The following is a 43,141-nucleotide window of genomic DNA, read 5'->3' as shown; positions in this document are numbered from 1 at the left end:
ACCGGGCGACCCTCGCGATGAAGTGCGACGGGCTGTCCGACGAGGACCTGCGCCGGCAGTCGACGGGGACGCGGCGTCGGTGTGGTCTCTCGGGGAGGTTGCCGGCTCAGGCGATCTTGCGCTGGGCGGGGACGGTCGACCGGTGCGGCTGGCCCAGGCGGGCCTCCAGTCGGGCCACGTCGACCCGGCTCTGGCGGCGGTCGGCCAGGTCCTCCCAGCCGACGGCGAGCAGCCGCAGCCGCTCCGACTCGCTGAAGCCGCCCCACACGCCGTACGGCTCGCGCACGGCGAGGGCGTGGGCGGCGCACTCGGCCCGCACGGGGCAGGCGCGGCAGACGGCCTTCGCGCCGGACTCCCGGCGCAGGCGGGACGAGCCACGCTCGCCGTCCGGGTGGAAGAACTGAGCGCTGTCCCGGCCCCGGCAGGCACCGAGCCGCTGCCAGTCCCAGAGGTCGACGATGGGTCCGGGCAGTCTGCGTACGTTCGACATCAGCACCCCTCCTCCCGCGCGGCACCGCGCAGATCCTGGTGAATCGGCGTCCGGGCGACGGTCCGCGCAGGCGCGCCGTTTCCGGCCTGGGACCTCCGTACCCGGGCCGTTGCCGGCTCACACACCTGTGATCGAAAACTTCCGGCAACTGGCGGCATATGCCCCACTTGTCGGAAAAGTTCGGAGGATTGCCCGAACCCCCTCGCGACCCGACCCGGTCATGGTCTGCTCTTGGACGGAGAGGAGACCACTGTGCGTACGGTTCTCGTGTGCGTTCGGACACCGCTCGCGGCGCAGTATCTGGCGTCCGCGGCGGCACGGCTCGGGCTGTCCGCCGTGGTGCGGACGGCCGTCTCCGACCCCGAGGTGATGTTGCGGCTGGCCGAGCGCCCGGCCGACGTGGTGCTCGCGGACACGGCCCTCACCCGGCCGGACAGCGCGGGCTTCGTCCGGCGGGTGCTCGCCCGCGCGCCGCAGGCCTCCGTGCTGCTGCTCGGCACGGAGGAGTCGGAGGCCGCCGCGGCCACCATCAGCGCGGGTGCCCGGGGCCTCATCCAGGGCGTCGACCAGGACCTGACCAGCGCGGTGGCCAAGGCCCTGCTGCTGCTCTCCTCGCCCGGCCGGGCCGCCCGACGCCCGGCCACCGACCCGGCCCGGGACACCGCGGCGGTCGGTGGTCCCGCCCGTACCGGCCCGGCCGGCCGGCCGGCGGCCGAACCGGGACCCGGCTGGCAGGCGACGGCCCCCGACGGCCCGGGCGGCACCCCGACGGTGGTGCCGTCGCAGCGCGGCGACGACCCGGCCGAGCCCGCCGACGAGCCGGCCGAGGCCACGCCCCCCGGGCGGCGGGCCGGGCCCGGCCCGCGCGGCGGCCGGTCCCAGGTCGGGCTCACCGAACGCGAACTCCAGGTGCTGCTGGGCATGGCGGAGGGCAAGAGCAACGCCGAGATCGGCCGGGAGCTGTTCGTCTCGGAGGACACCGTGAAGACCCACGCCCGGCGGCTGTTCCGCAAGCTCGGCGCGCGGGACCGCGCGCACGCGGTGGCGGCCGGCTTCCGCGCCGGCCTGGTGGCCTGAGCCCCCGCACCCGACCGGCCGGCACCCGTCGTCAGGCGGTGGGGTCGGGCTCCTCGTCGGTGCCCTCGGTCAGCGTGTCGTGCACCCCGTCGGCGTAGCCACGGGCGTAGTCCCAGGTGACGTAGTGGTCCGGGTCCGGGTCGTAGGCCGGCTCGTGCACCCGGGGACGCCCCGAGCTGAGCAGGTGGCGCAGGTTGCCCCGCAGCAGGTCCCAGTCGAAGTAGTGCGGCTCCCGGCAGTCCTCGCACTCGATGACCAGCCCGCGCACCCCGATCGGCGCCAGCAGCGCCTGGTAGATCTCCAGGTCGGCGAGATCCTCCAGCACGTCCTGACGCTCGACGTCGGTCAGCGGGTCGAGCGGGGCGTCGTCGCCCGGATCGTGCAGGCCGGCGGCCGGATCAGCCGGGTCGCCGTTGAAGGGGTCGATGGGCTCGTCGTGCACCCCCTCACCGTAGACCCAACGCCAGGGCCGCGTCCGCCCCCGCCACCGGTGACCTGGGCTGCCACCGCCCGGGGACGGCCCGTGCCGGTGGGTACGATGGGACGACGCGCCCGTCACCCGGCGTGTGCCGGTGCCCGCCCGCGCCACCTCGCTGAAGCCCGTCCGAGCAGCTCAGGGGAGCAATCGTGGAATTTTCGCCCAGCACCGATCTACCGGCCGGCGCCGACAGCGGCGAGCTGGGCGGCCACCTGCCGGAGCTGCCCGCCGGCTCGGCCCGGGTGGTTCCGCTCGGGCTGACCTTCGACGACGTGCTGCTCCAGCCGGGCGAGTCGGATGTCGTGCCCAGCCGGGTCAACACGGTGACGAAGCTGACCCGCAACATCAGCCTGAGCATCCCGCTGCTCTCCAGCGCGATGGACACGGTGACCGAGGCCCGGATGGCGATCGCCATGGCCCGCCAGGGCGGCATCGGCGTGCTGCACCGCAACCTCTCCCTGGAGGACCAGGCGCTCCAGGTCGACCTGGTGAAGCGCTCCGAGTCCGGCATGATCACCAACCCGGTGACCGCCAGCCCCGACGACACCCTGCGCGACGTCGACGCCCTCTGCGGGCGCTACCGCATCTCCGGCGTGCCCGTCGTGGACGGCGAGGGCCAGCTCGTCGGCATCGTCACCAACCGCGACATGCGGTTCGTCTCCGACCCGGCCACCCCTGTCCACCAGATCATGACCCGCACCCCGCTGGTCACCGCCCCGGTCGGGGTGCGCAAGGAGGACGCGCTCGACCTGCTGCGCCAGCACAAGGTCGAGAAGCTGCCGATCGTCGACGACTCGGGTCGGCTGCGCGGCCTGATCACGGTCAAGGACTTCACCAAGAGCGAGCAGTACCCGAACGCCACCAAGGACGACGCCGGCCGGCTGCGGGTCGCCGCCGCCGTCGGGGTGGGCGACGACGCCTACAAGCGGGCGCGGGCGCTGGTGGACGCGGGCGTCGACGTGCTGATCGTGGACACCGCGCACGGCCACCAGCGGGCGGTGCTGGAAATGGTCGCCCAGCTCAAGAAGGACGTCACCATCGACATCGTCGGCGGCAACGTCGCCACCTACGCCGGCGCCCGGGCGCTGGTCGAGGCGGGCGCCGACGGCGTGAAGGTCGGCGTCGGGCCGGGCGCGATCTGCACCACCCGGATCGTCGCCGGGGTGGGCGTACCGCAGATCACCGCGATCATGGAGGCCGCGCGGGCCGCGCGGCCGGCCGGCGTCCCGGTGATCGGCGACGGCGGCATCCAATACTCGGGCGACATCGCCAAGGCGCTCGTCGCGGGCGCCGACACGGTGATGCTCGGCAGCCTGCTGGCCGGCTGCGAGGAGAGCCCTGGCGAGCTGATCTTCATCAACGGCAAGCAGTACAAGGCCTACCGGGGCATGGGCTCGCTCGGCGCGATGCAGTCCCGGGGCCAGGGCAAGTCCTACTCCAAGGACCGCTACTTCCAGCAGGACGTGCTCGCCGAGGACAAGCTGGTCCCCGAGGGCGTGGAGGGCCAGGTGCCCTACCGGGGCCCGCTGTCCGCGGTCGCCCACCAGTTGACCGGTGGGCTGCGCGCGGCGATGGGGTACGTCGGCGCGGAGAGCATCCCCGAGCTGCACCGCCGCGGTCAGCTCATCCGGATCACGGCGGCGGGGCTCAAGGAGAGCCACCCGCACGACATCCAGATGACGGTCGAGGCGCCCAACTACCACTCCCGCTGACCATCCCCCCTGCGACAACTGGAGTCCCCCATGCGTGACGTGGTCGAGATCGGGCTGGGCAAGACCGCGCAGCGCGGCTACCACCTGGACGACATCGCCATCGTGCCGAGCCGCCGGACCCGGGACGTCGACGACGTCTCCACCGCCTGGCAGCTCGACGCATACCAGTTCGGCATCCCCTGCGTCGGGCACCCGTCGGACGCGACGATGAGCCCGGCCTCCGCCGTCCGGCTCGGCCAGCTCGGCGGCCTCGGCGTGCTCAACGTCGAGGGCCTGTGGACCCGCTACGAGAACCCGACAAAGGTCCTGGAGGAGCTGTCCGGGCTCGACGAGGACGCCCGCGCCACCAAGCGGCTCCAGGAGGTCTACGCGGAGCCGATCCGCCCCGACCTGATCGCCGAGCGGGTCCGCGAGCTGCGCGCCGGCGGCGGCACGGTGGCGGTGCGGGTCTCCCCGCAGCACACCCTGGCGCTGGCCCCGGTGATCCTCGACGCCGGCGTCGACATCCTCGTCATCCAGGGCACCATCGTCTCCGCCGAGCACGTCTCGACCACCGACGAGCCGCTCAACCTCAAGGAGTTCATCGCCGACCTGGACCTCCCGGTCGTCGTCGGCGGCTGCACCGACTACAAGACCGCGCTGCACCTGATGCGTACGGGGGCGGCCGGCGTCATCGTCGGCATCGGCGGCGACGAGTGGTCCACCACCGAGTCGGTGCTGGGCATCCGGGTGCCGATGGCGACCGCGATCGCCGACGCGGCGGCGGCCCGCCGGGACTACCTCGACGAGACCGGCGGCCGGTACGTGCACCTGATCGCCGACGGCGACATCGAGACCTCGGGCGACATCGCCAAGGCGCTCGGCTGCGGCGCCGACGCGGTGATGCTCGGCGAGCCGCTGTCGCTCTGCGCCGAGGCGCCGGCCGGTGGCGCCTGGTGGCACTCCGCCGCCAGCCACCCGTCGCTGCCCCGGGGCGCGTTCGAGACCGCCGGCGACCCGCTCGGCTCGATGGAGCAGCTGCTCTTCGGCCCGGCCGACGAGCCGGACGGCCAGCTCAACCTCTTCGGTGGCCTGCGCCGCGCCATGGCCAAGTGCGGCTACCGCGACCTGAAGGAGTTCCAGAAGGTCGGCCTGGTCCTCGACCGCTGACCTGCGCAAGCAGCACCACCCGCACCGGCCGCGCCGATAGGCTCGGCCGGTGCGTCGTACCCGCCGTCGGATCCGCCCCGCGCTCGCCGTCGCCGTCGTCGCGGCCCTGCTCTCCCCGGCCTGCACGAGCGGCGACGAGCGGGGCGGCCTCCGGCCCGGGGCGGCCGACCTCGGCGACCCGTACGTCCCGGGGGCCGGCAACGGCGGCTACGACGTCGCGGGCTACCGGCTCGCGGTCCGCTACGACCCGGCGACCGACCGGCTCGCCGGGCGGGCCGCGCTGACGGCCACCGCGACCACCGGGCTGTCCCGGTTCAACCTGGACCTCGCCGGGCTGGACGTGTCGCGGGTGGCCGTCGACGGCCGACCGGCCGGGTCCGCCCGCGACGGCGACGAGCTGGTGGTCACCCCGCGCGACGGCCTTTCCCGGGGCGCCCGGTTCGTGGTCGAGGTGGACTACTCCGGCGTGCCGGCGGCCAAGGCCGACGGGCAGCTCGGCAGCGGCGGCTTCCTGCACACCGACGACGGCGCGATCGCCCTCGGCCAGCCCTGGTCGGCGGCCACCTGGTTCCCGGTCAACGACCACCCGTCCGACAAGGCCACGTACGACATCGAGGTGACCGTCCCGGACGGGCTGGCCGCGCTGAGCAACGGGGTGCCGGGGGAGCGGACCAGCGCCGCCGGCTGGACCACCTGGCGCTGGGCCGAGCGGTCGCCGATGGCCAGCTACCTCACGACCCTGGTGATCGGCGACTACCGGGTGCGCAGCGGCACGCACGCCGGCAGGCCGATGGTCACGGCGGTGCCGGCGAGCCTGCCGGAGGACGGGCCGGAGGCCGCCTCGCTGGCCCGCACCGGCGAGATCGCCGACTTCCTGGCCAGCCGCTTCGGGCCGTACCCGTTCGACTCCTACGGTGGGGTCGTGGTCACCGACGCCAGGATCGGCTACGCGCTGGAGACCCAGTCCCGGCCGGTCTACGGGCCGGGATTCTTCCGGGGCGGGCGACCCAACCCGGGGGTGGTCGCGCACGAGCTGGCCCACCAGTGGTTCGGCAACAGCGTGGCGCTGAGCCGGTGGAGCGACATCTGGCTCAACGAGGGCTTCGCCAGCTACGCGGAGTGGCTGTGGGAGGAGCACGACGGCGGCCGTACCGCGCAGCGCAACTTCGAGCTGGAGTACGCCGCGACCGACTGGTCCCGGCCGTCCGTCGACCCCGGACGGTCCCGGTTGTTCGGCGCGGCCGTCTACAAGCGTGGCGCGCTCGCCGTGCACGCGCTGCGCCGCACGGTCGGCGACGAGACGTTCTTCCGCATCCTGCGGACCTGGACGGCCGAGCGGCGCGACGGCAACGCCACCACCGACGACCTGATCGCCCTGGCCGAGCGGGTCGCCGGCAAGCCCCTGCACCCGTTCTTCGACGCCTGGCTCGTCGGCGGGAGCGCCCCCGCCCTGCCCTGACGCGGCTCCCCGTCGGCGCTCGGTAGGCTGCGGCCGGACCCGGCGCGGCACCGCCTGCCCGACCGCCCCGTGCGGCGGGGGCCGGCGGCACCGGCCGGCGCGGGTCCACCACGCTCGCCGGTGGGGCAGCCGGCGACGCAGGGAGGAGAAGAGGCGATGACGCTGTCGCGGCGAACGCTGTGCGCGGGCACCGGCCTGCTGCTGGCCGGGATGCTGGGGCTGGCCGGCTGCGGGTCGGCCGAGGACCCGGCTCCGGCCCCGAGCTCCGCCGCGCCGGCCGCGCCGCGCCAGTTCCTCCTCGGCGCGGCCGGCGTCGGCGACGCCTACTTCCCGACCTACGGCAACGGTGGGTACGACGTCAGCCGCTACACGGTCAAGGTGCGCTACGACCCGGCGGAGGACCGGTTGACCGGAACCACCACCGTGCAGGCGGCGGCGACCGGCGACCTGTCCGCGTTCAACCTGGACCTGGCCGGGCTGACCGTGCGGTCCGTGACGGTGGACGGGGCCCCGGCGAAGCACGGCCGCAAGGGCGACGAGCTGGTCGTGACCCCGGCCCGTGGCCTGATCGCGGGCAACGGCTTCGTCGTCGAGATCGCGTACGACGGCAAGCCGGAGCCGCTGCGCAACGAGGTCCTCGGCAGCGGCGGCTTCCTGCACACCGACGAGGGGGCGATCGCGCTCGGCCAGCCCGAGTCGGCGAGCACGTGGTTCCCCGTCAACGACCACCCCTCGGACAAGGCCACCTACGACTTTGAGATCACCGTGCCGCAGGGGCTGACGGCGGTCAGCAACGGTGTGCCGGCGGGAAAGAGCACGACCGGCGACTGGACCACCTGGAAGTGGGCCGAGCGCAGCCCGATGGCGAGCTACCTGAGCACCGTGGTCATCGGGAAGTTCCGGATCACCGAGGGCGAGCACAAGGGACGGCCGGTGTTCCACGCGGTCACCACCGACCTGCCCTCGGGCGCGGCGGACCGGTCGATCGCCGACACGGTCAAGGTGACCGACTACCTGGAGAGCGTCTTCGGGCCGTACCCGTTCGAGGCGTACGGCGGCGTGGTGATCTCCGACGCCCGGATCCGGTACGCCCTGGAGACGCAGAGCCGCCCGGTCTACTCCGCGAGCTTCTTCTCCCGCGGCGAGAACACGGCCGTGGTCGCCCACGAGATGGCGCACCAGTGGTTCGGCAACAGCGTGTCGCTGGCGAGGTGGCAGGACATCTGGCTCAACGAGGGCCTGGCCACGTACGCCGAGTGGCTGTGGGCCGAGCACGACGGCGGGCGCACCGCCCAGCAGGAGTTCGACGACCGGTACGCGGGCTCCTCGGGCCAGGTGTGGCGGACGCCGCCGGGCGAGCCGGGGGTGCCGAACCTGTTCAGCGAGTCGGTCTACCAGCGCGGCGGGATGACCGTGCACGCGCTGCGGGTGGCCGTCGGCGACAAGGCGTTCTTCGAGATCCTGAAGACCTGGGCGGCGCAGAAGCGCGACGCGAACGCGACCACTGCCGAGTTCGTCGCGCTGGCCGAGCGGGTCTCGGGCAAGCAGCTCGACGACCTCTTCGAGGCGTGGCTGTACGGCAAGCAGCAGCCGGACCGTCCCGGGCGGGTGTGACGGCGCTCAGCGCGTGACGCGCAGCTTCGGGTTGGCGGCGAGGTAGGCGTCGGCCCGGCCGGCGCGCAGCTCGGTGAGGAACTTCCGCCCGGTCTGCGTGAGCTCCTCGCCCCGGTAGGCGCTGCCCCGGCCGACGCCCGCGCCGGGCAGGTCGACAAGCACGAACCGCTCCGGCGTGAGCCCGCCGAGGGCGTACGCGACGTCCACGACGCGCGGCCCGCCCGCGTAGACCAGGGTGTCGCCGAGCGCGTCGACCACCTGCTGGACGCGCTCCGGCTGCCGGGCCAGGTCCTCGCCGAGGATCTTCGTGGCCAGCGCCTTGATCAGCTGCTGCTGGTGGCGCTGCCGGGCGTAGCCGCCGCCGGTGACGTAGCGCTGCCGGGCGTAGTCCAGCGCCTGCCAGCCGGTGAGGTGCCGCTCGCCCTTCTCGTAGACCATCTGCGGCCCGGTGTAGCCGCCACCGCCCGGCGCGGGCTCCCGGTGCCGGCCGTCGGGGCGGCGGTGCAGCGAGACGACCCGCTGGTCGACGTAGAGGTCCACCCCGCCGAGGCTGTCCACCAGCCGGTCGAAGCCGTTGAAGGTGAGCACCGCGCCGGCGTCGAAGCGCAGCCCCGTGTAGCCGCTGACCGTGCTGCGCAGCAGCTCGTACCCCTGGGCGGTGCTCGGCTGCTTCGGCTTGCCGGGCACCCGGCTGCCGTAGCTCATCGCGTGGGTGAGCTTGGTCCTGCCGCCGCGGTAGCCGGCCTTCGGGAAGGCCGGGATGTCGACAAGCAGGTCGCGGGGGAGGGAGAAGAGGTACGCCCGGTCGAGTCCCTTCGGCACGTGCAGCACCAGCACGGCGTCGCCGTGCGGCTCCCAGCCCGGCACGCTGACCCGGGTGTCCACCCCGACGAGCAGGAGGTTGAGCGGGCCGGTGATGCCGGCGCCCGGCGTCGCGGTCGGGCTCGGGCTCGGGCTCGGGGTGGGGCTCGCCTGCGGCGTCCCGGTGGCGCCCGTCGGCCCGATCGCGCGCCGCGGCCCGTCGTCGCGGACGAGCCGGGTGACCACCAGGGCGCCCACGGCCACCAGGACCACGGCCGCCAGGGCGGCCAGCCCCAGCACCCATCGTGGGCGTGGCGCCCCTGTCCGCTGAGTCATGCGACACCCCCGGTGATGACAACGCCTCGACGGGGGCGCCGAGTTGTGGGCGGGCGCCTCCGGGATCGTGGACCGGAGCATGATCCCGCGAAATCGGGCGCTGGCGCGATGGCTACCGAGCGGTAATGATGCGGTCATGCGGTACGACGTGCTCGTCATCGGGTCCGGCTTCGGCGGCAGCGTCACCGCGCTCCGGCTGGCCGAGAAGGGCTACTCGGTCGGGGTGCTGGAGGCCGGGCGTCGCTTCGCCGACGACGAGTTCCCGCAGACCTCCTGGCGGCTGCGGCGCTTCCTGTGGGCGCCCCGCCTCGGCTGTTACGGCCTCCAGCGGCTCACCCTGCTGCGTCCGGCCGACCGGAAGGCCGGCGGCGGCGTGCTGGTGCTCTCCGGCGCCGGGGTCGGCGGCGGCTCACTGGTCTACGCCAACACCCTCTACGAGCCGCTGGACGCCTTCTACACGGACCCGCAGTGGCGGGACGTCACCGACTGGCGCGACGAGCTGGCCGGCCACTACGACCAGGCGAAGCGGATGCTCGGCGCCACCACGTACCCGCTCGTCACCCGCGCGGACCGGGCGATGCGGGCGGTGGCCGACCGGATGGGGGTGGGGAACACCCACCACGCCACCCCGGTCGGCGTGTTCATCGGCCGCCCCGGCCAGCGGGCCACCGACCCCTACTTCGGTGGCGCCGGGCCGGAGCGCACCGGCTGCACGCACTGCGGCGCGTGCATGACCGGCTGCCGGCAGGGCGCGAAGAACACGCTGGTCAAGAACTACCTCTGGCTGGCCGAGCGACTCGGCGCGCGGGTGCACCCGCTGACGACGGTCACGGCCGTCCGCCCGGCCGGCGACGGCGGATACGCGGTGCACACCGTGCGCACGGGGGCCTGGCTGCGTGCGCGGCGGCAGGTGATCCACGCCGACCAGGTGGTCTTCGCGGCCGGCGCGCTCGGCACCCAGCGGCTGCTGCACGCGATGAAGGCGGAGGGTGCCCTGCCCGCGCTCTCGCCCCGCCTCGGCGAGCTGACCCGGACCAACTCGGAGGCGATCCTCGGTGCCTCGGTGCCCCGCCGGCAGGCCCGCGCCCAGGGGCTCGACTTCACCGAGGGGGTGGCGATCACCAGCTCGTTCCACCCCGACCCGCAGACCCACGTCGAGCCGGTCCGCTACGGCCGGGGCTCGAACGCGATGGGCCTGCTCCAGTCGCTGCTGGTCGACGGCGGGCCGCGCCGGGTGCGCCGCTGGCTGGGGATCCTGCTGCGCCAGCCCGGCACGGCGGCCCGGCTGCTGTCGGTGCGCGGCTGGTCGGAGCGGACGGTGATCGCCCTGGTCATGCAGTCGGTGGACAACTCGCTGACCACCCGGCTGCGGCGCGGCCCGTTCGGCCGGCACCTGGTCTCCGGGCCGGGTCACGGCGCGCCCAACCCGACCTGGATCCCGGCCGGCAACCAGGCGGCCCGCCTGCTGGCCGAGGAGATCGGCGGTACGCCCGGCGGCGCCCTGACCGAGCCGTTCGACATCCCGATGACCGCCCACATCCTCGGCGGGGCGGTGATCGGCGCCACCCCGGCCGACGGCGTGATCGACCCGTGGCACCGGGTGTTCGGCCACCCGGGGCTGCACGTGGTCGACGGCGCGGCGGTCTCGGCGAACCTCGGGGTGAACCCGTCGCTGACCATCACCGCCCAGGCGGAACGCGCGATGTCCTTCTGGCCCAACAGGGGCGACGCGGACCCGAGGCCGCCGCTCGGTGAGCCGTACCGCCGGCTGGAGCCGGTGCCACCGCGCCGCCCGGCGGTGCCGGCCGACGCCCCCGGCGCCCTGCGCACCTGACCAGGGCTCTGCGGTCAACGTGTCCGGCCTGAGGGCTCCCGCGCGCGTCGGTCCGCCCAGGCGACCAGCACCGCGTGCGGGAGGGTCAGCGCGGCCAGCACGGCGAACGTCGCGGGCAGCGGGTCCGACCGGTGGCCGGGCCAGGCGACCAGGGCGATCAGCGCGGCGACGGCCACCGCCGTGGGAGCCGCCGCCTGCCGGGCGAAGCGCCGCAGCGGCGGTCCGACCCGTCCGGCCGCCAGGTCGGCCGTGTTGCGCGGGTCGTGCCGCAGCAGCCGGGCGACGTGGCGGCAGGAGTGCCAGGCCGCGAAGTACGCCCCCACGGCCAGGGCCGGCGGCACGGTGCCGAACAGCCCGGCGAGGAGGACGGGCTCGACGGCGTCGCGGGCGCGTCCGGCGCGGGCGTTCCGGATCGCGGTGACCGCGACAGCGCCCAGCACGGTGGCCAGCGCCAGCGCCCGCACCTCGACGGTGAGCAGCGCCGGTGCCCGAGGTGCCACCGCCGCCAGCAGCGGGTCGACCTGGTCCCGCCACAGCGCCAACGGGACGACCACCGGCGGTCCCCCGTACGCGAGCACGGCCGGCACCCTCGCCCGGACCGGCCGGCGGTCCCGCTCGGCGTGGAACGCCACGTCGGCGGTGCCGAAGTGGACGACCGACACGACGAGGAACCCGACCAGCGCCAGGTCCGGCGCGGCCCGGAAGGCCGCCAGCCCGGCACCGGCCACGGCGGTGTAGACCACCAGCAGCGCCACGCGCGCCGCCCGCGGCCGGGCGCGCGCCGACAGCCGGGCGGGCACGAGATGGTCGACCGCGCCGTGCGGCAGCCCGAGGAGCAGCCCCGCGACCAGGAAGGCCGGCGAGCCGCCCGGCCCGGCGGCGCCGATCAGCGGCGACATCGCCAGCAGCCCGCCGAGCGCGAGCAGCGAGGCGGTCCCGGCGCGCCGCAGCAGCCGGTCCGGCCGCCCCGGGCCCTCCGTCGTGCCGGTCGCGGGCGACGGCGGTCGTCGGGTCCGGGCGGGTGCGCGGCCGTCCTCCGCCGGCACCCGGGGCCCGACCCCGGACACCGGGTCAGACGACCGTGAGCCGGCCACGGGCGGACAGGGCGCGTAGCCGGCCGAGATCGAGAATGCTCCAACCCACCTTCGACACGATGGACAGCACGACGAGGAGCAGGCTGGTGGTGGCGGAACTGAACAGGCCGACCCCGGACGGGCCGAGGATCCAGAACACGGGATAGCCCGCCCAGAGCGCGCTGAGCAGCAGTGCGGCCTCCGTGTACACCCCCGCGATCTCTTCCGGCTGGCGGTGCGCGTGGGCGCGCAGCGGTCCCCAGATCAGGGCGTAGACCGCGAGCAGGGCCAGCACCCCGATCGCGTACAGGGTGTAGCGGGCCGCGCCGTCGGCCGTGAGGTCGGCGAACAGGCCGCTGAGGATCACCACCACGTTCGCCCCGGCGAGGACGCCCATCAGCCGCCAGCAGCGTCCAGGCAGGGAGTGCGTCGCGGTCAGCATCAGGGCCACCAGCAACAGTGGGGCGGTGACCACCCAGTCGACGTACCGCGCCCAGTAGAGCGTGTGGCCGGCCACCTCCGTGCGTCCGCCGCCCAGCGCCATGAGCAGGTACCAGGAGCCGGACCAGAGCGGGATGGCGATCGCCACCCGGTACTCGCTGCGCGGGACGCCCCGCGGGTCCGCGCGCCACCGGCTGAACAGCACGACCCCGCCCGCCATGGCGGCGACGTACATCCACAGCCACCACTCGGTCATGCCCACCCCCGGCCGACTCCCGGCGCCCCCGCGCCCGCCGGCTGCCGCTGCTGACGACCCCGGGCGTACGGCCGGGCAGCCGCCCGAACCCGTCGAGTCCCGTGCGTGCGCCGGCGGCGGGCGGTACGGACACCGTATACGCGTCAAAAGGCGCATATAGGTCTAACAGCTCCCCCCGGAAGGGCGGTGGCGCGCCCGACCGCCCGTACGGTGGCCGACGTCACCTCCGCCGCGACGGCGGCGTGGGGGCGGACCGGCGGGGGACGCGGCGGGGCCGTCGGTAGGATTTGCTGCCATGAGCACGCCTCGCCCCGTCCTCGTGGTGGACTTCGGAGCCCAGTACGCCCAGCTCATCGCGCGTCGGGTGCGTGAGGCCAACGTCTATTCCGAGATCGTGCCGCACTCGATGCCGGTCGCCGAGATGCTGGCGAAGGACCCGGCGGCGATCATCCTCTCCGGCGGCCCGTCCAGCGTCTACGCGCCGGGTGCCCCGCAGATCGACGCCGGCATGTTCTCCGCCGGGGTGCCGGTCTTCGGCATCTGCTACGGCTTCCAGGCGATGGCCCAGGCGCTCGGCGGCACGGTGGCCCGCACCGGCAACCGCGAGTACGGCGGCACCCCGCTGCGCCCCCGCCTGCTGGACCCGGGCGTGCTGCTCCGCGACCTGCCGGCCGACCTGCCGGTCTGGATGAGCCACGGCGACTGCGTGACCGAGGCCCCCGAGGGCTTCACGGTCACCGCCGAGTCGGCGGGGGCGCCGGTCGCCGCGTTCGAGGACGTCGCCGGCCGCCGGGCCGGCGTGCAGTTCCACCCGGAGGTCGGGCACACCGCGCACGGCCAGGAGATGCTGCGCCGCTTCCTGCACGACATCGCCGGCATCGCGCCGACCTGGACGCCCGAGAACATCATCGACGAGCAGGTCGCCCGGATCCGCGAGCAGGTCGGCGACAAGGAGGTCATCTGCGGCCTGAGCGGCGGGGTCGACTCGGCCGTCGCCGCCGCGCTGGTGCACAAGGCCGTCGGCGACCAGCTCACCTGCGTCTTCGTCGACCACGGCCTGCTGCGCGCCGGCGAGGCCGAGCAGGTGGAGAAGGACTACGTCGCCGCCACCGGCATCAAGCTCAAGGTGGTCGACGCGGCCGACCGGTTCCTCGGCGCCCTGGCCGGGGTCACCGACCCGGAGCAGAAGCGCAAGATCATCGGTCGGGAGTTCATCCGGGTCTTCGAGGCCGCGGCGCGGGAGGTCGCCGCCCACGGCGACGTCGAGTTCCTCGTCCAGGGCACCCTCTACCCGGACGTGGTGGAGTCCGGCGGCGGCACCGGCACCGCCAACATCAAGAGCCACCACAACGTCGGCGGCCTGCCGGAGGACCTGAAGTTCGCACTGGTCGAGCCGCTGCGCACGCTGTTCAAGGACGAGGTCCGGGCGCTCGGCCTCCAGCTCGGCCTGCCCGAGGCGATGGTCTGGCGGCACCCGTTCCCGGGCCCGGGCCTGGCCATCCGGATCATCGGCGCGGTCGACCGGGAGCGGCTCGACCTGCTCCGGCGGGCCGACCTGATCGCCCGCGAGGAGCTGACCGCCGCCGGCCTGGACCGGGGCGTCTGGCAGTTCCCGGTCGTGCTCCTGGCCGACGTGCGCAGCGTCGGCGTGCAGGGCGACGGCCGCAGCTACGGGCACCCCGTGGTGCTGCGGCCCGTCTCCAGCGAGGACGCCATGACCGCCGACTGGTCCCGGCTGCCCTACGAGGTGGTGGCGCGGATCTCCACCCGGATCACCAACGAGGTCGCCGAGGTCAACCGCGTGGTGCTGGACGTCACGAGCAAGCCGCCGGGCACGATCGAGTGGGAGTGATCGCGCCTCACGCCGCCGGCGGGTAGGTCGGCGGCGCCACGGTCGGCTGCGCCACCGTGGGCGGCGGGGCCTGCGCCGGGTGCGGCCAGGCGGGCGCGTCGGCCGGCTCCTCGGGCATCAGGAACCACATGATCGGGTACGCGAGCAGCGCGAGCCCGCCGGTGAGCAGGCCGGCGACCGCGAAGACGACCCGGACCAGGGTGGGGTCGACGGCGAAGTACCGGCCGAGGCCGCTGGCCACTCCGGCGACCATCCGGTCCGTGACGGGGCGACGGAGCTGCTTGTACGGGGGCTGGGGAGGGGCGGTGTAGGTCATGTCTCCACGGTCCGCGCCGGTCGTCGGGCCGTCCTCGGTGACTGCCCGGATCCCTACCCTGACCCGCCCCTGAGGCGCGAGCATTCAGTCAGGAATCTGACTCTTTTCGATGGAGGTAACCCGGGCCGGGGAGAATTTGCCCCCGTGACCACCATGCTGGAGCCGCTCCGCAGGATCGCGGCATACGCAGTTTGTGCTGATTCAGTCGGCCGGGTGTTGCTGGTCCGCGCATCGGAGCGCTCCGGCACCCCCGGCACGTGGTCGCTGCCCGGCGGGGCGGTCGACCACGGTGAGGATCCCCACCACACCGTCGTCCGGGAGACCGCCGCCGAGACCGGCCTCTCCGTCACCGTCGCGGGCCTGCACGACGTGCTCGCCGACATGCGGGCGCTGCCGGAGCGGGGCATCACCATCCACACCGACCGCCTGATCTACCAGGTCTCGGTCCGGGGCGGGACGCTCGCCGACCGGGTCGACCGGCCCACCGACCTGGTTCGCTGGTTCACCCCGGCGGAGGCCCGCGAGCTGCCGCTGCGGTCGTTCACCGCGCGCGCCCTGGGCCTGCCCGCCTCGTCCGCCGACATCGTCCCGGACGAGGCGCCGGAGTTCCCCTCGTTCTACGCCGTGCCCGGCCCCGACGGGCTGCACCGGGCCCAGCGCTTCGCCGCGTACGCCGTGGTGACCGACCCGGACGACCGGGTGCTGCTCACCCGGGTCTCCGACGGCTACCCGGGCGCGGGCTGCTGGCACCTGCCCGGCGGCGGCACCGACTACGGCGAGCAGCCCGGCGCCGCCCTGATCCGGGAGCTGGTCGAGGAGACCGGGCAGACCGGGCGCCTCGTCGAGCTGCTCGGGGTGGCCAGCCACCGGGACGCGGCCTCCCTCGGCCCCGAGGGCTACCCGATCGACTGGCACGGCGTCCGCGCCTTCTACCGGGTCGTGGTCGACAAGCCGGCCCCGCCCACCGTCGCCGACGTCGGCGGCTCCACCTGCGAGGCCCGCTGGTTCGGCCGCGACGAGCTGGGCGCCCTCCCCACCGACCGCCTGACCGAGGTGACGGCGGAAGCCGTCCAGGCCGCCCGCCTGGCCTGACCGCCCCCGCCCCCTGTTCGTTGATCACGAGGTCGACCGGGCGGCACGCCGGACCCGCTGCGGCTAACCTCATGATCGACGGAACGGGTCGGCGCGGGCGGGGGAGTACGGGCGGGTGGAACAGCGGCGACGGGTCGGCGCGTACGGCGTGTGTCGGGGCTCGGACGGGCGGGTGTTGCTGGTCCGGGGTTCCGCCCTGTGCCCGGTCCCGGGCGTCTGGCAGGTGCCCGGCGGAGGCCTCGAACACGCGGAGCACCCGGCGCACGCGGTGGTCCGCGAGTTCGCCGAGGAGACCGGCCTCGCGGTGGAGGTGACCGGGCTGCGGGCGGTGTCCGCCGACGTGACGGCCTTCCGTGCCGCCGACGTCGCGGTGCACACCGACCGCGTGGTCTTCGACGTCGTCGCGCGCGGCGGCGAACTGCGGCCGGAGCCGGCCGGCGGCACCGACGAGCTGGGCTGGTTCACGACCGACGAAGCGGCGGCGGTGCCGCTCATGCCGTTCACCGCCGAGCTGCTCGGCGTGCCCGTGTCGCCCCTGCCGTCCGATCTGCCCCGTTCGTCGGCGACCGAGCCCGCCGCCGCGCTCCCGTCCGACCGCAGGCAGCGCTTCGGGGCGTACGGCCTGGTCACCGACCCGGCCGGCCGGGTGCTGCTCACCATGATCGCCGACGGTTACCCGGGTGCCGGCCGGTGGCACCTGCCCGGCGGCGGGACCGACCACGGCGAGCAGCCGGTCGCCGCGCTGCTGCGCGAACTGGTCGAGGAGTCCGGGCAGCTCGGGCGGGTGGTCGAGCTGATCGGCGTCGACAACCTGCACAACCCGGCGGCGCTGGGCCCGGAGGGGCGCCCGCTCGACTGGCACGGCATCCGGGTGCTCTACCGGGTGGCGGTGGACGCGCCCACCGAGCCGCGGGTGACCGAGCTGGCCGGCGGCTCCACCGCCCGCGCGGGCTGGTTCACCCCGGAAGAACTCGCCGGGCTGCCGCTGAGCGGGATCGCCGCACTGGCGCTGGCCAATGCGCCTACCGATGAGCGTCCGTAACCGGACATCGGTGTCCCCGGCACCCGCTCACCGAGCCGGCGGAGACGGGGTCCGGTACATTCGATGTGGGGTTGGTGGAGGAAACGGGCGATGGAGCCCGAGATGGGAATAAGAGAGCGGTACGCGCGGTTAGACCAGATATAAGTACCGCCGGCAGCTATCGCCAACCCCCGTTCCCCTATGCGATGGTGTACTCCGCAAAACGGCTGCCGGGCCAGAAAGGTCCGGCACGAGACAGCCGGACGGCCGCCCTCGCGACGGTAAACCGATCCGGTGATGGAGGAAACGTGCCGAGAGCCCCATGGCGCCGGCGTCGTACCACTGACAGTCCGCGTCCCGCAGGGCGTCGTTGGGCGGGCCCGTTGCGCCGCAGCAGCACGCTCGCCCGGCAGGTGCTGCTGGTCCGGGTGGGGCGCCGCGACGGCGACCTGCACGCGACCAGCGACCTCTCGATGCCCGAACACCGCTACGCCGACCGGCCGCGACGCCGCTACGGACTCACCCAGGTCGAGCGCGCCGACGTCGCCTCGATCGTCCCGGTCAGCCCCGCGCTCGGCCCCACGACCCAGGTCGACGACGAGTCGGCGATGTCGATCCCGCTGCTTCCGGGCGAGCGGACGGTCGCCCGCCGGATGAAGTTCGCGGTGGTCAACGCCTGCACACTCAGCAGCCTGATGCTCGGCATGCTGGCCATCTTCCTGGCCATGCAGGGCGAGGTGCGCGTCGCCGCGCTCTGCCTGATCGCCTGCGTCGTCTTCGACGGCCTCGACGGCGCGCTCGCCCGCAAGTTCGGCGTGGCCAGCCCGTTCGGCGCGCAGATGGACTCGCTGGCCGACATGTGCTCGTTCGGGCTCGCCGCCCCCGTGGTGGTCTACGCCTCGCTGGCCGGTTCGGTCTCCACGCCGGCCGCCGCGGTGGCCTGCGCCCTCGTGGCGGCGTGCGCGGCGATCCGGCTCGCCCGGTTCAACGTCTCGCCGAAGGACGGCCGGTTCTTCTGCGGTGTCCCCACCACCATGGCCGCCGCGGTGCTCGCGCTGACCGTCGCCATCGGGCTGCCGGTGCCGGGCATCGTCCTGGTCGCCGGCGTGGCGCTGCTCGCCTTCGCCATGGTCTCCAGCTTCCCCTACGCGAAACTCGCCCGGCTGGTGAAGCTGCCGCCGTGGCTGTGGCTGGCCCCGGTGATCGGCGCGCTGATCGACATCCGGCTCACCTTCGCGCTGATCGTGGTCGGTTACCTGGTCAGCGGCCCGGTGCTCTGGCTGCGTCAGCGCCGCACCGCCTGACACACGTACGCGAAAAAAGGGGCGCCGCGATCGCGCGGCGCCCCTTCTTCGTGTCGTCCGGCCGGGCCTCAGCGCCAGCGGGCGATGACGGTCGAGCCCCCGACGACCTTGTCCCCGGGGCCGACCAGCGGCTCCGCCGCGTCCGCCGGCAGGTAGACGTCGGTGCGCGAGCCGAACCGGATCAGGCCGAAGCGCTCGCCCCGGGCCAGCAGCGCGCCGATCGGCGCCCGCTGCACGATCCGCCGGGCGATCAGGCCGGTGCGCTGCGCCACGACCACCGTGCCGCGCGCGGTGTCCAGCACCGTGTACGCGGCCACGTTGTGCTCCGCCGCCGGCTTCATCGCGTTGGCGAAGCCACCGTCGGCGACGAAGTAGTCGACCACCTTGCCGGCCACCGGCGCACGGTTGACGTGCACGTCCAGCACCGACAGGAACACCGCGATCCGCAGCCACTCGCCCTCGCCGAAGCGCTCGTCGTGCAGCCGCTGCACGGACAGCACCCGACCGTCGGCCGAGGCGACCACCGCCGAGGAGTCCTCCGGCACGTCACGCTCCGGGTCCCGGAAGAAGGCGGCCACGGGAGCGGCGGCCAGGGCCGGGAGCAGCCAGAGCTTCGACTTCGGCCGGGTCGCCCGGGCCACCGCGGCCAGGCCCAGCGCGATGCCGGCCGCGGCCACCCCGTTGGAGTCGATGTGCATGCCACGGGTCAGCGGGACGCTGGACGGCCGGTACGCCGGGGCCAGCCGGGCCGCCGACGCGGCGTCGGCCGGGGTGTAGCGGAGCCGGTACACCCGCAGCGGCGGCGTGTTGCGCAGCACCAGGTCGACCCCGACGCCGTACAGCGCGCCCTGCCGGTCCAGCTCGGCGGCGGCGCCCGCGGTGCGTCCCGGCGTCGCGGTCGTGGCCACGCTCAGCACCGCGCCATCGGCGAGGTACTTCGTCAGGCCCTCGACGGCGGCGCGGGTCTCGTCTGCCGTGCCGGTCAGCGGCTCCGCGGCGACGACCACCGCGGCCGGCTCGGCCTCGGCGAGGGTGTCGACCACGCGGACCCGGTCGGCCACCCAGCGCCCCTGGGCGGTGACGTGCTCCCGGAGGGCCGCCGGGGAGGTCGACCCGGCGGGCACCAGGGTGAGGGTGTCGCCGGGCAGCAGCGCGTCGATCGCCGCGGTCAGCACCGCGGACTCGGGCGTCGCGCCGACCAGCAGCGCGGCCTTCGGATCGTTGATCCGGGCGAGCTCGGAGACGAGGGTACGGGCGGCTCGCTCGCCGATGCGGACCGGACCGGACCGGCCGGAGGTGCGCACGGCGGGGGACTGCGTCATGTCGGACGGACTCCTGACGGGTAGAGACGGGAATCGCGGCGGGACCGCCACGGCGGCGCGTCCGGCCGGCGCGGCGACCAGGTCGGTGCGGCGGCCAGGTCGGCGCGGGCCGGCCGGCGGAGGCGAGTTCTCCACGGCCAGCATAGGCCGCCGCCGACGACGGCCGCACCGCTGTCGTCAGCCGCGCGGGTGCTCCCCACCGGCCGGCGGCCCGTCGGTCCGCCGGGGCAGGGCGTCCTCGTCGGCGGCGCGGTCCTCGACCGCCTCTGGCCGGACGTCGGTGACGGCCTCCGTCGGCCACTCGTCGGCCTCGTCCCCGGCCCGCAGGCCGCCCGTGGCCGGACGGCCCGTCGCCAGCGTCTCCGTGGTCGCTCCGGCGGTCGTCGGCTCCTTCGCCGTCTGCCCGCCGGCCGTCGGCTCCTCCGCCGTCTGCCCGCCGGCCGTCGGCTCCTCCGCCGTCTGCCCGCCAGTCGTCGGCATCTCCGCCGTCTGCCCGGCGGTCGTCGGCACCTGCGCCGTCTGCCCGGCGGTCGTCGACTCCTCCGCCGTCTGTCCGCTCGGCGGCCGTCCGGCCGTCGTCGGTGCGCCGGTCGTCGGCGCGGAGACGTCCCACTCGGATCGCGCGCCCCAGTCGGTCGGCTCGCCCCAGTCGGAGCGCCGGCCGCCCCACGCCGTCGGCTCGTCGGCCGGCGCAGGTCGGTCGAGGTCCCAGCGGGTCGGGTCCGTCCCGGTGGCCTGTCCGTCCGTCGCCCGGCCCGCCGGATCCGCGCCCGGCGGGGTGGAGACGGGCGCGACGGCGTCCGGGGCGACCGCGTCGGAGGCGGTGGCGTCGGTGAGGGCGGCGTCGGAGGGGGCGTCGCCGGGCGCGGGCGCGCCGCCGGACCGCCCGGAGCGCAGCGCGCCCAGCAGGCCCAGCAGTCCGATCAGGATCAGCGCGCCGGCCAGGAACCAGCCGACCGGCGGGAGGGCGAGCCCGAGCAACTGGGCGAGCAGCCACCACGCGGCGAGGCCGAGGAAGATCAGCCCGAAGGCGAAGGACACGATGTCGGTGCGGTGGGCCTTCACCGGGTCACCTCCAGGTTGCCGGCGTTGACGTGGATGTAGAGGCGCAGCGTGCCGCCGCCGGGGCCGTCCGGACCCAGGTCGGTCGTCTCCCGCAGCTCGCCCGCCAGCCCGCCGGAGTGCTTGCCGAAGACGACCGCGTCGCCGGCGTTGACGTCGGCCACCGTGGTGACGTCGACGTTCGGCGGCACCACCACAGTGCACTCGCCGAAGTTGACGGAGACGGTGATCTCGGTGTTCTTCTTGTCGAAGTCGACCGCGCGCAGGTCCAGGACCGTGTCGCCGAAGCTGTTCTCGTACCGCAGGGCGAGGTCGCGGTGGTCGGTGGGCGCCCAGGTGACGTTGCCGTCGACGCCCCGGATCCGGTCGTAGGACTCGGCCACGGTGGCCACCCCGAGCGCGGCGGCGGCCACCACGCCGAGTGCGATGAGCCAGCGGGCCCGTCCGAACCAGGTGCCGACCAGCAGGCCGAGCCCGATGGTGGCCAGCGTGGCCGCGAAGTAGGCCGACGCCCCGATGTCGTAGACGTCCAGCAGGTCGACGACGGCGACCACGCCCAGGGCGAGGAAGATCAGCGAGAACGTCACCGCGCCGAGCGGGGAGCGCTCCTTCGGTCGCTTCGGCGGCTTCGGCGGCTTGCGCGGTGCGGGCGGCACGACGGTCTGCCCGGCGTACGGGCCGTGCGGGGCGAACGGGGGCCGGTAGCCCGGGGGCCGGGGTGGGGGCACCGGGTGGCCCGGTCCCGGTGCGCCCGAGGTCGCGGCGGGCCAGCCGGACGTGGGCGCCGCCGGGGGCCAGCCGACGGTCGGCGTACCCGCGGGTGGACGGGCGGGCGGGGCCGGGGCGGCCGGGGGCCAGGCGGGCAGCTCGGCGGTCGGTGGGGAGACCGGGGCGCTCCAGGCGGGCTGGGCGACGGTCGCCGGCGGGGCCGGGACCGGGCCCGTCCCCGGGGGCACGGCCACGGTCGGCGGGGCCGCGTACGCGACCGGGGCGGGATGGCCGACCGGTGGCACCGGCCCGGGCGGGGCGGTGGGCGGAACGGGCGGGACGGGGCCGGCCGGCGCGCCCTGGGCGGCCCTGTTGTCGCGGTTGAGCAGCAGCGCGCCGCCGATCAGGATCGTGGCGCCGAGCAGCACCGCCCGGAACGCGTCCGTGACGATGTAGCCGAAACTGATCGCGACCAGGATGCTCAGCACGATCACCGTGACCGGGGACATGCTGGACCGGCCGCGGCCCAGCATGGACTCGACGGGAGAGGCGCTGTCCCCCTCGCCCGGGATGATCAGCCACGCGGTGACGTAGACCAGGATGCCGATGCCGCCGAAGAAGCCGAGCACCGCCAGCAGCACCCGCCAGAGGACCGGGTCGGTGTTTGTGGCCCGGCCGATGGCGGCGCAGACGCCGGCCAGGTAGCGGCCGTCGCGGGGGCGCACCAGCCCGTACCGCGAGGTGAAGCCGGCGCCGCCGAACGACGGCTGCGGTCCGGGGCCCGGCCCGGCGCCGGGCGGCGGTGGCCCACCCGGGTCCCCGGCAGGGGGCGGCGCGGCCACGGGGGGCGGCGCCGCGGAGCCGGCGGGCGGTGTCGCGGTCGGCGGTGGCCCACCCGGCTGAGCGGCCCCGGGGTCGGCGGGCTGGGCAGCTTCCTCGGTCATGCCTCGATCCTGCTGCCCCGACCCGCCGGGCGGCCTCAGGACCCGACCCTGACCCCACCCTGAGATCCCGGCGGCCCGAATGTCGGGGGCGTCCCCGTGGTCGGGCCCCGGTGCGTCGTGTGACGATCGATCCGACGCCGGAAACGAACCGTCGCCCGCTCCGTGCCCGCCGTGACCAGGGAGTCTCCGATCAGCGCCGTGACGCAGCCACCCCGCCTCTACCGCGCCCCCGAGCACCGGATGGCCGCGGGGGTGGCCGCCGGCATCGCCGACCACCTCGGCATCTCGGTGCTGCGGGTACGGGTCGCCTTCATGGTGCTGCTGGGGCTGAGCGGACTCGGCCTGCTGCTCTACGCGGCATTCTGGGCGGTCGTGCCGCTGCGCCCGGGCGACACCGCCGTGCCCGCCCGCAGGGACGTCGCCCAGCTGCTGCCGTTCGTGGCGATCGGCCTCGGCGTGCTGCTGGTGCAGGTGATGGTCTTCGACTCGGTCGGGGCGGCGGGCACCGCCGGCTGGCTGGTCGCGATCATCGCGGTCGGCGCCGGGGTGATCTGGCACCAGTCGGCCCCGGAGCGGCGGCGGCAGTGGGGCGACTCCATGCCGGTGCCCTGGCTGGGCGCGGTGGTGGAGGAGAGCGACCGGCGGGCCTTCGTGCTCCGGTTCATCGGCGGCGGGGTGCTGGTCGCGGTGGGCATCATCGGCGTCGCCGCGGTCTACTCCCCGGCGCAGAACTTCGACGCCGTGCTCAACGGCGTGATCTTCGCCCTGGTCGGGCTCGCCGGGGTCGGCGTCGTGGCCGCGCCGGTGCTGTGGCGGACGTACAACCAGCTCCGGTCGGAGCGCGAGGGGCGCATCCGGGAGCAGGAACGGGCCGAGCTGGCCGCCATGGTGCACGACCAGGTGCTGCACACCCTGGCCCTGATCCAGCGCAACGCGAGCGACGTGAAGACCGTCCAGCGGCTCGCCCGGGGGCAGGAACGCTCGCTGCGCAACTGGCTCTACAAGCCCACCGGCTCGCCCACCGAGCGGTTCGCCGCCGCCCTGGAGCAGGCCGCCGCCGAGGTCGAGGACACGTTCGCGATCACGGTGGAGGCGGTGGTGGTCGGCGACCGGGAGACCGACGAGCGGGTCGGCGCGCTGGTGGCGGCCGCCCGCGAGGCGCTGGTGAACGCCGCCCGGCACGCCGGGGTGCAGACCGTCTCGCTCTACGCCGAGGTCGAGCCGGATCAGGTCAGCGTCTTCGTCCGGGACCGGGGGAAGGGCTTCGACCCGGATACGGTGGAGGATCACCGGCACGGGGTCCGGGGTTCGATCATCGGGCGGATGAAGCGGCACGGCGGCCGGGCGGAGATCCGCTCCGAGCCGGGGGAAGGGACCGAGGTCCGGTTGATCCTGCCGATCACCCGCGACCCGGCAACGGCGGAGAGGGACAAGTGATGACCGAGCAGTCGATGGAACCGGTCGAGGGGGCGGCTGCCCGCGCCGAGCGGCTGCGGGTCTTCCTCGTCGACGACCACGCCATGTTCCGCGCGGGGGTCCGCGCCGAGCTGGGCGCGCACGTCGAGGTGGTGGGCGAGGCGAGCACCGTCGCCGAGGCGGTCACCCGGATCGCCGCCACGCTGCCCGACGTGGTGCTGCTCGACGTGCACATGCCCGACGGCGGCGGCCGGGCGGTGCTGGAGGCGATGCGGCGTACCCACCCGCAGGTCAAGTTCCTGGCGCTGAGCGTCTCGGACGCGGCGGAGGACGTGATCGGGCTGATCCGGGCCGGCGCGCGGGGCTACGTCACGAAGACGATCTCCCCGGAGGAACTGGCCGCCGCGGTCCGCCGGGTGGCCGACGGCGACGCCGTGTTCAGCCCCCGGTTGGCGGGGTTCGTGCTGGACGCGTTCGCGGCCCGTCCCGACGCTCCGGTGGCCGACCCGGAGCTGGACCAGCTCACCAACCGCGAGCGCGAGGTGCTGCGGCTGCTCGCCCGGGGGTACGCCTACAAGGAGATCGCCAAGGAGCTCTACATCTCCATCAAGACGGTGGAGACGCACGTGTCCAACGTGCTTCGCAAGCTCCAGATGTCCAACAGGTACGAGTTGTCCCGCTGGGCGGCCGACCGCCGGCTGGTGTGATCCAATTCTTTTCCCCGTCATATGGGACGGAAACGACGAATGCGGCCCACAGGGGCTGACAAGCGATCAACTCCCGTCACATAATGCCCCGTCGCGTTCTCGCGTGCGGGTGGTGCACATCCCGCGGGAACGGCGGCTTCACGCAACCCGCCGTGCGCGGGTCACCCCTGGGGAGAGGTGCACGAATCTGATGTTCGGACAACGAGGACGGCGCTGGGCGCGGATCGCCCTGGCGACCGTCGCCGGCGGCGCGCTGGCACTCGGCGCGGTGGCGCCGGCCGCCGCCGCCGACAAGACCGGCGTCGCCAAGTCGGTCAAGGGCAGCAACGTCACGCTCGTGCTCAACGGGCAGCCGAAGAGCACCGGTGCCCTGGCACTCAAGATCGACGGGAAGCTCGTCCCCGCCTTCTGCATCGACTACCACACCAACGTGGCGATCGACGGCAAGTACAAGGAGGGCACCTGGGACGAGTCCCAGGTGAAGAACCTCGGCAAGGTGCAGTGGGTGCTGACCCACGGCTACCCGAACGCCGACGCCGCCAAGCTGCTGGCCGCCGCCGGCGCCACCGCCCCGGCGAAGGCCGACGCCGACAAGCTGCTCTACTTCGGCACCCAGACCGCCATCTGGAACTTCAGCGACGGCGTCCAGCTGGGTGAGTGGGTCGACAACCCCAAGCTGCTCGGCAAGAAGCAGTACGACGTGGTCAAGAAGGTCCACGACTACCTGGTCGCCAACGCCACCGACCAGCCCGAGCCGAAGGCCGAGCTGAGCGTCGACCCGGCCAGCGCCAAGGCCACCGTGGGCGAGAAGGCCGGCCCCTTCACCGTCAAGGGCCCGGCGGGCGAGATCACCGTCGCGGTCGACGGCGGCTCGGCGGTCGACGCCGAGGGCAAGCCGGTCACCAAGACCACCAACGGCGGCCAGTTCTGGCTGGCCGCGGACGGCGCCGGCGAGGTGAAGGTGACCGTTTCCGCCCAGGACTCGGTCTCCTTCGGCCGGGTGTTCCTCTTCACCGGCCAGCGCGCCGCGCAGAAGCTGATCCTCGGTGGCAGCACCGGCGCCACCGTGAGCGCCAAGGCCGAGGCCGCGTTCGCCGCCGCCCCGGCCGAGTCGCCGTCGCCGAGCGCGCCGGCGGAGTCGCCGTCGCCCAGCGCCCCGGCGGAGTCCCCGTCGCCGAGCGCCCCGGTCGACAGCCCGGCCCCGTCGACCTCGCCCGCGAGCAGCGGCGGTGACCTGCCGCTGACCGGCTCCCCGATCGCCGCCGCGATCGCCGCCGGCGTGGCGCTGCTGGCCGCCGGCGCGGTCGCCGTGCTGCTGTTCCGCCGTCGCAAGCTGCGCTTCACCGCCTGACCGACGCCCGCTTCACCGGCCCCGGCCCCGGTACCGCCCCGCGCGGTGCCGGGGCCGGAGTCGTTCGTCCCCCCGGACCGGCTCACCTCGGCGCGCGGGTGCCTCCGCACTCTCCGCACTCTCCGGAGTCGCCCGGGTGACGAGCAGGTACGAGGCGTCGACACCCTCCGCCGCCCAGGTGGGGATGGTGCCCGCACAGCCGAAGCCGGCATCGTCCGGATGGGCAAAAACGGCCAACGCCCGGCCGACGTCGGACAGCGCCGGAGGGGACGCGGGGAAGCTCACAGCCATCGACCCCGTACCGGGGGGCGGACCCCCTCTGAACCGTGTCTTTCCTGCTCAGAGCGGTACGACCCGCGTACATCATGATCTTTTTTCGGGTATCGGCAACGTGGCGACCAACTAACGGCTTGATAACGGCACCTTCACGGAACGGGCCGGTGGGTGTCACAGTGGCAGCACCTCACCCCTCATGTGAGGCACTCCGTACGGCCTGACGACCATGGACCCGCCTGTTGACGGTGCTCCGTGGTGGTCTCGTGTGCGCGGTGCCGAGCACGACGGGCGAGGTGGCCCGGCGGATCGGTACATCAATCTTGTCCCGAATTCACTGCGGTGAAACCGGCTCCCGCACTGCGGGCGCCGGACGTGTCACCCCCCATACGTGCGTGAAACCCACGACGGATCCAGGTTCAGAAAGAGGAGGCCCCTCGGAATGAGAGTCTCGAAGCGGGCAAGTAGCGCGGTCGCGCTGGGCGCGGCGTTCGCGCTCGTCGCGTCCGGCTGCTCGAGCAGCGACAGCGACGGTGGCGACGCCGGCGCCAGCAGCGACGGCGCGATCACCATCGACGGCACTCAGCCGGAGGTCGGCCTGGTCCCGTCGAACACCACCGAGACCGGTGGTGGGGCGATCATCGACTGGATCTGGACCGGTCTGGTCGAGTACCCGAACGACGGCAGCGCGCCGCGCAACGCGGTCGCCGAGTCGATCGAGACGTCCGACTCCAAGGTCTACACGATCAAGATCAAGAAGGACACGAAGTTCCACGACGGCACCGTCGTCAAGGCCAAGAACTTCGTGGACGCCTGGAACTGGGGCGCCTACTCGCCCAACGGCGCGCAGAACGGCAGCTTCTTCGCCGACATCCAGGGCTTCGACCAGGTCCACACCGAGGACCCGGACGGCGCCGAGGGCCCGAAGAAGGCCCCCGAGCCCGCCGCCAAGGAGATGTCCGGCCTGAAGGTCGTCGACGACTGGACCTTCGAGGTCACCCTGGCCGCGCCGACCGCGGTGTTCCCGACCAAGCTCGGCTACAGCACCTTCATGCCGCTGCCGGACGCGTTCTTCACCGGGGGCGCCGAGGCGTTCGGCAAGAAGCCGATCGGCAACGGCCCGATCAAGTTCGTGTCGTGGGAAGACGACGTCCAGATCAAGCTGACGCGCTTCGATGAGTACTCCTTGAACGACAAGATGAAGATCAAGGACGTCAACATCAAGCTGTACCAGGACGACACGGCGGCCTACAACGACCTGCTCGCCGGCAACCTGGACTTCCAGCAGCAGGTTCCGGTCTCCGCCATCGCGGGCGACAAGTGGAAGAACGACCTGGGCGACCGGGCGATCTCCTCCACCACCCCGTCGACCGGCATCATCGCCTTCCCGATCTACGACAAGCGCTTCCAGAACCCGAAGCTGCGTCGCGCGATCTCGCTGTCGATCAACCGCCAGGAGATCAGCGACAAGATCTTCTTCGGTTCGCGCAAGCCGGCCGACAGCTGGGCCAACCCGCTGACCCCGGGCGCCAAGGCCGGCAACTGCACCGCCTGCCAGTTCAACGTCGACGAGGCCAAGAAGCTCCTCGCCGAGGCCGGTGGCTTCACCGGTGAGCTGGTCATGTTCTACAACGCCGACGCCAGCCACAAGGAGTGGATGGAGGCCGTCGCGCAGCAGGTCAAGACGAACCTCGGCATCAACGCTCGCGCCGAGGGCGTGCCGACCTTCGCGGTGTTCCGCCAGAACATCAACGCCGGCAAGATGACCGGCATGTACCGCGCCGGCTGGCAGCAGGACTACCCGGACGTGGAGAACTGGGTCGGCCCGCTCTACGTGACCGGCGGTTCCTCGAACGACGGCAAGTACAGCAACCCGCAGGTCGACGCGCTGGCCAAGGAAGCCGCCTCCGCGCCGAGCCTGGAGGCGTCGCACGCCAAGTACGCCGAGGCTGTCGCCCTCATCGACCAGGACGTCCCCTCGATCCCGGTCTACTTCGGTGGTCAGCAGTCCGGTCACTCGGAGAAGATCAAGAAGATCGAGCTCTCCAACGTCGGTGAACTCGACCTCACCTCGGTCGAGCTCTGATCCGAACGGTCTGACCCCGGGTCGGGCTCACCTACCGGTGAGCCCGACCCGGGCCGTTCCGTGAGGTGGTGTCACCACACCGCCTCGCCACGTCTGTCATCCCCGTGTCGGCCGTCCGACGCGCGCCCCCTGTCTGGAGGACCACCCCATGGGCCGTTATCTGTTGAGACGGCTGCTCCAACTCATCCCGGTCTTCATCGGGACGACGTTCCTGATCTACTGGCTCGTGTGGTCGGTGCCCGGTGACCCGTTCGCGGGCAAGTGTGGCGAGCGTCCCTGCCCCGACAGCTTCGTCAACATGATGACCGAGAAGTTCAAGCTCGACGAGCCGCTCATCGTGCAGTACGGCAACTACATGAAGAACCTCTTCCAGGGCGACTTCGGGCAGACGTTCGGTGGCCGGGAGATCGGCGACATCATCGCCACGGCGTACCCGAACACCTTGAAGCTGGCCCTGGTGGCGCTGGCCATCGAGGCGGTCATCGGGCTCACCGCGGGCGTGCTGACGGGCCTGCGCCGCAACGGCTTCCTGGACAACCTGGTCCTGGTCTCCAGCCTCTTCCTGATCGCGCTGCCGATCTTCGTCATCGGCTTCGTGGCCCAGTGGCTGCTCGGCGTGCAGTGGGGCATCGTCAAGCCGACGGTCTCCAGCGAGATGCGGCTCTCCGAGCTGATCGTGCCCGGCTTCGTGCTCGGCAGCGCCTCGATGGCGTACATCGCCCGGTTGGCCCGCACGAGCATCGCGGAGAACCGGCGGGCCGACTACGTGCGTACGGCGATCGCCAAGGGTCTGCCGATGCGCCGGGTGGTCGGGATCCACCTGCTGCGCAACTCGCTCATCCCGGTGGTCACGCTGCTCGGGACCGACCTCGGCGCCCTGATGGGCGGCGCGATCGTCACCGAGGGCATCTTCCAGATCAACGGGATCGGCCGACAGGTCTACCGCGCGATCATCACCAAGGAGAGCGCTACCGTTGTCTCCATCGTGGTGGTCCTGGTGCTCGTCTACCTGCTGATGAACCTGCTGGTCGACCTGCTCTACGCCGCCCTGGACCCGAGGATCCGCTATGAGTGAGCGCAGCGAACGAATCATCATTGCAGCGTTCGCGGGCACCAGTGCCCGCGCCGAGCGGAGTGGGGGACGGGCATGAGTGACCCGAGTGCCGCCTCGATCGTCAGCACCCCGCCCGCGCACGCCCCCGACGAGATCGGCGCGCCGAGCAACGCGGGCCTGCCGGAGAACGCCCGCAAGGAGAAGCCGCGCGGTCTGCTCGGCGACGCCTGGCGTGACCTGCGCCGCAAGCCGCTGTTCTGGATCTCCGCAGGGTTCATCGTCCTCTTCATGCTGATGACCGCCTTCCCCTCGCTGTTCACCTCCGGCGACCCGGAGAACGGCAACCTGCAGAACAGCCTCGTCGGCCCGTCGTCGGACGCCTGGTTCGGCTACGACTTCCAGGGCCGGGACGTCTTCGCCCGGGTGATCTACGGCGCCCGCGCGTCGATCGTGGTCTCCCTGCTCTCCGTGCTCGGCGTGCTGCTCTTCGGCGGCGCGATGGGCATCGTGGCGGGCTACCGGGGCGGCTGGGTGGACGCACTGCTCTCCCGCATCGCCGACGTCTTCTTCGGGCTGCCGTTCGTGCTGGGTGCCATCGTCATCCTGACGACCTTCAACGGGTCGGGCACGAGCAACAGCAAGGCCGAGATCATGGCGCTGGTGAGCATCTCGCTGATCGTGCTGGGCTGGCCGGTCGTGATGCGGCTGATGCGCTCCTCGGTGCTGGCCACCAAGGAGGCGGACTACATCGTCGCCGCCCGCGCGCTGGGCGCCGGCACCGGCCGGATCATCCTCAAGCACCTGCTGCCGAACTGCCTCGCGCCGCTGCTGGTCTACGGGACGATCCTGGTCGGCTCGTACATCGGCGCCGAGGCGACGCTGTCCTTCCTGGGCGTCGGCCTGAAGAGCCCGGTGGTGTCCTGGGGCATCATGATCAACGAGGCGCAGAACCTCCTCCGCGTCGCGCCCTACCTGCTCTTCTTCCCCGCCGCGTTCCTCGTCGCCGCCGTACTGAGCTTCGTGATGCTCGGTGAGGCGGTCCGCGAGGCCCTCGATCCGAAACTCCGCTAGGGGAGATTCAGTTGTCCGACATTCTGGTGTCCGAGCAGTCCGCGGCCGGCGCGTCCGGCCGCCCCTCGGGCAGGTTGCTCGAGGTGGAAGACCTCCGGGTGGAGTTCCGCACCCGGGACGGCGTCGCCAAGGTCATCAACGGGGTCACGTACCACGTCGACGCGGGGGAGACCCTCGCCGTGCTCGGCGAGTCCGGCTCCGGTAAGAGCGTCACCGCGCAGACCATCATGGGCATCCTCGACACGCCGCCCGGTTTCGTCACCGGCGGTCAGGTCCGCTTCCAGGGCAAGGACATGCTCGGCATGTCCTTCGAGGAGCGGCGCCGCATCCGCGGCGAGGGCATCGCGATGATCTTCCAGGACGCGCTCTCCGCGCTGAACCCGGTCTTCACCGTCGGGTTCCAGATCGCCGAGCAGTTCCGGGTGCGGCGCGGGATGAGCCGCTCCGACGCCAAGAAGCGCGCGATCGAGATGCTCGACCAGGTCAAGATCCCGAACGCCAAGGGCCGGTTCAGCAGCTACCCGCACCAGTTCTCGGGCGGCATGCGGCAGCGCGCGATGATCGCGATGTCGCTCGCCCTGGACCCGGAGGTGCTGATCGCGGACGAGCCGACCACCGCGCTCGACGTGACGGTGCAGGCGCAGATCATGGACCTGCTCGCCGAACTCCAGCGGGAGCGGCAGATGGGCATGATCCTGATCACCCACGACCTCGGCGTGGTCGCCGACGTCGCGGACCGGATCGCGGTGATGTACGCGGGCCGGATCGTCGAGGAAGCCAACGTCTACGACCTGTACGCCAAGCCGGCGCACCCGTACACGATCGGCCTGATCAACTCGATCCCGCGGCTCGACGAGAAGGGGCAGGAGCTCCGGACGATCAAGGGTCTCCCGCCGAACCTCATGAACATCCCGCCGGGCTGCCCGTTCAACCCGCGCTGCCCCATGGCGCAGCCGGTCTGCCGGGAGAAGGTCCCGCCGCTGCTGCAGGTCGGCGCCGGCCGGGCCAGCGCCTGCCACTTCGCCGAGGAGCTGGTGAACCGTGACTGAGAACATCCTCGAGGTCCGTGACCTGGTCAAGCACTACCCCGTGACCCGGGGCGTGGTGTTCAAGAAGACCATCGGTCACGTCAAGGCGGTCGACGGGGTCTCCTTCGAGCTCAAGGCCGGCGAGACCCTGGGTGTGGTCGGCGAGTCGGGCTGCGGCAAGTCGACGCTGGCCCGGGTCCTGATGAACCTGGAGAAGCCCACGGGTGGCAGCGTCCACTACAAGGGCCAGGACATCTCGAAGTTCTCCGGCCCGGCGCTGCGCCGGCTGCGTCGGCAGATCCAGCTGGTGATGCAGGACCCGTACACCTCGCTGAACCCGCGGATGACGGTCGGCGACCTGATCGGCGAGCCGTTCGAGATCCACCCGGAGGTGGCGCCGAAGGGCAGCCGCCGGGAGAAGGTCCGGGAGCTGCTCGACCTGGTCGGCCTCAACCCGGAGCACATCCACCGGTACCCGCACCAGTTCTCCGGCGGTCAGCGGCAGCGCATCGGCATCGCCCGGGCGCTCGCCCTGCGGCCCGAGATCATCGTCTGCGACGAGCCGGTCAGCGCCCTGGACGTGTCGATCCAGGCCCAGGTGATGAACCTGCTGGAGAAGCTCCAGGGCGAGCTCGGCCTGTCGTACGTCTTCATCGCGCACGACCTGTCGGTGGTCCGGCACCTGTCGGACCGGGTCGCGGTGATGTACCTCGGCAAGATCGCCGAGATCGGCACCGAGGACGAGATCTACGAGCGGCCGACCCACCCGTACACCCAGGCGCTGCTCTCGGCCGTGCCGGTGCCGGACCCGACCGTGCGGGACAACAAGGCGATCATCCGCCTGACCGGTGACGTGCCGTCGCCGGTCAGCCCGCCGTCGGGCTGCCGGTTCCGGACCCGGTGCTGGAAGGCGCAGGACGTCTGCGCCGAGCAGGTCCCGCTGCTGGAGATCCGCTCGGGCTCGGACCACCCGAGCGCCTGCCACTTCGCGGAGAAGCGCGAGATCGTGCAGACGCACGAGGCGTGACCCCCACGGAACCGCCTGCCGACGTCATCGCGACGACGGCAGGCGGTTCCGTCGTTTCCGCCCCGCCCCGCCCCGGCCCGCGCGGGGGACCGTTGCCGGCGTACGCCTCACAGGGGGCCGCGGCCGGCGCGGAGCAGCAGCAGCGCGAGCTGCGTGCCGTCGGCGCCCAGGGCGGCCCGGAAGCGCTCCAGGATCGCCCGTTCCCGGGACAGCACCAGCCGGGTGCCGCCGGAGGCCATCCTCGTCACGCCGACCTCCTGGGAGAGCCGGGCCCGTTCCTGCCACAGCTCGATCAGCGCCCGGTCGATCTCGTCGATCCGCTCCCGGATCTCGACGATCCGGGCGGCGGCGGCCGGCTCCGGGGTGCCGGTTCCCGCCGCCGGCTTCGCGCCGTCGTCACCGCCCGGCACGTCGGCCGGGAAGTCGGGGGCACCGGGGTCGGGCCGGCCCGCCTCGGGTCGCGTCACGCTGCCGCTGGACTCCACCACGTCTGTCATCATCGGGTACCCCTCGCCGTCAGGTGCCCGGTGCCCGGATCCCGGGACGGAAGAAAGCCCCGGGCTCCAGGAGCCCGGGGCTTTCTCGTAGGTCTGATCGATCAGGCGCGACCTACGGCTGCCGGACTCCCGGTGCCGTAGTAAAAGTAGAAGCGCTGCCCGAACATGTCGTCGAGTATGCCGACCCCGGGCCGGCCGGCGCAAGGATTCGGCGCGACCCGTGCCCGGACGGGCGGTCCCGGTGCCGTCGTGACGCCGGGACCGCCCCGCCTCAGCCGAGGCGGGTGATCCGGTTCGCGGGTCCGGGAGCGACGGGCTCGCCGGCGCCCAGGTAGGCGATCAGCGCGTCGACGTCGAAGCCGGGGGCGGTGGCCCGGTCCGTGCCGGCCCGCAGCTCGGTGAAGCCGTCCCCGCCGTTGGCCAGGAAGTCGTTCGTGGTGACCCGGTAGCTCGCGGCCGGGTCGACCGGCGCGCCGTCGAACGCCAGGGCGCTGACCCGCGAGCCCACCGGGGCGGTGCTGTCGTAGGAGTACGTCAGCCCGGCGGAGACCTGGAGGATGCGTTGGGTGGTCTGCCCGTTGAAGCCGACGAACTGCTGCTCCAGCACGTTGCGCAGCTGCGCGCCGGTGAGGGTCTGGGTGACCACCAGGTTGTTGAACGGCTGGACGGTGAACGCCTCGCCGTAGGTGATCTCGCCAGGGTCCTCGTCGCCGGGGGAGGCCGCGTACGACAGGGACGCCCGGACGCCGCCCGGGTTCATCAGCGCGATCTGTGCCCCGCTGGAGCGGGTGTACGCGAGCTGCGCGTCGGCGATCACGTCACCGAGCGGGCTCTCCCCGTTCGGCCGGACTTCGCGGACGATGTCGGCCGAGATCCGGCCCACCACCCGGTTGGCGATGGGCGCGACGGCCGCCCGGTACTTGTCGGCCAGTGCCTTCGCGCCCGGGTCCACCAGGTCGGGGTTGCGCACGTACGTGCCCGGCGCGCTCTCCCGCCAGGTGCCGTCCGGGTTGCGTACGCCGTTCTCGACCACGACGTTGCGGGCGGAGATCCCGGTGAACCGGCCGGTACGCCGGTCCAGCGAGTAGTCCACGTCCGTGATCAGCTGGCCGTTGTTGCCGGCGCTGGTGACCACGCTGTGGGCACCCGAGGAGTTCGGCAGGGAGCAGGAGTAGAAGCGGTGGGTGTGGCCGGAGACGACCAGCCCGAACTCCGGCCGCAGGCCACGGACGATGTCCACGATCGGGCCGGAGAAGTTGGCGCAGTCCGAGACGCCCGGGGTGGCCGGCGGCGGCGACTGGGCGCCGCCCTCGTGCACCAGCAGCACCATCGCCTTGACGCCGAAGAGCTTGAGCACGCCGGCCCACTTGTTGGCGGTCTGCACCTCGTCGGTGAACCGCACGGAGGTGATGCCGGCCGGGTTGACGATGCCCGGGGTGCCCTCCAGGGTCACGCCGACGAAGCCGACGGGCACCCCGCCGACGAACTTCACGTCGACCGGGGGCAGGATCGGCAGGCCGGTCTTGCGGCTGACCGTGTTGGCGGCGAGGTAGGTGAACTTCGCGCCGGCGAAGCCGTCCCCGTCCTGGCAGCCGTCGACGGGGTGGCAGCCGCCCTTGTCGATCCGGATCAGCTCGTCGACGCCCTCGTCGAACTCGTGGTTGCCGACGGAGCTGACGTCCAGGCCGATCTCGTCCATCAGCTCGATGGTCGGCTCGTCGTGGAAGGCGGCGCTGACGAGCGGGGTGGCGCCGATCAGGTCGCCGGCCCCGACGGTGGTCGTGGCGCGCCCCTCGGCCCGGGCCTCGGCGCGCAGCTTCTTCAGCCAGGTGGCGAGGTACTCCACGCCGCCGGCGGGCGTGCCGTTGACCGCCGCGCCGCTGCCGCCGGGCGGGTCGATGGCGCCGTGGAAGTCGTTGTAGCTCAGGAAGTTGCCCTTGACCTCCCCGCCGCCGGGGGCGGCGTAGGAGACCGAGACGGGGGTCAGGCCGGCCTGCTGGTCGTCGGCGGGAGCCGGCGCGGGCCGGGAAGCGGTGGTCAGCGTGGCGACGACGGCCAACGCGAGGGTGGGCGCGGCGAGGTGACGCAGCGCCGCCCGACCGCGCGAACGCGGCTGAGTCATGGTCGTTTCTCCCAGTCGTGTACGGGGGAGGAGCCGGACTTTCACCGTCATCGTTCTGCACGGGGGACGGCGGCACCAGACACGACAGGGTGACATCTTCGTCTCGACCTGGATGTCAGGAAGGGCCCCTTCCTAACATCTCGACGGTGCGCGGCGGGGAAGTGTCCGCCCGGCGGCATAGACTCGCCGTGCGATGCATCCTCTCTTCGACATCCCCGCGTCCCCGCCCGCGCCGGCGCCCGCCCCGGCCTCGCCGCACCGGCCCAGGCCGGCGGCCGTCCATCTCGATCCGCAGGCCCTGGTCGAGGGCCTGAACGGGCCGCAGCGCGACGCCGTCACCCACGCCGGCTCGCCGCTGCTGATCGTGGCCGGTGCCGGCTCGGGCAAGACCCGGGTGCTCACCCACCGGATCGCCTACCTGCTGGCCGCCCGGGACGTGCACCCCGGCGAGATCATCGCGATCACCTTCACCAACAAGGCCGCCGGCGAGATGAAGGAGCGGGTCGCCCACCTGGTGGGTCCCCGGGCCCGCCTGATGTGGGTGTCGACGTTCCACTCCGCGTGCGTGCGCATCCTGCGGGCCGAGCACGAGCACGCCGGGCTGAAGTCCACCTTCTCGATCTACGACGCCGACGACTCCCGCCGGCTGATGCAGATGGTCGCCAGGGAGCTCGACCTCGACCCGAAGCGCTACCCGGCGCGCGGGCTGGCCGCCCAGGTCTCCAACCTGAAGAACGAGCTGGTCGACCCCGAGGCGTTCGCGGGCCGTGCCAAGGGCCCCAACGAGCGGGCGCTGGCGGAGGCCTACACGCTCTACCAGCGGCGGCTGCGCGAGGCGCACGCGCTGGACTTCGACGACCTGATCATGACGACGGTGCACCTGCTCCAGTCCCACCCGCACGTCGCGGAGAGCTACCGCCGGCGGTTCCGGCACGTGCTGGTCGACGAATACCAGGACACCAACCACGCCCAGTACACGCTGATCAAGGAGCTGGTCTCCGGCACGGAGGGGATCGAGCCGGCGGAGCTCTGCGTGGTCGGTGACGCCGACCAGTCGATCTACGCGTTCCGGGGCGCCACGATCCGCAACATCCTGGAGTTCGAGCGCGACTTCAGCGACGCCCGGACGATCCTGCTGGAGCAGAACTACCGCTCCACCCAGACCATCCTCAACGCCGCCAACGCGGTGATCGACCGGAACACGTCGCGCAAGCCGAAGCGGCTGTGGAGCGAGGCGGGCGCCGGTGAGCCGATCGTCGGCTACGTGGCCGACACCGAGCACGCCGAGGCCGACTGGGTGGCCCGCGAGATCGACCGGCTGGTCGACGCCGACGAGACCCGCCCCGGCGACGTGGCCGTCTTCTACCGCACCAACGCCCAGTCCCGGGTCTTCGAGGAGGTGTTCATCCGCGTCGGTCTGCCCTACAAGGTGGTCGGCGGGGTGCGCTTCTACGAGCGCAAGGAGGTCCGCGACGCGCTGGCCTACCTGCGCGCGGTGGTCAACGACGACGACACGGTCAGCCTGCGCCGGGTCCTCAACACCCCGCGCCGGGGCATCGGCGACCGGGCCGAGGCGTGCGTGGAGGCGCTGTCCAGCCGGGACCGGATCTCCTTCGGGGCGGCGCTGCGGCGGGCGAAGGACGCCCCGGGCATCTCCAGCCGGGCGGCCAACGGCATCGCCGACTTCGTGGCCCTGCTCGACGGCGCCCGCGAGCTGGCCGAGACGGGCACCCCGGAGGAGGTGCTGGAGGCGCTGCTGACCCGCTCGGGCTACCTCACCGAGCTGGAGGAGAGCCTCGACCCGCAGGACGCGGGGCGCGTCGACAACCTCCAGGAGCTGGTCAGCGTCGCCCGGGAGTACACCGAGCGGATCGAGGCGGTCGGCGAGGAGGGCGAGCGGGCCACCCTGGCCGGCTTCCTGGAGCAGGTCGCGCTGGTCGCCGACGCCGACCAGGTGCCCACTGACGACCCCGACCACCAGGGCGTGGTCACCCTGATGACGCTGCACACCGCGAAGGGCCTGGAGTTCCCGGTGGTCTTCCTGACCGGCCTGGAGGACGGCGTCTTCCCGCACCTGCGGTCGCTGGGCGACACCCGGGAGCTGGAGGAGGAGCGTCGGCTGGCGTACGTGGGCATCACCCGGGCCCGCCAGCGCCTCCACCTCTCCCGGGCGGTCACCCGCTCGGCGTGGGGGCAGCCGGCCTACAACCCGCCGTCGCGGTTCCTGGAGGAGTTGCCGCCGGAGCTGGTCCGCTGGGAGCGCACCGAGGGGTCGTACACCTCGTGGGCCGGCGGGGGCGGCGGCGTGGGTGGCCGCGCGGACCGGATGTCCGGCGGACGTGGGGGCTTCAACGGCGGCACGCCCAAGGCGGCGCAGCTGGCGAAGCGGCTGGGGGTCGACGCCAGCCGCCTGACCACGGCGAGCGAGCTGCCGCAGGGGCCGAAGGTGTCCGCGGGCGACCGGGTCAACCACCAGCGCTACGGCCTGGGCCGGGTGCTCGCCGTCGAGGGGCACGGCCCGGGAGCGCGGGCGCAGATCGACTTCGGCGACCAGACGATGTGGCTGGTGCTCCGGCACGCCCCGATCGACAAGCTCTGAGCGGCGGCCCGGCCCGGCAGCACGCCGGACCGGGCCGTGCCGGTAGGTGCGGGTCAGCAGGCCACGTCGATGCCCCGGGCGCGCAGGAACGGCGCGGGGTCGATCTGGTTCCACATCTGACCCTGGTGCACCTCGAAGTGCAGGTGCGGGCCGGTGGAGTCGCCGGTGGAACCCTCCAGGCCGATGGTCTGCCCGGCGGCGACCTTGTCGCCCACGCCCACCTTGGTGGTGCTCAGGTGGGCGTAGTGGGTCAGGTAGCCGTTGCCGTGGTCGACGAAGACGGAGATGCCGTACCCGTCGCCTACGTCGCCGGCCTTGGTGACGGTGCCGCCGAAGGCCGCGCGGACCGGGGTGCCGGCGGGCAGCGCGAAGTCGATGCCGGCGTGCTGGGTGCCCCAGCGCGGGCCGTAGCAGGAGGTGATGGCCGCGCCCTTCATCGGGATGACCCAACTGGGCTTCGGCTTGCTGGTCTTCTTCGGCTTCGGCTTGGCGGTGGTCGCCTTCGGGCTGGGCTTCGCCGACGGGCTGGCCTTCGTCGGGCTGGGTGTCGGGCTCGCCGAGGGGGTGGTCGGGGCGGTCGTCTCGCGGGCGGAACGGTCGGCGCGGTCGGCGGCCTCCGCGCGGGCCTGCGTGTCCACGGCGGCGGCCGGGACTGAGGGCTCGTCGTTCCCGGTGGCCGCGACGGCGGCGCCGCCGAGGCCGAGGCCGGTCAGGGCCGCCGCAGCGATGATCACGCGGGTGCGGCCGCCGATCCGCCTCCGGGGCCGGACGGGGGCGTCGGGGGTGTTCTCGTTCCGAATGTCTTCCTGCACGGCGGACCTTCACTGATCGAGGGGGCACTTGACCTCGAAATACTGGTGTCGACACGCGGCGTGACGGGTAGTGGGACGGGGTGCGGGCGGACCGACGACGGCCGCATCCGCCCGTTGCGTCCCCGTTCGGGGTTGTTCGACCGTAAAAGTGATCATGTGTGGGGATGGCGCCGGTCACAGTCGTCGGTGTGGCCCGGCTCACTTTCGACTCCGGTGGCACACGAAAAACCGCCCGGATCGGCAGATCCGGGCGGTCAACGGGCGATGCGCAGCGTCAGGACGCGGCTTCCTCGCTGTAATACACCTCGACTTGCAGCTTGATGTCCACTCCGCGCTCCTTGAGCCACGGCACCGGGTCGAGCGGCTCGCCCTTGACATGCACCTCCAGGTGCAGGTGGGAGCCGTAGGAGTGGCCGGTGTTGCCCACGAGGCCGAGCTGGTCGCCCGCCTTCACCTGCTGGCCCTCCTTGACGCTCAGCGCCGAGGAGTGGCCGTAGATCGCCTCGCTGCCGTCGGCGTGCTGGACGATCACGGTGTGGCCGTAGCCGCCGAACCAGCCGGCCTTGGTGACGGTGCCGGCGTGGATGGCGACGAAGGGGGTGCCCTCGGGGGCGACCAGGTCGACGCCGGTGTGCAGCTTGCCCCAGCGCATGCCGTAGGGCGAGTTGAACTCGTAGCCCTGGAGGGGGAGCAGCCAGACCTCGGGCTCCGCGGACTCGGTGCCTCCGGCACGGTCGCTGTCGCGGCTGGCGCGGTCGGCGTTGTCGCCGCGGGCCGCGGCGTCCTGGTTGACGGCCGAGGCGGCCTTGAGCTCGTCGAGGACCGACGGGCTGACGCTCTTGGCGTCCGGCAGGGCGCCGGCGCCGATCGCGACGATGCCGGCGCCGACGAACGCGGTGGTGACCACCGCTGCGTAGCGGCTACGCGGGGGGGTGGGTACGCGGCGGCGACCGCGATATCGATCGGGCTCAGACGACAGGCGCTGGCGCACGCACACCCTCCGTTGTCGGGGATCCGAAGCGGCTTCCTCGACGCCCGTGAAGCTCGGGTGAACGCCGGCTGGCCGCGTCGTCACCCGTCCGTGGACCTGATGACAACCGTGGACACGTTAGCCAACCACCAGTCCCGTCACAAGCCGAAGCGCCGAATTGCTACCGCGTTCTGTCCCTTTCCGTCCGTGATTGTCATGGGTCGTACCCCTCGAACGGTGCCCCCTTAACTGCCCGTTCGTCGCGCAGGGTGACCGAACGGCGGAGTCGTCCGGCTTGACGACGAGGGCTGGCGCGGTCCGCCGTACCGGCACCGACGGGAGTCCGGCCGGGTTCGTGCGCGTGAGGTTCGCCGCCCGGATTTCCCGGGCAGGGTCGGGCGGGTTACCGTTCGTTCAGTGAAGCCGCGGAGCCGGTGAAAGGGATGCGCTGATGAGCTCTCGTGTACGGGTCGTCGTCGCCAAGCCGGGCCTGGACGGCCACGACCGTGGTGCAAAGGTCGTCGCGCGTGCCCTGCGGGACGCCGGCATGGAGGTCATCTACACCGGCCTGCACCAGACCCCGGAGCAGATCGTGGAGACCGCGATCCAGGAGGACGCCGACGCGGTCGGACTCTCCGTGCTGTCCGGGGCGCACATGACGCTGTTCCGGCGGGTGGTGGAGCTGCTCGGTGAGCGCGACGCCCGCGACATCGTCGTGTTCGGCGGCGGCATCATTCCCGACGCCGACATCCCGGAGCTCCAGCGGCTCGGGGTCGCCAAGATCTTCACGCCGGGCGCGACGACCCAGTCGATCGTCGAGTGGGTCCGGCAGAACGTCGCCCAGCCGGTCGCCTGACGGCGGCCGCGGGCTCGGGGCCGCTCGGCGGCCGAATCCGGACAGGGGGAGGGGCCGGACGCACCCCTCACACGTCCGGCCCCTCTATGCACGATGCCCCGCCGCCACCCCTCGACCGACAGGGCATCGGCCGCTCCCGTCGCCGCGCTGCATCAGCGCTCCGACACCTGACTCAACGACGCCCCCACGGACGGGTTACGCGCCCCCGGCAACATCGCCCGGACGGCTGACATCGGGCCGAAGTCGCGGAAAGGCCGCGCGAACACCGCCGATTGTGCATTACCACACAACGTGCACCCGCTCGGTTGCCGGCGGTGTCCACCTCGCTAGGCTGCGCCCAATGGCCTGTTTCGAGTGATGACAGGCGTCAAACTGTTTTCCATAACGCTGGTGGCGGCGCGACGGCGCGCCGCGGAGACGGGACGGGACGCGCAAACGTGGACCTGTACGAGTACCAGGGGCGGGACCTGTTCGAACGGCACGGCTTGCCCGTGCTCGCCGGCGGCGTCGCCACGACCCCGGAGGAGGCCCGCGCGATCGCCGAACGCCTCGGCGGTCGGGTGGTCGTCAAGGCGCAGGTGAAGGTCGGTGGCCGAGGCAAGGCCGGCGGCGTGAAGCTGGCCGAGGGCGCCGAGGAGACGGTGGCCCGCGCCACCGACATCCTGGGCATGGACATCAAGGGCCACACCGTCCACAAGGTCATGATCACGGTGACCGCGGACGTGGCCGAGGAGTACTACTTCTCCTACCTGCTCGACCGGGCGAACCGCACCTTCCTCTGCATCGCCAGCGTCGCCGGCGGCATGGACATCGAGCAGGTCGCCGCCGAGACCCCGGAGAAGGTCGTCAAGGCCCCGATCGACGCCAACACCGGCGTCGACGAGGCGAAGGCGCGCGAGATCGTCACCGCCGCCAACTTCCCGGCCGAGGTCGCGGACCAGGTCGTCGAGGCCGCCGTGGGGCTGTGGAAGGCCTTCGTCGCCGAGGACGCCACGCTGGTCGAGGTGAACCCGCTGGCCAAGACCGGCGAGGGCAAGCTGCTGCTGCTCGACGCCAAGGTCACCCTCGACGAGAACGCCGGGTTCCGGCACCCGGACCACGAGGCGCTTGTCGACCAGGCCGCGGTGGACCCGCTGGAGCAGGCCGCCAAGGAGAAGGACCTCAACTACGTCAAGCTCGACGGCGAGGTCGGGATCATCGGCAACGGCGCCGGCCTGGTCATGTCGACCCTCGACGTGGTCGCGTACGCCGGTGAGCGGCACGGCGGCGTCAAGCCGGCCAACTTCCTCGACATCGGCGGTGGCGCGAGCGCCGCCGTGATGGCGAACGGGCTGGAGATCGTCCTGTCCGACCCGTCGGTGAAGAGCGTCTTCGTCAACGTCTTCGGCGGCATCACCGCCTGCGACGAGGTCGCCAACGGCATCGTGCAGGCGCTGGCCCTGCTCGAGCAGCGCGGCGAGCAGGTCACCAAGCCGCTGGTCGTCCGCCTCGACGGCAACAACGCCGAGGCCGGCCGGGCGATTCTCGACGGCGCGAACAACCCGCTGGTCCAGCGGGTCGACACGATGGATGGCGCGGCCGAGCGGGCCGCCGAGCTGGCGGCTGCGGGGGTCTGACAATGGCTATCTGGCTGACCAAGGACTCGAAGGTCATCGTCCAGGGGATGACCGGTTCCGAGGGTTCCAAGCACACCCGGCGGATGCTCGCCGCGGGCACCAACGTCGTCGGCGGCGTCAACCCGCGCAAGGCGGGCCAGACGGTCGACTTCGACGGCACCGAGCTGCCGGTCTTCGCCAGCGTCGCGGACGCGATGGCGCAGACCGGTGCGGACGTGACCGTGATCTTCGTACCGCCGCAGTTCACCAAGGGCGCGGTGGTCGAGGCGATCGACGCCGGGATCGACCTGGCCGTGGTGATCACCGAGGGCGTGCCGGTGCACGACACCGCCGCGTTCTGGGCGTACAACGTCGCCAAGGGGGAGCGGACCCGGATCATCGGTCCGAACTGCCCGGGCATCGCCTCGCCGGGCGCCTCCAACGCCGGCATCATCCCGGCCGACATCACCGGCACCGGCCGCATCGGCCTGGTCAGCAAGAGCGGCACGCTGACCTACCAGATGATGTACGAGCTGCGCGACATCGGCTTCTCGACCTGCGTCGGCATCGGCGGTGACCCGATCATCGGCACCACCCACATCGACGCGCTCGCCGCGTTCGAGGCCGACCCGGAGACCGACGCGATCGTCATGATCGGTGAGATCGGTGGCGACGCCGAGGAGCGGGCCGCCGAGTTCATCAAGGCGAACGTGACCAAGCCGGTCGTCGGCTACATCGCCGGCTTCACCGCGCCGCCCGGCAAGACCATGGGCCACGCCGGTGCGATCATCTCCGGCTCGGCGGGCACCGCCGAGGCCAAGAAGGACGCGCTGGAGGCGGTCGGCGTCAAGGTCGGCAAGACCCCGACCGAGACCGCCAAGCTCATGCGGGAGATCATGTCCGCGGGCTGAGCCCGAGCGACGTACGACCGGAGGGCCGACCGTTCGCGGTCGGCCCTTCGCCGTCGTGACGCGGCGGCCCCGGTCGCCGTGGCGCGGGCGGCCTCAGTCGTTGTAGAGCGGGTAGTTGCCGCCGGCCCAGAGGACGCCGCTGCCGATGATGTTGAGTACGCCGAACGCGATCGCCAGGTAGCCGAGCACGGGCGACTGGCCGAAGCGCTTGGCGTCCCGGATCGACAGGTAACCGAAGACGATCCCCAGGATGCCGCAGCAGAGCAGGCCGAGGATGATGCCGAGCACGCCCCACAGCGTCGTGCGGTCGCGACCGGCCGCGGACGGCGCGCTGAAGCGTGAAAGTCTTGACGAGCTTCTTCTTCGGAGGCATGTCTCTTCCTGGGGCTTGGAACTGGGAAAGGTGCCGGCCGCAGGCGCGCACG

The 43,141-nt window shown here is 72.9% G+C and carries 36 protein-coding genes and 1 pseudogene; 22 read left to right on the top strand and 15 right to left on the bottom strand.

All coding sequences use genetic code 11. The features are described from left to right. Window positions 1-106 precede the first annotated feature (106 nt). Window positions 107-490 (bottom strand): WhiB family transcriptional regulator, encoded by a 384-nt coding sequence (locus AB0B83_RS18330; protein ID WP_089003203.1) that lies wholly within the window; start codon window positions 488-490, stop codon window positions 107-109. Between the two features lie 252 nt (window positions 491-742). Between AB0B83_RS18330 and AB0B83_RS18325 the strand changes: the two genes are divergently transcribed. Then, on the top strand, window positions 743-1,567 hold the full coding sequence (locus AB0B83_RS18325; RefSeq protein ID WP_357579189.1) for a LuxR C-terminal-related transcriptional regulator: 825 nt from the start codon (window positions 743-745) through the stop codon (window positions 1,565-1,567). A gap of 31 nt (window positions 1,568-1,598) precedes the next feature. Here AB0B83_RS18325 and AB0B83_RS18320 read toward each other — a convergent pair whose 3' ends face one another. Next, window positions 1,599-2,009 carry a DUF5319 domain-containing protein gene (locus tag AB0B83_RS18320; protein ID WP_357579188.1) on the bottom strand — a complete coding sequence of 137 codons (411 nt, stop codon included), beginning with the start codon at window positions 2,007-2,009 and terminating at the stop codon, window positions 1,599-1,601. Between the two features lie 185 nt (window positions 2,010-2,194). Here AB0B83_RS18320 and guaB point away from each other — a divergent pair, with 185 nt between their 5' ends. The 4 genes from guaB to AB0B83_RS18300 all read left to right on the top strand — a co-directional run bounded on the left by guaB (window position 2,195) and on the right by AB0B83_RS18300 (window position 7,979). Next, window positions 2,195-3,757: an IMP dehydrogenase gene (gene guaB / locus AB0B83_RS18315; RefSeq protein ID WP_311410773.1), complete on the top strand. Its 1,563-nt coding sequence runs from the start codon at window positions 2,195-2,197 to the stop codon at window positions 3,755-3,757. A gap of 30 nt (window positions 3,758-3,787) precedes the next feature. After that, window positions 3,788-4,906: a GuaB3 family IMP dehydrogenase-related protein gene (locus tag AB0B83_RS18310; protein WP_357579187.1), complete on the top strand. Its 1,119-nt coding sequence runs from the start codon at window positions 3,788-3,790 to the stop codon at window positions 4,904-4,906. Window positions 4,907-4,955: 49 nt separating this feature from the next. Further along, window positions 4,956-6,365, top strand: a complete 1,410-nt coding sequence (locus tag AB0B83_RS18305) for a M1 family metallopeptidase (protein ID WP_357579186.1) — start codon at window positions 4,956-4,958, stop codon at window positions 6,363-6,365. A gap of 156 nt (window positions 6,366-6,521) precedes the next feature. Beyond that, a complete protein-coding gene (locus AB0B83_RS18300; RefSeq protein WP_357579185.1) occupies window positions 6,522-7,979 on the top strand; it encodes a M1 family metallopeptidase in 1,458 nt (485 codons plus the stop codon). Between the two features lie 6 nt (window positions 7,980-7,985). Here the strand turns inward: AB0B83_RS18300 and AB0B83_RS18295 are convergent, their stop codons facing one another. Beyond that, entirely contained in the window at window positions 7,986-9,116 is a 1,131-nt protein-coding gene (locus AB0B83_RS18295; protein WP_357579184.1) for an LCP family protein, read from the bottom strand. A gap of 136 nt (window positions 9,117-9,252) precedes the next feature. On the opposite strand from AB0B83_RS18295, the gene AB0B83_RS18290 reads away from it, so the two are divergent. Then, complete coding sequence (locus tag AB0B83_RS18290; RefSeq protein WP_357579183.1) at window positions 9,253-10,950, top strand: GMC family oxidoreductase; 1,698 nt, start codon at window positions 9,253-9,255, stop codon at window positions 10,948-10,950. Window positions 10,951-10,964: 14 nt separating this feature from the next. Here AB0B83_RS18290 and AB0B83_RS18285 read toward each other — a convergent pair whose 3' ends face one another. Together AB0B83_RS18285 and AB0B83_RS18280 are read right to left on the bottom strand one after the other, a co-directional pair. Continuing rightward, a complete protein-coding gene (locus AB0B83_RS18285) occupies window positions 10,965-12,017 on the bottom strand; it encodes a Brp/Blh family beta-carotene 15,15'-dioxygenase (protein WP_357579182.1) in 1,053 nt (350 codons plus the stop codon). A 4-nt stretch (window positions 12,018-12,021) separates the two neighbouring features. Next, window positions 12,022-12,720, bottom strand: a complete 699-nt coding sequence (locus AB0B83_RS18280) for a bacteriorhodopsin (protein ID WP_357579181.1) — start codon at window positions 12,718-12,720, stop codon at window positions 12,022-12,024. 295 nt (window positions 12,721-13,015) lie between these two features. Here AB0B83_RS18280 and guaA point away from each other — a divergent pair, with 295 nt between their 5' ends. Then, window positions 13,016-14,572 carry a glutamine-hydrolyzing GMP synthase gene (guaA, locus tag AB0B83_RS18275; protein WP_357579180.1) on the top strand — a complete coding sequence of 519 codons (1,557 nt, stop codon included), beginning with the start codon at window positions 13,016-13,018 and terminating at the stop codon, window positions 14,570-14,572. Between the two features lie 7 nt (window positions 14,573-14,579). Here guaA and AB0B83_RS18270 read toward each other — a convergent pair whose 3' ends face one another. Next, entirely contained in the window at window positions 14,580-14,888 is a 309-nt protein-coding gene (locus tag AB0B83_RS18270) for a PspC domain-containing protein (protein WP_357579179.1), read from the bottom strand. A gap of 144 nt (window positions 14,889-15,032) precedes the next feature. Between AB0B83_RS18270 and AB0B83_RS18265 the strand changes: the two genes are divergently transcribed. From AB0B83_RS18265 to AB0B83_RS18255, 3 genes are all read left to right on the top strand, one after another. Continuing rightward, on the top strand, window positions 15,033-15,980 hold the full coding sequence (locus AB0B83_RS18265; protein WP_357579178.1) for an NUDIX hydrolase: 948 nt from the start codon (window positions 15,033-15,035) through the stop codon (window positions 15,978-15,980). Between the two features lie 115 nt (window positions 15,981-16,095). After that, the gene (locus AB0B83_RS18260) at window positions 16,096-17,022 is read left to right on the top strand and encodes an NUDIX domain-containing protein (protein WP_357579177.1); all 927 of its coding nucleotides are present in this window, start codon (window positions 16,096-16,098) and stop codon (window positions 17,020-17,022) included. Between the two features lie 362 nt (window positions 17,023-17,384). Further along, on the top strand, window positions 17,385-18,305 hold the full coding sequence (locus tag AB0B83_RS18255; protein WP_357579176.1) for a CDP-alcohol phosphatidyltransferase family protein: 921 nt from the start codon (window positions 17,385-17,387) through the stop codon (window positions 18,303-18,305). 68 nt (window positions 18,306-18,373) lie between these two features. Here AB0B83_RS18255 and AB0B83_RS18250 read toward each other — a convergent pair whose 3' ends face one another. The 3 genes and pseudogenes from AB0B83_RS18250 to AB0B83_RS18240 all read right to left on the bottom strand — a co-directional run bounded on the left by AB0B83_RS18250 (window position 18,374) and on the right by AB0B83_RS18240 (window position 22,341). Then, window positions 18,374-19,627 carry a phosphatidylserine decarboxylase gene (locus AB0B83_RS18250; protein ID WP_357579175.1) on the bottom strand — a complete coding sequence of 418 codons (1,254 nt, stop codon included), beginning with the start codon at window positions 19,625-19,627 and terminating at the stop codon, window positions 18,374-18,376. Between the two features lie 879 nt (window positions 19,628-20,506). Next, a pseudogene (locus AB0B83_RS18245) lies at window positions 20,507-20,692 on the bottom strand (hypothetical protein); the annotation flags it as partial. Further along, a complete protein-coding gene (locus AB0B83_RS18240; RefSeq protein ID WP_357579174.1) occupies window positions 20,689-22,341 on the bottom strand; it encodes a PspC domain-containing protein in 1,653 nt (550 codons plus the stop codon). The gene AB0B83_RS18240 and the pseudogene AB0B83_RS18245, both read right to left, overlap by 4 nt. Window positions 22,342-22,512: 171 nt before the next feature. Here AB0B83_RS18240 and AB0B83_RS18235 point away from each other — a divergent pair, with 171 nt between their 5' ends. From AB0B83_RS18235 to AB0B83_RS18225, 3 genes are all read left to right on the top strand, one after another. Further along, window positions 22,513-23,778: an ATP-binding protein gene (locus tag AB0B83_RS18235; protein ID WP_151455192.1), complete on the top strand. Its 1,266-nt coding sequence runs from the start codon at window positions 22,513-22,515 to the stop codon at window positions 23,776-23,778. After that, window positions 23,778-24,464, top strand: coding sequence for a response regulator transcription factor (locus AB0B83_RS18230; protein WP_311410756.1), 687 nt, complete (start codon window positions 23,778-23,780; stop codon window positions 24,462-24,464). Before AB0B83_RS18235 ends, AB0B83_RS18230 begins: the two co-directional genes overlap by 1 nt. Before the next feature lie 190 nt (window positions 24,465-24,654). Then, the gene (locus AB0B83_RS18225; RefSeq protein ID WP_357579173.1) at window positions 24,655-25,815 is read left to right on the top strand and encodes a Cys-Gln thioester bond-forming surface protein; all 1,161 of its coding nucleotides are present in this window, start codon (window positions 24,655-24,657) and stop codon (window positions 25,813-25,815) included. Window positions 25,816-25,827: 12 nt separating this feature from the next. Here the strand turns inward: AB0B83_RS18225 and AB0B83_RS18220 are convergent, their stop codons facing one another. Continuing rightward, entirely contained in the window at window positions 25,828-26,106 is a 279-nt protein-coding gene (locus tag AB0B83_RS18220) for a PIG-L family deacetylase (RefSeq protein WP_357579172.1), read from the bottom strand. 424 nt (window positions 26,107-26,530) lie between these two features. Between AB0B83_RS18220 and AB0B83_RS18215 the strand changes: the two genes are divergently transcribed. The 5 genes from AB0B83_RS18215 (at window position 26,531) to AB0B83_RS18195 (ending at window position 32,354) form a co-directional block, all read left to right on the top strand. Continuing rightward, the gene (locus tag AB0B83_RS18215) at window positions 26,531-28,174 is read left to right on the top strand and encodes an ABC transporter substrate-binding protein (protein ID WP_357579171.1); all 1,644 of its coding nucleotides are present in this window, start codon (window positions 26,531-26,533) and stop codon (window positions 28,172-28,174) included. A gap of 148 nt (window positions 28,175-28,322) precedes the next feature. Then, complete coding sequence (locus AB0B83_RS18210) at window positions 28,323-29,249, top strand: ABC transporter permease (RefSeq protein ID WP_132230980.1); 927 nt, start codon at window positions 28,323-28,325, stop codon at window positions 29,247-29,249. A gap of 72 nt (window positions 29,250-29,321) precedes the next feature. Then, window positions 29,322-30,299 (top strand): ABC transporter permease, encoded by a 978-nt coding sequence (locus tag AB0B83_RS18205; protein ID WP_311410753.1) that lies wholly within the window; start codon window positions 29,322-29,324, stop codon window positions 30,297-30,299. A 26-nt stretch (window positions 30,300-30,325) separates the two neighbouring features. Continuing rightward, entirely contained in the window at window positions 30,326-31,348 is a 1,023-nt protein-coding gene (locus tag AB0B83_RS18200; RefSeq protein ID WP_132231341.1) for an ABC transporter ATP-binding protein, read from the top strand. Then, complete coding sequence (locus AB0B83_RS18195; RefSeq protein WP_357579170.1) at window positions 31,341-32,354, top strand: dipeptide ABC transporter ATP-binding protein; 1,014 nt, start codon at window positions 31,341-31,343, stop codon at window positions 32,352-32,354. Before AB0B83_RS18200 ends, AB0B83_RS18195 begins: the two co-directional genes overlap by 8 nt. A gap of 107 nt (window positions 32,355-32,461) precedes the next feature. On the opposite strand, the gene AB0B83_RS18190 is transcribed toward AB0B83_RS18195, so the two are convergent. After that, window positions 32,462-32,854 (bottom strand): chorismate mutase, encoded by a 393-nt coding sequence (locus tag AB0B83_RS18190; RefSeq protein ID WP_357579169.1) that lies wholly within the window; start codon window positions 32,852-32,854, stop codon window positions 32,462-32,464. Window positions 32,855-33,122: 268 nt separating this feature from the next. Continuing rightward, window positions 33,123-34,973 carry a bifunctional metallophosphatase/5'-nucleotidase gene (locus tag AB0B83_RS18185; protein ID WP_357579168.1) on the bottom strand — a complete coding sequence of 617 codons (1,851 nt, stop codon included), beginning with the start codon at window positions 34,971-34,973 and terminating at the stop codon, window positions 33,123-33,125. A 193-nt stretch (window positions 34,974-35,166) separates the two neighbouring features. Between AB0B83_RS18185 and pcrA the strand changes: the two genes are divergently transcribed. Further along, entirely contained in the window at window positions 35,167-37,572 is a 2,406-nt protein-coding gene (pcrA, locus tag AB0B83_RS18180; RefSeq protein ID WP_357579167.1) for a DNA helicase PcrA, read from the top strand. 53 nt (window positions 37,573-37,625) lie between these two features. On the opposite strand, the gene AB0B83_RS18175 is transcribed toward pcrA, so the two are convergent. Together AB0B83_RS18175 and AB0B83_RS18170 are read right to left on the bottom strand one after the other, a co-directional pair. Then, window positions 37,626-38,384, bottom strand: coding sequence for a peptidoglycan DD-metalloendopeptidase family protein (locus AB0B83_RS18175; RefSeq protein WP_357579166.1), 759 nt, complete (start codon window positions 38,382-38,384; stop codon window positions 37,626-37,628). 274 nt (window positions 38,385-38,658) lie between these two features. Continuing rightward, entirely contained in the window at window positions 38,659-39,375 is a 717-nt protein-coding gene (locus AB0B83_RS18170; protein WP_357579165.1) for a M23 family metallopeptidase, read from the bottom strand. A 430-nt stretch (window positions 39,376-39,805) separates the two neighbouring features. On the opposite strand from AB0B83_RS18170, the gene AB0B83_RS18165 reads away from it, so the two are divergent. From AB0B83_RS18165 to sucD, 3 genes are all read left to right on the top strand, one after another. Further along, on the top strand, window positions 39,806-40,210 hold the full coding sequence (locus AB0B83_RS18165) for a cobalamin B12-binding domain-containing protein (RefSeq protein WP_132230988.1): 405 nt from the start codon (window positions 39,806-39,808) through the stop codon (window positions 40,208-40,210). A 437-nt stretch (window positions 40,211-40,647) separates the two neighbouring features. Next, window positions 40,648-41,826 carry an ADP-forming succinate--CoA ligase subunit beta gene (gene sucC / locus AB0B83_RS18160; RefSeq protein WP_357579164.1) on the top strand — a complete coding sequence of 393 codons (1,179 nt, stop codon included), beginning with the start codon at window positions 40,648-40,650 and terminating at the stop codon, window positions 41,824-41,826. 2 nt (window positions 41,827-41,828) lie between these two features. Next, window positions 41,829-42,716 carry a succinate--CoA ligase subunit alpha gene (sucD, locus tag AB0B83_RS18155; RefSeq protein ID WP_132230990.1) on the top strand — a complete coding sequence of 296 codons (888 nt, stop codon included), beginning with the start codon at window positions 41,829-41,831 and terminating at the stop codon, window positions 42,714-42,716. Window positions 42,717-42,809: 93 nt separating this feature from the next. Here the strand turns inward: sucD and AB0B83_RS18150 are convergent, their stop codons facing one another. Next, window positions 42,810-43,013 carry a hypothetical protein gene (locus AB0B83_RS18150; RefSeq protein WP_357579190.1) on the bottom strand — a complete coding sequence of 68 codons (204 nt, stop codon included), beginning with the start codon at window positions 43,011-43,013 and terminating at the stop codon, window positions 42,810-42,812. Window positions 43,014-43,141: the final 128 nt, after the last annotated feature.

The sequence above is a fragment of the Micromonospora sp. NPDC049060 genome (assembly GCF_040649055.1).
In the GTDB taxonomy this organism is placed as follows: Bacteria; Actinomycetota; Actinomycetes; order Mycobacteriales; family Micromonosporaceae; genus Micromonospora; species Micromonospora reichwaldensis.
The sequence above is the reverse complement of the archived record's forward strand: the minus strand, read 5'-3'. Positions and strand labels throughout refer to the sequence as shown.

What these genes read in the sequence shown, in the direction of transcription:
- AB0B83_RS18330 (WP_089003203.1), bottom strand. Translation starts at nt 490, where the DNA reads ATGTCGAACGTACGCAGACTGCCCGGACCCATCGTCGACCTCTGGGAC.
- AB0B83_RS18310 (WP_357579187.1), top strand. Translation starts at nt 3,788, where the DNA reads ATGCGTGACGTGGTCGAGATCGGGCTGGGCAAGACCGCGCAGCGCGGC.
- AB0B83_RS18300 (WP_357579185.1), top strand. Translation starts at nt 6,522, where the DNA reads ATGACGCTGTCGCGGCGAACGCTGTGCGCGGGCACCGGCCTGCTGCTG.
- AB0B83_RS18295 (WP_357579184.1), bottom strand. Translation starts at nt 9,116, where the DNA reads ATGACTCAGCGGACAGGGGCGCCACGCCCACGATGGGTGCTGGGGCTG.
- AB0B83_RS18290 (WP_357579183.1), top strand. Translation starts at nt 9,253, where the DNA reads ATGCGGTACGACGTGCTCGTCATCGGGTCCGGCTTCGGCGGCAGCGTC.
- AB0B83_RS18280 (WP_357579181.1), bottom strand. Translation starts at nt 12,720, where the DNA reads ATGACCGAGTGGTGGCTGTGGATGTACGTCGCCGCCATGGCGGGCGGG.
- guaA (WP_357579180.1), top strand. Translation starts at nt 13,016, where the DNA reads ATGAGCACGCCTCGCCCCGTCCTCGTGGTGGACTTCGGAGCCCAGTAC.
- AB0B83_RS18270 (WP_357579179.1), bottom strand. Translation starts at nt 14,888, where the DNA reads ATGACCTACACCGCCCCTCCCCAGCCCCCGTACAAGCAGCTCCGTCGC.
- AB0B83_RS18250 (WP_357579175.1), bottom strand. Translation starts at nt 19,627, where the DNA reads ATGACGCAGTCCCCCGCCGTGCGCACCTCCGGCCGGTCCGGTCCGGTC.
- AB0B83_RS18240 (WP_357579174.1), bottom strand. Translation starts at nt 22,341, where the DNA reads ATGACCGAGGAAGCTGCCCAGCCCGCCGACCCCGGGGCCGCTCAGCCG.
- AB0B83_RS18230 (WP_311410756.1), top strand. Translation starts at nt 23,778, where the DNA reads ATGACCGAGCAGTCGATGGAACCGGTCGAGGGGGCGGCTGCCCGCGCC.
- AB0B83_RS18225 (WP_357579173.1), top strand. Translation starts at nt 24,655, where the DNA reads ATGTTCGGACAACGAGGACGGCGCTGGGCGCGGATCGCCCTGGCGACC.
- AB0B83_RS18220 (WP_357579172.1), bottom strand. Translation starts at nt 26,106, where the DNA reads ATGGCTGTGAGCTTCCCCGCGTCCCCTCCGGCGCTGTCCGACGTCGGC.
- AB0B83_RS18215 (WP_357579171.1), top strand. Translation starts at nt 26,531, where the DNA reads ATGAGAGTCTCGAAGCGGGCAAGTAGCGCGGTCGCGCTGGGCGCGGCG.
- AB0B83_RS18210 (WP_132230980.1), top strand. Translation starts at nt 28,323, where the DNA reads ATGGGCCGTTATCTGTTGAGACGGCTGCTCCAACTCATCCCGGTCTTC.
- AB0B83_RS18205 (WP_311410753.1), top strand. Translation starts at nt 29,322, where the DNA reads ATGAGTGACCCGAGTGCCGCCTCGATCGTCAGCACCCCGCCCGCGCAC.
- AB0B83_RS18190 (WP_357579169.1), bottom strand. Translation starts at nt 32,854, where the DNA reads ATGATGACAGACGTGGTGGAGTCCAGCGGCAGCGTGACGCGACCCGAG.
- AB0B83_RS18185 (WP_357579168.1), bottom strand. Translation starts at nt 34,973, where the DNA reads ATGACTCAGCCGCGTTCGCGCGGTCGGGCGGCGCTGCGTCACCTCGCC.
- pcrA (WP_357579167.1), top strand. Translation starts at nt 35,167, where the DNA reads ATGCATCCTCTCTTCGACATCCCCGCGTCCCCGCCCGCGCCGGCGCCC.
- AB0B83_RS18165 (WP_132230988.1), top strand. Translation starts at nt 39,806, where the DNA reads ATGAGCTCTCGTGTACGGGTCGTCGTCGCCAAGCCGGGCCTGGACGGC.
- sucD (WP_132230990.1), top strand. Translation starts at nt 41,829, where the DNA reads ATGGCTATCTGGCTGACCAAGGACTCGAAGGTCATCGTCCAGGGGATG.